The following is a 53451-nucleotide window of genomic DNA, read 5'->3' on the forward strand; positions in this document are numbered from 1 at the left end:
ACCGCAGGGCTTGCGGGGATAGTCTGTGGAGCGGACGTAAGACCATAAAACTCCTTGTGGGTGGAGGCAGTTGCTATGAAGCAGAAACCTGAATCGTGAGGTTTGGGAATCGCCGCCCGTTCACGGCGGTGAGGATGTCAACTGGCAGTTATAGATCCGGGGGTGGGAAGCAAAAGACGCGGGGTAGGGATTCGTTTTGCCGGTGGTTATTTAGTCGGGCCAGATAATGGTTTATTTAGTGGTATTTTAAGCCAATCTCCCGCTATATCTGCCGTTAATCTCAATAATTCTTCCTATTGGCGCACCCCTAACCCTAGCACTACTTTTCACGGTCGTGATATTTTTGCTGCTGTGGCCGCTTATTTGGCCCGGGAGTACCCCTAGAAATGTTAGGTGAGATGATTGATCCCGATAGCTTGCAACAATTAGCGATCGCTGTTCCGCCAATCGAGGAAGATAAAATCAGGGGTCAAATCCAATATATCGACATTTTTGGCAATTTAATCAGCAATATTCCCGATTATCTCCTAGAAGGAAAAAATTGGTCAGTGCAGTTAGGACAAAAAATTATCCCCGCAAAAAACACCTACAGTGATGTTCCTTCCGGGGAAATAGTCGCTTTTATCGGTAGTCACGGGGGGTTAGAAATTGCCGTCAATAGTGGGAGCGCCCAAAAGCAATTACACCTAAATATTGGCGATGCGATCGAGGTTAGAATAGATAGGAGTCAGGAGACAGGAGATAGGAGTCGGGTGATAGGGTGATAGGGATTTAGGGGTTTAGGGGGTTGAGGTGTTAGGGTTTTAGGGTTTTAGGGTTTTACTTGAAATTCCCCCACTACCCCACTACCCCACTACCCCACTACCTACTGATAACTGATAACTGATAACTGATAACTGATATGGCCTTTTAATCAATTCTCATACTGATATCTAACCAAGTAGAACGGGTAATTGGGGCGCTAGTAGAAATATAATCTACTCCTGTTTCGGCCACGTTGCGAATGCGATCAAGGGTAATATTTCCCGATGCTTCTATTTTGGTTTTACTATTAAAATTGCGGATCATCTCCACAGCAGTTTGCATCATCTCTAAATCCATATTATCTAACATAATGATCTCTACCTGCTGCTGCAGAGCTTGATTCACCTCTTCTAATTGACTGGTTTCCACCTCAATTGTGAGAGGATAGGGCATATTTTGCCGTACACGACGCACTGCTTCCTCAATGCTGCCCGCTGCTTGAATATGATTATCTTTAATCATAATTGCATCATCTAACCCCAAACGATGGTTAATAGCGCCACCGATACCGGAGGCATATTTTTCTAAAATTCGCAATCCGGGGGTAGTTTTGCGAGTATCCACCAATCTTGTCGATAAATCGGCAATTTTCTCCACATACTGACGAGTGGCACTAGCGATTCCACTCAAGCGCATGGCAAGATTTAAAGCGACTCTTTCCCCGATTAACAACGCATCGAAGGAACCTTCTATCTCGGCAATAACTTTAGACTTGGGGCAGAATTCCCCCTCGGCAACGGTGGGGGTAAAGTGAATAGTGGGGTTAAGCAGTTGAAAAACTCGTTCAGCTACGGGTAAACCAGCAATAACTCCCGCTTCCTTGGCAATCCAACTAGCTTGACCAATTTTAGCATGACCGAAGAAAATTGCTTGGGTGGTGCGATCGCCTCTACCGAGATCTTCTCGTAACCAGTTTTCTAACAAGGGATCAAGGACTAATAGGGGCGGTAACATAGAATTTATCGAAACAATCGGGACGTATTTATTTTAAGTCTAGGAATGTTTGACATTTTTGTAAACTTTCTTTAATCGAAACTTATCCCCTCATAGATTAACTCGATCGCACAGTGAAAATCGAGACTAGATAGAATAATTTCTTCCCCTTGACTATAAGCGCAGTAAAACCAAATTTTATCTTCACCGCGACGATAAACCTCAACACTGATCGATTCAGGATCGACTAAAACGTATTCTTGTAAACTAGGAATCTGACGATAATATTGTAACTTTTTAGTGCGATCATAGTTTCCTGTGCTAGGGGAAAGCACTTCAATAATCACTTGTGGATGTTGAATAAAATTACGAGATTGTCTATCCCTAAAATCGCAACTAATCACCAAATCGGGATAAAAATAACGACTATTACTAGCTTGGACTTTCGCATCAGATACATTGACTCGACAGCCTCGCGGACGGAGATGAAGTCTTAAAGCGGTGTAAAAATTTAAGGTAATATCATTATGGGGCAGACTACCCCCAGTCATGGCGATAATTTCCCCATCAATGTATTCATGGCGCAATTCCTGTGTAGCTTCCCATTCTAGATACTCTTCCGGGGTCATTCTTTCTGGGTATTGAGGTTGAGCGATCATTTTTCTTTTTCCTTGTCAACTAACTAAATTAATATCCCATTTCCTTTTTATGTTATACCATTTTCTCAGCCGAAGATTGAAGAATAGTCATAAAACCTCTTGCATAATTAATTCTTGAGGGTTCAAAAACCTCAAAAATAAGGATTAAATCGCATAAAATCTATAAATAGACCATTTAATTGATTATTATTCATTCTTAATTCTCCTGACTACTGACTACTGACTCCTAACCCTAACAACAATTTTTGATTTTTACAAGAGGTCTATAATTAAGCGGCGACTGATTACCCTAATGATAAGATGAAGAGACAAAGCATTATTATCGCAGGTCGCTAAGATGACGAAAACAGTTGCCGATATCATGACTCCCAATCCCATCACCGTCACCGCTAACACTTCTCTGTCTGAAGCAGTGAAGATTTTGGCCGAAAAGCGGTTTAGTGGTTTACCCGTGGTGGATGACAATATACGACTGATTGGGGTTATCTCCGAAACTGACCTTATGTGGCAGGAAACGGGAGTAGAAGCTCCTCCTTACATTATGCTGCTCGATAGCGTCATCTATCTACAAAATCCTAGCCGTCACGAGAAATTACTCCATAAAGCTCTCGGTCAAACCGTGGGGGAAGTAATGACCGATAAACCTATTAGTATCACAGCTGATCGCCCTTTGAAAGAAGCGGCCTCGTTAATGTATGATCGTCATGTGCGTCGTTTGCCGGTGATTGAGGAAGAAACCCACAAAGTAATCGGTATTATCACCCGCGGCGATATCATTCGCGATATGGCAAAATCGGAAGCATAATGGCTTTTCTAGGGCAACAATTAACTAAAAGGTCTTGAACAAATGAATCAATCTCAGGAAACGGTTACTTATTCCCTAGAAACTATCTTGACGCGGATTGAGGGAAAAATCGATTCGTTACAAAAAGATGTGACGGATTTAAAGTTAGGACAAGCGGTGTTAACGGGAAAAGTTGAGGGAATAGAAAATCGACTAAACTCATTAGAAGGAAACCAAAAATATCAGGTTTGGGCATTAATTGTCCTCTTAGCTGGGGCAATTGTGAAAACTTTTTTTTCCCTCGATCCCCCCTTAATCCCCCCTTAATAAGGGGGGCATCTGATAATTTTTAACGCCTACCTACTTAAATTCTTATTTCCCTGGCAATTTCTCTAAAAACTATCAGGATGAAGCGCCGTCAATTTCTCACTACTACTGCCCTAACTGCTGTTAGTTTTTCCCTAATTCCCAGAAAAGTTGTTAGCAATAATTTTCCTCTAATTAAACCGCCACATCTACAACCGGGGGACGGAGTGGGGATTATTAGTCCGGCGGGGGCAACTTTTAAAGAAGATGATTTAAATATAGTTATTGAAGCAGTTAAAGCTTTAAAATTAGTCCCAAAAGTTGGTGAATACGCTTTAGATCGTTATGGTTATCTAGCCGGTAAAGATAGGGAGCGAGCCTCGGATATAAATCGATTTTTTGCTGATGATAATATTGCCTTAATTTTACCAATTCGCGGCGGTTGGGGAAGCGCTCGTTTATTACCTTATCTCGACTACGATTTAATTCGTCGTCATCCGAAAATTATCTGTGGTTTTAGTGATATAACCTCTTTATTGTTGGCTATTTATGCCAAAACTGGTTTAGTTACTTTTCATGCTCCCAATGGCTTTTCTAGTTGGCGCACTGCTCAAACTGAAAGCTTTCGACAGGTTTTATTTTCTGGGGAAAAGTTAACTTTTAGAAATCTTCCCGATCCCGATGATGCTAATCGTTTAATGCAGGTAAAAAATCGCATTCAAACTATTACTAAAGGTCAAGCAAAAGGTAAATTAATCGGTGGTAATTTAACCACTTTAGTCTCAATAGTTGGTTCTCCTTATCTACCAGATTTTACTGGTGGCATCCTATTTTTGGAAGATATTGGTGAAGATGTTTATGAAATTGACCGCCTGTTAAATCAATTAAAGTTAGCGGGAATTTTCGATAATTTAGCTGGGTTTATCTTCGGTCAATGTAGCAACTGTAGCGCCGATAGTGACTATGGTTCCCTGACTTTAGAAGAACTGATCCGAGAATATATTCAACCCTTAAAAATTCCCGCTTGTTTAGGTTTAATGATCGGACATTTGGAGATTATTGAAACTATTCCCATCGGTATTGAGGTAGAATTTGATGCTAATCGGGGAACAATTACTATGTTAGAATCGGCGGTTAGTAACTAGGGTTGGCTGAATAAATCTAAAAACCTTTTTGGATAAGGCTTTTAGACTTTTTCCCCCTCAAAAAGTGCTGACCATTGGAGTGATCGGGGGTAAAATTCCTGGACTTTTTCCCTGAAAATTAGATAACTGACTATCTCAAAATCGGTAAAACCCCACACCCCACACCCCACACCCCACACCCTGCCTCCACCAACAAACTTTTTCAGCAGCTCCTATATTAATTTTTGGGGTACTGATAAGTAGTTGGAAAAAAGTAAAGTTAACTGTGGGGTAAGGAGTCAGTCCCGATGAAAAAATTTTCACCCCCACAGATGAAAGAGGTTTCTTTCCCCACACCCTCTTTCAAGTCAGAGGAATGTAGCGAAATATACGGAGCGATCGAACCAATTTGTAATATATGTGGCCTATAAAATAGGATGATGCGAGCGTTGTCCACACTTGCATCGGGAGGGAACCGTGACGACTTTTCTGGCTTCGCTCAATTTACTGCCTTCTAGTTCTGCCGCTGCCAATTTTCGGCCTGGAGAATGGACTTTTCCCACACTCTACTCCACTCTGGCTCCTGCTGCTCTAGCAGATTTAGTTTTTTCTCGTTACGAGATTGATGTACCGAAAAATTGTCAATTTTGGCATCGGGGTTTAAGTGATGTGTATCTCCTCGAAACCATGACAACTGCTTACATTTTGCGAGTGTCTCACTGCCATTGGCGCAGCAAAATGGAAATCGACTTCGAGTTAGAATTATTAGATTATCTCGATCGCTCTCAGGTTCCCGTCGCCGCACCAATTCGCAGCAAAAACGGTGATTTATCCCTAGAAATTAATGCTCCGGAAGGGAAACGTTACGCCGTCCTTTTTCCCTATGCTCCGGGGGGAATTGCCATTGGAGATATAGATATAGAACAAGCCTATCATTTAGGGGCGATCGTGGCTAATTTACATCGGGTGACGGCAGATTTTCAACCCCTAGCCTATCGTCATCCCCTCAACCTCAAATATCTTCTCGAGGATTCCCTGCAAATTATCGCACCTTTTCTGCACCAACGACCGAGCGACCTAGACTGTGTTTTAGAAACCATTGGGGAAATAGAGGAAGAAACCGCTAAATTACCGACAGAATCTCCCTATTGGAGCATTTGTTGGGGCGATCCTCATAGTGGTAATGTGCATATCACCCCTGATAATCAGATGACCCTATTTGATTTCGATCAGTGCGGTTATGGTTGGCGAGTTTTTGATATCGCTAAATTTCTGCAAGTTTCCCTACAATCCGGTTTAAATCGCCAGGTTCGCCATGGTTTTATCCAAGGTTACGATCAAACAGTGCCTTTAACTGATGGTGAATTATCTTGTCTTCAGTATCTCACCCAAGCGGCCTATATTTGGTCTTGGTCAATTAGCTTAAATAACCTGCGTTTAACCGATTATAGTCGTCTCTGTGCTAATTATTTTAGTAGCCGTTTGGCCATTCTCAAACGCTTAAGAACCCAAGAATGGGAATTATTCTAAGCAGCTTCGATGCTGCTGGTGATCAAATATAGTTGCCAATTTCCCAATCACCAAGGCGGACTGAAAAATATAACTAACCAAGATCAACTTTCTTGCCGGTCAATGGCCAAACGAGGTATCGATCCCTGTATGCTGGTAAGTATAGATAATCACTAGGTAAAGACTTTCTTCTCCATCTGCCAAAAGTGAAGCAAGCTTTACCGCTCTTGAATAGTCTCTCACAGCCTTACAGACAGATGGTATTATGTCCAGAAGAAAGAAGAAGTTTCCCTGTGGTCACAAGGGTTATGGCCAAGTCTGCCATCATTGCGCTCAACTAGATGCCGCTTGGGAAGAAAGAAAACGTCAAAAAAATGCCTGGGAAGCCACTTTTTCCCAAGATCCGATCGATCTGCGGGAATTACCGAAAAATGTGGTACTTAAAGCTAGGGAAATCCTGCAAGGATTACAAAATCACCGCAATTATCGAGATTTCCACGGTAAACGATTGCGACACGATCGCTTTATTATCAGTATCCCCGTTACCCGCAATTATCGCCTCATCTGTCGCGACCACGGCAATCTCCTCGTCCCAGAAGCGGTTATCTCTCACGAAGATTATAATGTTTGTAAACCGGGTAGGTGAAGCTAATCTTTAGTTCGCTTGGGAAGATTTATCCCTGTTTATAGCTTCCCAATCCGGCAGCCAATTTTGATCGAGAATCTCCTCTAGACTAGCTAACAATTCCACGGGGAAAATACTGGGGTCTAATCTGGTTTCGTCAATCATCAGATTGCGAGCATCGAGATAACATTTTGCTAAAATTTCCCTTAAATAGGACTTTAAGCTGGGACTATCTTCTAAAAGATCAGCAATTTGTAGGCGAAAATTCCTGATTTCTTTTTTCCATCCCGCTTGGTTGTAATCTCGTTGGGATTGCCAGTAGGTTAACTTCAGTAAATGTTCTAAAAGTCGAGTTAAGAGACTCTTAAGCGCTCGTCGATTATTTTTCCCCAAATCTGCCAACTCCTCTAATAAATTCTGCCAATCTACCGCTTGAAAATCCCCCCGACGCAATTGGTTGATAGTGTTTTCTAACCAAAGTTGATAATCGCTATCGTAGAGATTTGAAATGGTAATATTCATGATTTTTTACTCCTTAATTTCACTGTTCAGAATCCTTGCTGATAGCTTCCCAATCCGGCAGCCAATTTTGATCGAGAATCTCCTCGATATTAGCTAACACTTCCACAGGGAAAATACTGGCATCTAATTGGGTTATATCAATAATTATCTCCCGAGCATCGCTGTAACATTCCTCAAGTATCTCGGATAAATAGGGTTTGAGACTGGGACTATCTCTCAGTAATTTCTTGATTTGTTTCCGAAAGGTTCTAATTTCCCCTTTCCATGCTGCTTGATTATAATCTCGTTGGGATTGCCAGTAGGTTAACTTCAGTAAATGTTCTAGGAGTCGAGTTAATAAACTTTCTAATGCTCGTCGTTCACTTTTTCCCAAATCTGCCAACTCCTCTAATAAATTCTGCCAATCTACCGATTGAAAATCCCCCCGACGCAATTGGTTGATAGTGTTTTCTAACCAAAGTTGATAATCGCTATCGTAGAGATTTGGCCTGGTAATATTCATCATTTTTTACTCCTTAATTGCACTGTTCAGAATCCTTGCTGATAGCTTCCCAATCCGGCAGCCAATTTTGATCGAGAATCTCCTCGAGATTAGCTAACACTTCCAGAGGGAAAATACTGGCATCTAATTCGGTTTCGTCAATAAGCAGATTGCGAGCATCGAGATAACATTCCTGCAAAATTTCCCTTAAATAGGACTTTAAACTGGGACTATCTTTGAGAATTTTTTTGATCTGAATCCGAAAATTGCGAATTTCTTTTTTCCATCCAGCTTGATTATAATCCCGTTGGGATTGCCAGTAAGTTAACTTCAGTAAATGTTCTAGGAGTCGAGTTAATAAACTTTCTAATGCTCGTCGTTCACTTTTTCCCAAATCTGCTAACTCCTCTAATAAATTCTGCCAATCTACCGCTTGAAAATCCCCTCGACGCAATTGGTTGATAGTGTTTTCTAACCAAAGTTGATAATCGCTATCGTAGAGATTTAAAATGGTAATATTCATCATTTTAAAAATGGGGAAAAATCAGGAGTTAAGCTGCTGGTGTCCAAAGTATAGAAGAAATTTGGCTCTTCTAGGTTCTGTGTGATAAGTTTAACTTACATTATGATCGCTCTTTGTGTCCTTTGTGTCTTTGTGGTTCGTTCCACTCCCTCGCTAGGAGGAATGTATCTTAGAATACATTTTACCCACCAAATCCAAGAGAGCCAAAAAACCGCCAAAAAGAGTGATAATAAACCTAGCTATTCCCAGAGTAACAAGGAAAGCCCGATGGTGAAAACAGTCATAGGTGTCGATTTAGGTGGAACCGCCATTAAAATTGGTAAATTTGACCAGGAGGGCAATTGTCTCGAATCTCTCACCTTACCCACTCCCCAACCTGCTACACCCAAAGAAGTCGCCCATACCATACATCAAGGCATTTGTCAAGTAAATTTAGATAAAAGTTGTCAAGCCATCGGTGTGGGAACGCCTGGGCCGGCGGATGCTCAGGGAAGAATTGCCAAAATAGCGATTAATTTGGCAGGATGGCGGGATATTCCCCTCGCCAATTGGTTAGAAGAAAGTACGGGAATGCCGACAATTTTAGCCAATGATGCCAATTGTGCCGGTTTGGGGGAAGCTTGGTTAGGAGCGGGCAAACGGTTTCAAAACTTGATCCTGTTGACCTTGGGGACGGGAGTAGGAGGGGCAATTATCCTCGATGGTAACTTATTTGTCGGCAGCAAGGGAACGGCCGCCGAATTAGGCTTAATAACCCTCAATTTTGACGGTCCCTTGTGCAATAGCGGTAATCAGGGTTCCTTAGAACAATACGCCTCCCTGCAAGCTATTCGCCGGATGACCGGCAAAGAACCGAAGCAATTGGCGGAATTGGCCGAAAAAGGCGATCGAGAGGCTTTAGAATTCTGGCAGGGTTACGGTTGTTTACTGGGGGCTGGTATCGCCAGTTTACTCTATGTTCTCACCCCAGAGGCGGTAATTATCGGCGGCGGCATTAGTGCCAGTGCTAAGTTTTTCTTTCCCTCTCTCCTCACAGAAATCGAAAGACGGGTTTTACCTAGTTCCAGAGAAGGATTAGAGGTATTAACGGCCGAGTTAGGTAATGGCGCCGGCATGGTGGGGGCTGCTAAATTAGCTTGGCAATTAGTGGACTTGCGCAGGGATTCTATTATGGCAGGATCTGACTAAAATTGTCTGACTTGAAAGAGGGTGTGGGGTGTAGGGTGTGGGGTGTAGGGAAAGAAACCTCTTTCATCTGTGGGGGTGAAAATTTTTTCAACAGGACTGAGTTAATCGTGAATGATTAAGTGGCGATCGCTATCGCTGCTCACCGCTCCCTGACGCTGAAATTCGCCTAATAAACGCGTCACCGTTACCCTTGTAGTACCGATAGCATTGGCGAGATTTTGATGGGTTAAACGGATCTTTAAACGACTGCCTTGGGTGCTTGGTTCTCCCATTTCCCGCTTTAATAGCTGTAGTAACTGCTGGAGGCGTTCCTCGACTCGTTTGATTCCTGCGATCGCCAGTAGGGATTCCGTTTGTTGTTGACGACGGATCATTTGATTTAACATCATCCTGGTTAATTCCGCCGAATTTTCCACTTCGGCGATCGTGTACCACTTTAGGTACAGTTCCGACAAGGCTCTGGCGTGATAGGATTCCAGATGGGTCAAATTTAAGCCAAAAAAGTGGGATGAATGAACCCAGCCTAGTAAAATTTCCTCCCCACTCTCAGATACTTGACTTAGTTGCGCCATACCCCGATAAACTTGCCAGACTCCATCAACCACCAGAGGAATATTTTCCCCGCGATCATAAAAATGGAGCCGACGACTCTCGCTATAGTCTTCTCGGAAGGGTGAGGAGTTGGGATTATAGGTCAGCAACATGATCAAAGTTCTCCTAGGTGAGGCGCTAACAATTTTAACCCCACTCTACTGTATCAAGGTAAACATTAGGTAATCCCCAGGTTAACAGTTATCAGTGGGTCAGTTATCAGTTATCAGTGGGTCAGTCATCAGTTCACTGATTACTGTTCACTGTTCACTGAAATAATACTAAATCCGTTGAGTAACGCACAGAAAACGGGTTTCTCGGAGAAACCCGTTTTCTGCTCATGTCCCCCATTTCCCTCTCCCGCAGCTGAAAAACCTACAGATTATTAATTTAAAGCATCTTTAAGAGCCGTGCGAGCGGCCAGATGATTGCGGGTTGAGGTGAGAATTTCCGATTCTCGTTGGAGACGACTGACTGTATCGAGCATTTCTAATAAAGCTTGTTGTTCCCCGGCCACACCGTAGAGATTACCCGCCACCCAGTAGGATAATTCCAGGGGAAGACTAGGCAAATCGTCGGGGAGTTCAATTTTTTGAGCGGTTAATTTGGCTGATAGATGGACCACATCCCGCAGCAGTCGATCCACTTCTTTGGCCAGAGGTCGCAGATCTTGGATGGTGGGGACATCTTCAATCCACTCCACCAAACCGACACGATAGGGTTTTTCCCGGACGTATTCTAGGACACGGAAACGCTGTTGACCGATGGTGAGAATTTTTAAGCGATCATCCGGGAGACGTTGACAACGGACAACTTCCGCACAACTGCCGACTTTAGCGATTTCTCCCGTGGCTGGATCTACCATTAAGACCCCAAAACGGCGATCTTCTTCCAATATCGTATTCATCATAATCCGATAGCGAAACTCGAAGATGTGCAGGGGCAGAGGACGACCCGGGAATAAAACAACTTCGGGTAGGGGAAAGAGAGGTAATTCTCTAACGGCAATGGAAGAAGTGGCCATAGGTTTAGTAAAAAAAAACCGATCTTCTCTTATCTTTACACAATACCCCCTGAACCGCTAGGTAAGGGCAAGAGACTCCGAGACTCCGAGGCGGTCGGCAGGAGAGTATTTTATTTATTCTCCCCACCTCCCCTGCCCCCCCGATGTCGGGGGGGTTGGGGGGGTCACACCCCACACCCCACACCCCCCCTCAATGCACTTACTGCATGATATAAATCCTTAAACACGATGGTTAACGGATTTCTGTTACAAACAATACAAAATTATCCAAGTTAAAAAGAATTAAATAACAAATAGAGACTAGGTAAATTACTAAATTTTTGCTAATGACGACGGTATTTTAAAGAATACTTATTGTTAAATCCCGATTTCTTCATTTCTAACCCGCACCAACTAGAACAATTACACCCACAAACCAGAAGGAGATAGATTCGTGGTACAAGCACCTGAAAAAGATGGAACAACTCTCAATAAATTTGAGAAATTTAAAGCCGAAAAAGACGGATTAGCCATTAAAGATGAACTGGATCATTTTGCCAAAATCGGTTGGGAAGCGATGGATAAAACCGATTTAGAACATCGCTTAAAATGGGTGGGGGTTTTTTATCGTCCCGTCACCCCGGGTAAATTTATGATGCGTTTGCGGGTTCCTAACGGCATTATTAGCGGTGAGCAAATGCGCGTTTTAGGGGAAATTGTGCAGCGTTACGGTGATGATGGTAATGCCGATATTACTACTCGTCAAAACCTACAATTACGCGGTATTCGCATCGAAGATATTCCTGATATTTTCCAACGACTAAAATCCGTGAGTATGACTTCGGTACAATCGGGCATGGATAATGTCAGAAATATTACCGGTTCACCCATGGCAGGACTAGACGCAGATGAATTAATTGACACCAGGGAATTAGTCCAAAAAGTCCAAGATATGATTACCAACTGCGGTCAAGGTAATTATCAATTTAGCAATCTGCCCCGCAAATTTAATATTGCCATCGAGGGGGGACGGGATAACTCGGTTCATGCGGAAATTAACGATATTGCCTTTGTTCCTGGCTATAAAGAGGGAGAATTAGGCTTTAATGTCGTGGTGGGTGGCTTTTTCTCGGCTAAACGCTGTGAAGCGGCAATTCCTATGAATGTTTGGGTGAGACCGAATCAGGAAGTGGTGGATTTATGCCGAGGAATTTTGGAAGTTTACCGCGACAATGGATTGCGCGCCAATCGTCAAAAATCCCGTTTAATGTGGTTAATTGATGAGTGGGGAATCGAGGAATTCCGCACGCGGGTGGCTAATCACTTAGGTTATGCCTTGGCAACGGCTGCCGAAAAAGACGCAATCGACTGGGAAAAACGGGATCATTTAGGAGTTTTTCCCCAAAAACAGGAGGGATTAAGCTATATCGGTCTTTGTGTTCCCGTTGGTCGTCTATTTGCCGATGATATGTTCGATTTGGCCCGGATTGCCGAAGTGTATGGTAGCGGAGAATTGCGTTTAACCGTGGAACAAAACGTGATTATTCCCAATATAGCGGCTGAAAATATGGCGACTCTTTTAACCGAGCCTTTACTGGCTAAGTTTACCCCCAATCCTACTCCTTTACAACGAGCGCTCGTTTCCTGCACGGGGGCGCAATTCTGCAATTTTGCCCTGATTGAAACCAAAAATAAGGCTGTGGACTTGATTAGTCAGTTAGATGCCCAATTAAATATCCCCCGGGGTGTGCGTATGCACTGGACTGGTTGCCCTAACTCCTGCGGACAACCTCAAGTGGCCGATATCGGTTTGATGGGGACAAAAGCGCGCAAAGACGGCAAAACCGTGGAAGGAGTTGACCTCTACATGGGAGGTAAAGTGGGTAAAGATGCTCACCTAGGCAGCTGTGTACAAAAAGGGATTCCCTGTGAAGACTTAAAATCGGTGTTAACTTCTATCCTCATCGAGCAATTTGGGGCGACACCGAAGGGTTAATTAACAAGTTTCTCGATGTAGGGTTGATTCATGAATCAACCCTACCCAAACCCCCCGTTGGGGGCGTGGCGCCGCCCCCAAACCCCGGAGCGCATTAGTTTTTCGGTGGGATGCTTACACGCAGCCGCTGACGCATCTGTAATAATTTAAGAGTCACTCCCCTTGCAGGAGTGCCTGTCCTGATATGTAGCCTATAGTCAACGGATTTAGTATCAGAGGGGAATCGTTACTTCGCTTCAAATTGAGCTTGTTTACGAAGTAATTCCCCGATGGTTAAATTGGGTTGAGGTCGGCCATCAAAAACCGTTCCTACCTCAAATTTTTGCAACTGTACCCTTGCCAAATGATAGGCCTCATCCGGTAGGGGAATATAACCAATAATATCTAATAAATTGGGAACTCGATCGAGATAATGTTCGACAAATTTCTCTAAAGCGGGATTCTCTTGGGCTTTTTGGGCATTAACATAAATAAACAAAGGACGAGATAAAGGCTGATATTTACTATCCTCGACATTGCTGCGAGTTGGTTCAATACCGTTAACTTTCAAAGCTTTTAATTTATCCCGATTTTGTTCATAGTAAGCATGGCCAAAATAGCCTAATGCGTTGGGATCTTGACTGACGGCATTAACTAAAGCTTGGTCATCTTCACTAAAGTTAAAATCCCCACGACTGGCATCTTTGCCGTTAATTACCTCACTAAAAAAATCGTAGGTTCCGGAGTCTTTACCCGGTCCGTGAAGGGTAATCGGTTGGTCGGGCCAAGCGGGATTAATTTGATTCCAACGTTTGATTTTATTCTCGGCCGCTGGTTCCCAAATAGTTCTTAATTCTGTGGTGGAAATATCATCAACCCAGTTATTTTGGGGATTGACTACCACGGTTAAAGCATCAAAAGCGATCGGTAGTTCGATAAATCTTACCTTATTAGCATCACATTCTTTTAATTCTTCCACAGAAATTGGCCGAGAAGCATTATTAATATCCGTTTCTCCCGCACAAAATTTTCTAAAACCACCGCCGGTTCCTGAAATATTAGCGTCAACTTTAACATCAGCCAAAGCTTTGTGGGGAGGATTGGCTTTAAAATCTTCGATAACTTTGTCGGTAATTGGTGCTACGGTACTCGAACCATCGATTTTAATTGGTTTGAGGTCTTGAGGATTAATATTGGCACAAGCGGGTAAAAGTAGAGCAGTTCCTAGTATGGTTGCGACTACTTTGGTCGGACGAGATAGCTGAGTAAAGATTTCTAGCATAGGTGTCAAAAGGAGAAAGTAAAAACGGGTATTGGGGAGACTTTTCAGTTATCAGTGGGGAAGTGGGAAGTTTTTTCAGTTATCAGTGAACAGTAAACAGTAAACAGAACGTAGGTTGGGTTGAAGCATGAAACCCAACGCCCGATTATGTTACGCTACCGCTAACCCATCCTACAAATAATTGTGCCTCCCTACTTATCAGTGTGCAGTAATCAGTTATCAGTGAGGGATTGGGGAGTTTTTTGCTGTGAACAGTGAGCAGTAATCGGTAATCGGTGAACTGAAAACTCACATCTGATAACTGATAACTGATAACTGATAACTGATAACTGATAACTGATTCAAGGCTGAGGGATGATGGATAAAAACCTTAATCTTTTCTTTGTTGTTTTTACGTCACTATAATGGTAGGGAAAGAGAAAACCCCTATCTAGACAGGAAAATTTAGCGGCTTGACCCGCAACTTAAAACTAATGTTTAGTCAAAATAAATAGTAAAAGAAGAACGTAGGTTGGGTTGAAGCATGAAACCCAACGCCCGCATGGGTTACGCTACCGCTAACCCATCCTACAAATAATTGTGCCTCCCTACTTAAAACTAATGTTTAGTCAAAATAAATGGTAAAAGAAGTTGAGATTTTTGTCTAGTTACCGAGAAAACTTTTCTTGACAATACATTACGTTCTTTTATTCACTTCTTAACCTATTCTTTACCAAGCCGTGGTAAATTTTAGCGTAAGATTTAAGGCAGTTTACGGATCAAAATTAATCCTATGCTCAACAAAAACAGAACCCATTTACTAACAGCCTTATCCATAGCCACTTTAACAGCGACTTTAACCGCTTGTGGGGGCGGCGATACGGCGGGAACTAGCACAGAAGGGGACAATAGAATCGCCCAAGTTCCCCTAAAGGGAGAGGTCGCCCTCAATGGTGCGGGTGCTTCTTTTCCCGCACCCCTATATCAAAACTGGTTTGTCACCATCAATCAACTATTTTCTAAACTGCTAATTAACTATCAATCTACCGGTAGCGGGGCGGGAGTCGAACAATTTATTCAAGGTACGATCGATTTTGGCGCTTCCGATGTGGCCATGAGTGACGAGGATATGGCCAGGGTTAGCCGCGGGGTTTTACTGCTACCGATGACGGCGGGAAGCATCGTTATGGCTTATAATTTGCCCGGAGTAGAAGGGCTGAAACTAAGTAGGGAAGCCTATGTAGGCATCTTTTTAGGCACGATTACCCGTTGGAACGATGCCAAAATCGCCGCCGATAACCCCGATTTAAAACTACCCGATGAAGAAATTACCGTAGTTCACCGGGCAGACGGTAGCGGGACGACGGGAGTTTTTACTAAGTTTTTAAGCGCCGTTAGTCCCGAATGGAAAAAAAGCATCGGTGAAGGAAAAGCCGTACAATGGCCGACCAAAAAAGGTAAATTTCTCGGTGGTAGGGGCAATGAGGGAGTAACTGCCCTAATTCAACAAAATCCAGGCTCGATCGGTTATATTGAGTACGGTTTCGCTAAAAATAATAACCTGCCCATGGCCACCCTGCAAAATCAGGCGGGTAAATTTGTCGCCCCCGATGAAACCAACGCCGCCGCTACCCTCGCTAACGTCGAACTGCCTGAAAATTTACGCGCTTTTATTGTCGATCCGCCGGGGGAAAATTCCTATCCCATTGTCACCTATACCTGGATGTTGGTTTACAAAAAATACGACGATCCCCAAAAAGCTTTAGCAATGGAGGCGATGATCGAATTTGGACTTAACCAAGGACAAGAACAAGCAGCTCCCCTTGGTTATATTCCCCTACCGAAAAACGTCCGGGAACGAGTAGCCGCCGCTGCCGATGTCATCTATCCTGATTACACGATCAAGGTGGATTAGTCGCCGAAAAAATGTATTCAAAGTTACAATAGTGTAGAAAGGCCAATTTCGACCTTAGCTACCGCAAACTAGCTGGATTTTAACCCTAATCATGAGTGCGCCCACAGTTTCGCCCGACTCAACTTTCAAAGAACGTCCAGAATCGGAAAAAATCCTCGATAAAAGCTTTGTCGGATTAACCACTGCCTTTGCCATCGCTATTGGGGTAATTTTGCTCCTAATTGCCCTAGTTATTTTTATTCGGGCCCTACCAGCGATTCAAACCTTTGGTCTGGGATTTTTGACCAGTAGCGCTTGGAATCCCGTGCGCGGTCGGGAAGAATTCGGAGTTCTGCCGGTTATCTACGGAACTCTCGTTAGTTCTCTGATTGCCCTCCTGATTGCTGTTCCCCTCGGTATCGGTTCAGCCATTTTTTTAAGCGAAGATTTTATTCCCTTAAATGCGCGGACAATTTTGGTTTTTCTCGTACAACTTTTGGCCGCTATTCCCAGTGTTGTTTACGGATTATGGGGTATCTTTGTATTGATTCCTATCCTCAGACCCCTTGGTAACTGGTTAAATGCTAATTTTAGTTGGATTCCTCTGTTTAGTACTCCTTTAGGGGGTCCTGGAATGTTACCGGCGGGGGTTATTTTAGCAATTATGATCCTGCCGATTATTATCGCTATCTCTCGTGACTCTTTGGCCGCTTTACCGCCGGATTTGCGGCAAGCTTCCCTAGGTTTGGGGGCCACCCGTTGGGAAACAATTTTTCGAGTCTTAATTCCTGCCGCTTTTTCCGGGATTGTCGGGGGGATTATGTTAGCTTTAGGGCGCGCTTTAGGGGAAACCATGGCAGTAACGATGATTATCGGCAATTCTAACCGCATTAGTGCCTCTATTCTCGCCCCTGCTAACACGATCGCTTCCTTATTGGCTAACCAATTCGCCGAAGCATCGGGAATGCAAGTATCGGCACTCATGTATGCGGGTTTTGTTCTCTTGGTTTTGACCCTAGTAGTCAATATCTTCGCAGAATTAATCGTTAATCGCGTTAAAGCTAAGTATTAAGCCGTCGGTCGTCAGTTATCAGTTATCAGTTTTGAGTTTTAAGTTTTGAGTATTAAGTGAGCAGTTTGTATTAAGTGTTCATCATCAAATGGCAGTTTACTGCTGTCTTTTCACTTTTCACTGTTTACTAATCACTGACAACTTTTAACACCTACCTACTTACTCTTCACTGTTCACTGATAACTGATAACTGATAACTGATATGGATAGTGCGAATTTAGGCAATAATCTCAAAAAGAAACCGAGTAGTCCTCGATCGCTATTGGGGACAATTATGACCGTTCTCTCGGCTTTATGTTTAGCTGTTACTGTGATTCCCCTCTTTGCCGTCCTAGGCTTTGTTTTTGTGCAAGGGGTGGGTCGTTTAAACGCCAATCTCTTTACTAAATTACCGCCACCGCCTGGTTTAGGAGGAGGAGGCATCGCTAACGCCATTTTAGGCACAATTATTGTCGTTGCCCTGTCCACAGCGATCGCAGTTCCCATCGGCGTTTTAGCGGCGGTTTATCTCTCGGAATTTAGCGGTGATAACAAACTTGCCCAGGGTGTGCGCTTTGCTACCAACGTTTTAGCGGGTGTCCCTTCGATTATTGTCGGGGTTTTCGCCTACGGTTTGCTAGTTGCCCCCTTATTTGGCGAAGGAACAGCCCTTTTAGGCTTTTCTGCCCTGGCCGGTTCGATCGGTTTAGCGGTGTTAATGTTACCGACTATTATTAGAACCACCGATGAGGCTTTAAAAATCGTTCCCCAAGACATCCGCTGGGCAGCCATGGGTTTAGGGGCCTATAACTACCAAACCGTCCTAAAAATCGTCCTTCCTGCCGCAGTTCCCGCTATTTTGACCGGTGTAACCTTAGCAATTGCTAGGGCTGCAGGAGAAACCGCCTCCTTAATTTTTACGGCATTATTTTCTAACTTTTGGCCTCGGGGTGTCTTTGAACCGATTGCCACCCTTTCGGTCTTAGTTTTCAACTTTGCTACTGCCCCTTTTGCCCCTCAACAGCAATTAGCTTGGGCAGGTGCTTTAATTCTGGTGCTTTTGGTGTTGTTAACTAACATTTTATCCCGTTTAGCCACGCGCCAGAAAACCTATTAAGTCAAGGAAAAAGAACGTAGGTTGGGTTGAAGCATGAAACCCAACGCCCGCATAGTTTACGCTACCTCTAACCCATCCTACAAATAATTGTGCCTCCCTACTTAAGTCAGGGAAAAAGTGAAAAGCCAAAAGGGATATTTAAGTAAAAATCTACCTATCTTTCCAATTCATCAATTAGTCAAATTCAAGGGAAATAATTTATGCTAACTAACTCTAACCCCCATTCTACAGGAACCGTTTTAAAGGTGGATAAGGCTGATATCTACTATGGTAATTATCGGGCAGTACGAGACGTTTCCATCGATATTCCCAAAAATAAAGTCACCGCTTTTATCGGACCGTCTGGCTGTGGAAAAAGTACCATTCTCAGGTGTTTTAATCGTCTCAATGATTTAATTCACGGTTTTCGTATTGACGGCAAAGTTTTTTACCATAACCAGGATATTTACTCTCAAGAGGTGGATCCTGTCGAAGTCAGAAAATGTATCGGTATGGTGTTCCAGCGCCCTAATCCTTTTCCCAAATCCATTTATGATAATGTGGTTTACGGAGCGCGATTAAATGGTTATAAAGGCGATTTAGATGAATTAGTAGAAACTTCCTTGCGTCGGGCAGCTCTCTGGGAAGAAGTAAAAGATAAACTGAAAGAAAGCGGTTTTTCCCTATCGGGGGGACAACAACAAAGATTATGTATTGCTCGCACTATTGCCGCTCAACCAGAAGTATTATTAATGGATGAACCCTGTTCGGCACTCGATCCAATTTCAACTTTAAAAGTTGAGGAATTAATGCACGAATTAAAAGAACGTTATACAATTATTATTGTTACTCACAATATGCAACAAGCTACTAGAGTAGCAGATTTAACGGCTTTTTATAACGCTGAACCCACCGATAAAGGTGGCAAAATTGGTTATTTAGTCGAGTTTGATCATACGAACAAAATCTTCGGTGATCCTCAAGAACAAGCAACTAAAGATTATGTTAGTGGACGTTTTGGCTAAATTCAGTTGTTTAGGGGATAGGGAGATAGGGAGATAGGGAGATAGGGAAATTTCAGCTAAATTCCCCACTACCCCACTACCCCACTACCCCACTACCCCACTACCCCACTACCCCACTACCCCAACACCCAACACCTATTCCCCAACACCTATTCCTTTAAAGATTATGTATAGTACCGATGTTGTTACCGATGCGGTTTTGAGAACCAAAAACTTAAACGTTTACTATGGTTCTAATCTCGCTGTTCGTGATGTTAACCTTGATATTCCTGAGAAAAAAGCGATCGCTTTTATCGGTCCCTCTGGCTGCGGAAAAAGTACGGTTTTGCGCTGTTTTAATCGCATGAATGATCTAGTTAAAAGTGCCAAAATCGAGGGGAAAGTTACCTTTCGCGGCCAAGATATTTATGGTAATTCCGTTAATCCTGTGGGGTTACGCAGTCGCATCGGTATGGTTTTTCAGAAACCGAATCCTTTCCCTAAATCTATCTATGAAAATATCGCTTTTGGGGCGCGTTTAAATGGTTACACTGGTGATATGGATCAATTAGTAGAGGAATCTTTAAAAAAGGCCGTTCTCTGGGATGATGTTAAAGATAAACTCAAAGAAAGTGGTTTAGCTTTATCGGGGGGACAACAACAAAGGTTATGTATTGCTCGCGCTATTGCGGTTAAACCAGAAGTTATTTTAATGGATGAACCCTGTGCGGCACTCGATCCAATTTCTACCCTAAAAATTGAGGAATTAATTCACGAATTGAAAACCCAATATACTATAGTTATTGTCACCCACAATATGCAACAAGCGTCGCGGGTTTCTGATTTAACGGCTTTTTATAATGCTGAACCGACCCCAAAAGGTGGTAAAGTGGGTTATTTAGTGGAATATGATCGCACCGAGGCTATCTTTCAAAATCCTGCTCAAGAGTCCACTAAAGATTATGTTAGCGGTCGTTTTGGTTAGAGTATTAATAATTAATCGTTATTCATGACTCCGGGATAGATTAATTTTTTCCATCTGGAATGATTGAAAAACGATTAACTTAACTGATTGCGAAAACGTTTGGCACTAATAGTTAAAAGTATCACAGCGAAACCAATCAGAGCCAATACATGAACCCATAAAGCTTCTAAACCGACACCTTTTAAAAGAATACCGCGGATAATAGCTATGTAGTGACGGAGAGGATTAAAAAGAGAGAGATATTGAAAAAATGGCGGCATCGTTTCAATAGGTGCGATCGCTCCTGATAATTGTACCATGGGTAAATTGATAAAAAAGGTGGTTAAAACTACCTGCTGTTGGGATTGACAGAGTGTCGCTAACATAATACCGACACCAATACTAACAAAAATATAGAGACTAGCTAAAGCTATAAATAGGAAAAAGTTGCCCCGAAATGGCACATTAAAAATCACTTTACCGATGGTTAATGCTAACAAAACATCACCCAAAAGGAGGATGAATAAAGGCACAACTTTAGCTAACAAAATCTCCCAAGCAGCGGCAGGAGTCATCAGTAATTGTTCGAGAGTTCCCGTATCTTTTTCTTTAACAACGGTGATGGAAGAAACGATCGAACCGATTAAAGTTAATACTAATCCCATGACTCCGGGGACAAAAAACCAACTGCTAGAAAGTCCGGGATTATAAAAGAAAATTACTTGTGTTGAGATGGGAAGTGGCCGATTTTGATTAACTTTTCCCGTGCCGAATTCTTGGACAATTTGATTGATATAACCCTTAGCAATTCCTGCGGTATTGGCATCCACTCCATCGATAAAAACTTGAATAGATGCGGTTTTTTCTTGGGTGAGATTGCGACTAAATTCGGGAGGAATTATTAAACCGGCGGTTAATTTTCCTGTTTCCACCTGTTGGGTTAATGTCTTCTCATCAAAAGTGATCATTTCGGCATCAAAAATCTGATTTTCGGTAAAAGCAGCGATGAGAGAGCGACTTTCAGCAGTAGCGGCATAATCGACTATTCCTAATTTGATATGATGAACATCGGGATTAAGAGCAAATCCATAAATTAATAGTTGAAGAGTTGGGGGGAAAATCAAGAGAATAATTAACTGTTTGTTGCGTAATATCTGGCGAATTTCTTTAATAACTAAAGATAAAAAACGACCTGTAAATAATTGCTTAAACATCTTATTATTCTCCTAACTGCATTCTTGATAGAGCTTTTATTGCCAATAAAAATAAGACCATTCCCAAGAGGAAAATGATAACTAAATTATTGCCAATACCCGCCCAACCCACACCCCTGACAAAAGCATCTCTAGTAATTTCGATATAATAACGAGCGGGAACTATATTTGAAACTAAAGAGAGGGGAAAGGGAATATTACTTAACGGATAAATAAAACCACTGAGTAATAAAGCAGTGAGAAAACCCACTAAAGAAACACCTTGCACCGCAGAATTTTGATTACTGGTACGCGCACCTAACATTAATCCAAACATCACACTTGCCCATAAATAGAGGATAGTTCCTAATAGTAATGGCATTGGATCACCGGCAAAATTTAATTGAAAAATCAGACTTCCTAAACCCATAACTCCGATAGCGATTCCGATTCCTACTATTAGATAAGCGAGGGATTTACCTAGTATTAATTCTTCGGCAGTGAGAGCGGAGGCATAAACTTGTAAAATTGTGCCTTTTTCCTTTTCTCGTACCATAGCGATCGCTGATAAAAGTGAGGGAAAAATCCATAAAACCACAGCATAAACCCCCGGCACAATATAGAGGGATTCTTGTCGTCCCGGATTAAACCAAAGTCGGGTGGCAGTTTCGATGGGAATAGTAGCAGAAATTAAGTTTTCTGCTTGTAAAAAAGAGCGGGTAGTCGCTTTAATCCCATTGCGAATAATTCGGGCATTATTAGCATCTGTACCATCAACAATTGCTTGAATTTCGGCAGTTTTATTGGCTTGTAAATTACGACTAAAATCGGGAGGAATCACAACAATTGCCCTAGCAATACCTCGATCTAAAGCGGTTTCAGGGTTGCCTTCCCAAACCACGGGAATAAATAAATTAGTGGCGAACAAGCGATCGCTATAATTTTGACTAAAAACTGTTCGATCTTGATCTTGCACTAAAACTGGTATATCTTTCGCCTCTAAACGAATAGCAAAACCAAAGATAAAAAGAGTCATCACGGGCAAAATGAAAGCGAGGGCGAGGGTAAGTCGATCACGACTAAACTGCACTAATTCCTTACGACATTGGGAGAGAATTCGTTTCATGAAATTGCCCGATTACGGATAAATTTTTACGGCATTTTTAGGGAACTTATCGCATCCTTTTGATGTCTAATTGGGGTTTGCGTCCAAAAGTTTCTCGTGGTGGCAGGGTGTGGGGTTTTATCGATTTTCAGGTGGTCAACTACCTAATTTTCAGGGAAAAAGTCCCCGAATTTTCCGCCCGATCACTCCCATCCCCGGTACTTTTTGATTTCAAAAAAGCCCAAAGACATTATCCAACAAGGTTTTTAGATTTATTCAGCAAACCCTATATAATTCTCAGTAGATGAACGTAGGTTGGGTTGAAGCATGAAACCCAACGCCCGATTATGTTACGCTACCGCTAACCCATCCTACAAATAATTGTGCCTCCCTACTTAAAAAGCTCTAAAGGGATTGTAACCGATGACGGATGAAAGATTAGAACGGATCGAGAGCATACTACAGGCTACCGTTGTCCTCACGCAACAGAATCGAGAAGATATAGCACAGCTAACCCGTGAGGTTAGGACAATAGCAGCGAGTCTGGAACGAACCAACGAGCGCTTAAATCAATTTATCACTCAAGCTGAGAGCGATCGGCAGTTTTTCCGCAACGAAGTCACTGGTATCCGTACAGAAGTTAAGCGAATCGTAGAGCATCTTTTCGGACAATCCCCAGATCAAGAGTAAAGATTAGCCAACAGGTATATAGCGTTTCTCACACCTGTGTGGCACAGTTAAACCTTTGCTGATTAAGCTTTTCACCATCGACAATGTACCTCTTGCGAACAGGAAACGCTATATATGGAACCTGCGTAGGAATAACATCCCAGGGAGACAATGGCTCTGTAGAAGGAGTGGACTAACCCTAAATGGGACAATATAGAAGTTACGCATTGACAGAAAGCCTCAAATAGGCATAGCAAGTTTATGCGAACATAGTCTCCGTAATATTCTCCATAATAAATTGGCGAATAACAGGGATAAATAGCTTTCGGGCAAATTCATAGCAGTTGTTAATCAGTTGATTAAGGCAGGCAGTCTGAAGATGACAGAAAGCACGGAAAGCGCAAAAGAAATGATTACGAATTGCCCACTCATCACTACTACCGAATCACCACCAAGCGCGTGAGAACCGATTTATCGAGAGACGCGACACCTGTCTACGACACGCTGTCTGTTGACTTCCAGAAAAATCTTTCTTACGATAGGTAGAACAAAATCTCTGACAAAATATATGTTTATTTTGACTAATAAGGCTTTAAATGCCTTTTTCGTCTCGATTTCCGCAGTCTTTCTTAGTTCGACCGCGAGCCTCGCCCAATCCCATAGTAGTCATCATCATATTATGGTCGGGATAGACGGACTCCCGACTCTAGCCAGCGGGACTTATAAAGCTCTGGCCAATCCGAACTATGGGAGACTATCGCTTCTGTTCCCGCATCAACATGAACCCGTCAATATCAGTCATTTCCACGCCATCGGTATTTATAGTTACACGGGGGAGGCAACGAACGCGACAGTGGTAGAGACCAGTACCAATAACCGATTGCCCGAAACACGGTTCAACCTATCCCCGATCCCCCTGTTTCCGGGTAGCGGCGTTTTTGCGGGAAAGAATATTAGCCAGAAAACGGACGATCATATGTATTCGGATTTGAAAATACGTCCGGTCGCCCATTTAACCGACGATCTCGCCGATCCTTACGTGAACGCAATTTATAATACGGGAAACGGTCGCTGGAAGGACTTGTTGGGAGACGAGGCGACGATCGCCCTACAATTAATCGATATCACGCCCGGTTTGACGGTAACGGACGCTTCGGGAATAAATTTGTTTAACGCGGTCAACGATACTTATGTTATCGGGCAAGGAGATTGGTTCGCTTTCACTCCCGTGTTTTCAACAGATGGGAACGCGCCGTTAGGAACCTATTCCGCTACCTTTCGCTTCGTGGATACGAATACCGCAAACGGTCGTACCCCGCTATTACCATCGGGAACCTTTAGCCTCGATTTCCAACCGGTTCCCGAATCCTCTACCTTGCCCGGAATCGTTCTCTTGGGTTCGCTCGGTCTTCTCGGCGGAGTAAAAAGGCAAAAAAAGAACAATAGCCGATAATCCGTCCAAAATGTTAGGACTTTTCTAATCTAACGACCTACCATTGTAGGGAACCTGCGTAGGAATAACATCCCACGGAGACAATAGACCTATTGCATAAATCCGAAAACAAACGATAGAAACAATAATGGGAGGGACTTTCAGTTAATTATTTATTAGTAGTTGATAATCTTCAAAAATGTTGCTGTACAAGGATCGACTTAAGACTTTTGCAAGAGGTCTAATGGCTCTGTAGAAGGAGCGGACTAACCCTAAATGGTACAATATTAAAGAGCAGGTCTCTATTATCCAAGTTATCGGCAAAAAGCTTGATCAATCCTCATTAATTCTCTGCACAACGCTGATAAATGCGTCTTCTAAAGAAAAGGGAAGCAAACGCAAGGATTGTACCTGTATTCCCGCGGTGCTGACAATCTTTTTTATCTCTGGAATTTCCCTGTCGGGATGATCGAGAGTCAGGTGCAAGCAATCGCCAAAAATCGAGACGCGCCAAGCTTGTAAACGGGTTTTTAAAATTTCTGCCGCTTGTTGCACTCGATCGAGACGTAATTCGATTAATTGCCCCGGTTGTGCTGCTTTAATTTGACTGGGGGAACCTTGCATCACCACTTCTCCAGCTACCATAAAACCCAGACGATTGCATTGTTCCGCTTCTTCGAGATAATGGGTTGTCACTAATACCGCAGTTCCCTGACGAGCCAAATCGTTAATTAAGCGCCAGAATTGTCGTCGCGCTAGGGGATCAACTCCAGAAGTGGGTTCATCGAGAAATAGTATCTCCGGTTCGTGCATGACGGAAGCGCCAAAAGCGACGCGTTGTTTCCATCCTCCCGGCAGTCTTCCGGTTAACATTGTTTCCCGTCCGATTAATCCCACCGTTTCCAAAACCCAAGCGATTTTTTGCTGACGGTAGCGCGGGGGAACCCCATAAACCCCGCAGTAAAATTCCAGATTTTCGATCACGGTGAGATCATCATAAAGGGTGAATTTTTGGCTCATATAACCAATTTTTTGCCGTAAGCTGGGATTACGCAGGTCTTGACTGCGCCCAGCTAAGGAAATCTCGCCATCAGAGGCGGAAAGTAGCCCACACAGCATTTTAATCGTGGTGGTTTTTCCCGCACCATTCGCCCCCAATAAGCCGTATATTTCTCCGTAGTCAATGGTTAAAGTAACACCTTTGACGGCGCAAAAATTAGCGAAGGTTTTCCGCAAATCCCTAGCATCGATCGCTATTCCCGTGGTGATGGTCTCGGATTTAAACTTTGGTAAGGGGATAAAAGGGGGATCGGAACCCTGTTGTCGCAAACGGGTGACAAAGACGTTTTCTAGGGTTGCCTCGCTAGGGTGGATAGCGCTGAGATGATCGATCGCATTCTGAATAATTCTGGTTGCTTGCTGGGGATTGCCAGTTAACACATCTAGACGATCACCAAATAACTGCACGTCATTAATATTTTGTCCATCCACCAAAAGAAGTATTTTTTCGGCGGTAGCGGCGATATCGGGCGATCGAATTTCCAAGCGTTGTAAACCGAGACGTTGGCGCAATTGGCTGAGGGTTCCGATCTCGTGAATTTCTCCCTCGTACATCAAAGCGATGCGGTGACAACGTTCCGCTTCATCGAGGTAGGGAGTAGCCACCACAATTGTTATACCTTCGCGGGCTAAAGTGGCTAAAATATCCCAAAATTCTCGCCGAGAGACGGGATCAACTCCGGTGGTGGGTTCATCGAGAAGTAGGATTTGGGGACGGGAAATCAGGGCGCAACAGAGGGCGAGTTTTTGTTTCATGCCCCCGGAAAGTTGACCGGCTAGGCGATCGCCGATGCCCTTCAGGTTCATTAAAGTTAAATATTTATGCCGACGCGCTTGCAAATCCCTCTCGGTTACTCGGCGCAAATTGGCCGCATAACGCAGGTTTTCATCAATGCTGAGGTCAAGATAGAGGGAAAATTGTTGGGTTAAATAGCCGATAGTTTGACGGACGTGACGGGGCTTTTTTCCCTCTAGATCCACATAACCACCCGATGGGTTCATCACCCCGCCCAGAATGTGAAAGGTGGTGGTTTTTCCCGCTCCATCTGGACCAATTAAGCCAAAAATTTCCCCCGGATAGACTTGGAAATTTATCCCTCTAACGGCGGCAAAATTGCCGTAGTTTTTCTGGAGGTTAACGACATGAACTACTCCCATCCGCTACGCCCTCGATTCGAGTTTCTGAAGTTTCTTCGTCCCTAGATGCCTCATACTTCCGCACAAGGTAGCACTAGACGACTCTGCATCTAAAGAGGCTCGTTCCAAGCCCCTAGCTTGACATCCTCGCCGCCGTAAAACGGACGGCGATTCCCAAACCTCACGATTAGGGATGTAATCTGACTGTTACTGTGTTTGGTTCACAGCTTTCTGGGATTTGTCGCGACCAGCGAATCGCTAAGGGTTCTGTGAATTTAGCTAAATAGATTTGTTTGTCTTTGAACTTAAAAGCAGATTTGGTAAATTCGGCACTTCCTCCTTGATGTTTTTTCTTAAAGTTAGGATACTTAGTACGACCAGCAAAGAAATTAGTGAAAGCTGTTTGTAAATGTCTTAACCCTTGTGGTAAAGGTACACAGCTAACTTCGTTTAAAAACTCTAATTCTTCTTGCTTTTTCCAATCGGTTAGCATTGAAGAAGTTTGGGCGTAGCCTACTCTTTCTTGCTTTTCGTACCAAGCTTGTGTTCGTTCGTGGAGAGCTTTGTTGTAAACTAATCTTACACAGCCCAATGTGCGCCGCAATAGCGACTCTTGTTCGGGTGTGGGGTAAAATCGAAACGAATAGGCTTTTTCCATGCCTCACATTTTAGCATATATCGTGTAAATGCGCTAATATTTAACAGTAAAGCCAACCTAGAACGACGGGGTTTCAGACCCAAATTTTCGATGATAGTAGGAACAGCGCTCGCGACCGCCACTTCTACCTCTGCGATCATTGTTACTAAAGAAAAAAAGAAAATCAAGACTCTGATTGAAGGAAGTCTGACTAACTCCCAAACTATGATTAAGGGGATCGAAAAAGAGGTTAAAGCTGTCACACACACAACAGAAAAAGTGGCTAGAGAAGTCAGGATACTGAAAACCAGTAGCCGTTTACTGGTAGGCGCAACCCAAAAAGTTCAACATCAACAAAAGCTAACGACTGCAACTCTAAATCAGCAACAACAACAGTTAAATCAACTTACTCCCCAAGAGAAGCCAACCCCAGAGATAGAAACTGAGAAGCGAGTCATTCCCCTACCCCAAAAAAGACAGACGGTGACTCACATCTACATCGATGGTAACAATTTCAGCAAAACGACCGAAACACTAGGGTTAGAAATTGACTGGAAAGCCTTAAAAATTGCTCTGGTGGAACCAGCAAAACAGACAGATACTTTTACTTTAAAGTATTATACTGGACTCCATGAGCATCTTTCTCCGAATCAAAAACAATGGCTTCATCACTTAAAACAACTTAACTACGAGGTAATCACCTTCCCTTTATCACAACGGGAAAACGGATGGAAAACTCTTGGCGATGATTTAGCGATGGGGTTGGATTTAATAGAAGCGGTTAAACCAGGCGACCGCGTTATCTTAGTCACTGGTGATGGAGATTTCATTCCCTTGATTGAGAGACTACAAGCACGCAACGTTGATGTCAATGTAGTTGGGGCTTCTGTAAACACTAATTCTCGCTTACAAGCATTACTAAAACAGGACTTTATCCCCCTAGAATCTATCAGTGACCAGATTGTTAAACTTAAGAGACTAACCGCTTAAAAGTCACATCTTCCACCGTTTCTGAAGCTGGTCTTGAAATTAATCTTGTCCACGCCTTTGCGGGGATTCAAGGGTTAAATCAATTGTTGACAAATTTCATCTCGTAATTCGCTATAGAGATAATAGGGAGTGTTTTTATCCCAACCGACATAAGGAGATGATTTTTGTCCAAGTAACTGATAAGTATGGACAGCAATATTGAGAACTTCCCCTAAAATATTGTTAGGATGACAAGCTTTATGGGGATTAGCTTTATATTTATCTTTGTCGTCAGTCCAATTTCGTTTGTCTTCTTGCAATTGATCAATCATAGTTTGTACTGATACTCCTCTGCCACTATGAATGAGCGCATTTCGATTATCAAACCAATAATCTAATTTTACCAAAGAGGCTAGAATCTGTTGCCATAATTCAAGGCGATCTCGCGTAGCGAGCGCTTTGCGTTCAGGATGATCAATTTCTATTAAGGTTTGAACAAAATTTCTCTTACTATAACGATTTCCTAATTTGTAGAAATCCCTCCTTTCAAAATCCTGTTCTAATTCCTGAAACTTATTATAAAATTCTTGAGATGCTTTGTTTCTGACAAATACCCAATCTTGATTTTGATTATTATTTCTCAAGTATTTTTGTCCGCGTAAGCCCATAATTAATTCATTTAAAGTGACTTCATAAAAAGAACTTAATCGGATTAGAAAGTTAGCGATTTCATCTAGTTCCCAATAAATCCGACATTGAGTATAAAGATTTAACCAAAAGTTATGCTCCATTTTATCATTATCTCTCACGGCATTTTTATCAAGGTTAAAACAGCTAACGGCAAAATCAAGGCTTGTGAGAATTTCTGTTAACTTTTCTTGCTCTTTTTGGGTGTCACTGGCTATTGCAGAAACTTGTTTTGCTAAATAAATCAAAGTTTCTTGCCAATCTTTAACAATCACTCTTGCTCCGTCAAAATCCCATCTTTTTTGTAACAGTAACTTAACGGTTTGATATTTTTGATTCCGTTGATAAAGCCAATAAGAAGTTAGTTGACATTCAGAGTTTTTGCCCTCTAAAAGTTGATTAAGGTCTAAAATGGGGTCAATGAACAGAATATTTTTAAAATCACTGGCAATTGCTTGAATTTTGAGTGCAGTTTTTTGGTGCAATGTTCCCCCTTTAACATTGACTAAAATAGTTGATTCTTGGGATAAATTTTCTTCTAAATAAATCTCATTCAACTGATTATAGTAGTATTCAAGAACTAAATCTTCAAGGTTAGGATTTTGCGGATCTAAATTAAGTTGTAGCTCTTTTTGAATTAATTCAAAATCAGGATATTCCTGTTGTACCCACTGTTGAATAATCTGGAACAAATAAATGGTATCTTGAGGGTGTGAAGTCGGTTGATTGGTGACGAAAATATAGGCTTTAGATGCTCCCATTGCTACTGCTTTTTGGATTACACTTCCAATTCGAGTTGGTCGAATAAGAGAATGCCATTTAGGGGACTCTTTTTGATAGCTTGATTGTAGAGCTTTGGTTAATTCACGAACTGGTTGTTTTTGGTTAGGCAATCCTAAATCTTGGTAAACTTGACTATTAGGAACATAGTTAAAACCTTGATACATATTGTCCCAAATAGTTCGACGCTCATTATCTAAATCTTTGAGTTTTTTATTTAGATTAGGTTCATTCGAGAGAAAATCAATAGGAAAATAATAATTTTGGCTATCTACTGTTACTTTAATAGATAAGTCAGAAGTCCCAAGGTTCGCAAGAAGAATAGTCATATTTGTTAACTGTAAATTAATGGCTATTGACGACGTTACCCTAAATTAAAGCTTATGAGAGTATATTTGGTGCGAACACCGATATCTTCTCTGGGTTGAGTTAAGAAACTCCATATTAAAAAATTTCACCAAGGAGTGGGAGTTCGCATGAAATGGTCATTATTTCTCGTTAGCGATTATTAAGCTTAATTCAGGACATTAGCTCACCGTCTATTATATCAGGGCAAGCGCATCTTAACAATCCTTGACAAAAGGGACTTTGTGGGGGTTGCTTACCCACGATTCAGGCATATTTGAGGAGAATTTGCCATCTCAATTGTTAAGCAAAAATCGACCCATTTGGTCAATTTGGTAACTATTCTGATTGGCTGGTATCGGCTAAAATGCCCATGCGGATCACAAAATTGGCCAATTGTCAATAGCTTTTGAGATGCTCTCACCCTGTACATAAGACAATTCCAGACATCTTAAACATTATTCTCAATCATCCTTTATTGCAATTGAGGAGAGACTATAAAGAACAGTTTATTAACACCGATCAATACTATATCTATTCTGCGGTTAAAACACAGGTGATCGCTATTTTACTGAGCGATCTTAAATGGCTAGAAAATGTACGGCGATAGAACGTACTTATATGATAGAATTGACTCGGATAGATATACTTTAATTCTTTATTCTTCTGCTGTGGAGGTTTAGATGAGTCCAGAACGAGTCACAGATTCAACCAGAATATGGGAGCATCTCATTTATGCAAGTAAGTAATTATACTTGTCCCTAAAACTTGCTTCTGGTAAGGCTTTCAAAATAGCTTGACATAAAGCTTAATTTAGGAGTTACAGATGCTCCTTAGAATATCAACTTCCTAAATCAGAAAAGGGAGCGATTAGACAAACTAAACTTACCTATAGTAACGAATCAATCAATTCTTTGACTCAAATTGAACAATTATACCGTTATTTTACGGCCTTTCAAACTATGATAAAAAAGCTTGTAATTTGTCACTTTTTGATTGGACTTCCTGCAAGCGGTAAATCAACGTTTGCTCAAGTTTTGGCAGAAGAAATTAATGCTGTCGTAGTTTCAACCGATGAAATTCGGGCGCAACTTTATGGAGATGCTGCAAATCAAGGAATTTGGGCGGATATTGAGGTAGAAGTCTTAGATCAAATTAAAACCGCCGTTGAAAAAGATCAACCCGTCATTTATGATGCCACTAATGCTATGCGCCCGTGGCGACTTGATTTTCTTTATAAAACGGTTAATTCATTTAACATTAAATGGATAGGATGGCATTTACAGACTTCTGTGGAGAAATGTAAACAAAGAAATCAACAACGTGATCGCCAAGTTCCTGACGAAGTGATTGATAAAATGAATGCTAATTTACAAGAAAATCCCCCAGAGTCTAACGAAGGACTGTTAAAAATTTATCCTGTTCCTGTTAAAGACAATAACTTTGATCTTAACGAAATTTGTACAATTCTCACAGGATTCAAGCGTCTTTTAGCTAACATAGCTAACTTGAATAAGAATAAAGTTTTTCACCCATATTCTCGTTTATTAGACTTTGAACGATTAATGCACTTAATGTCCGTCATTATTAACTATCCAGGGATTGGGAATTTAGCCGAAACTGAACCAGAAAACCTGAAAGAAATTTTAGAAGTCGAAGAATTACCTCAGTTTAGCACTTCAATTGAGGAAATTTGTGCAGTAATTACTAAAAAGTATCATGCTATTTATGCCCATCCTAAAGCAATAGAAAAAGACTTATATTGGTTAGAAAAAAATGGGATTTTAGCCAGAGGAGATATAGCGGCTAATTTAATTGAGATAGAGTCGATTGATTATCCTTATTTAATTAGTCATCGTTACAATGATTTAGAAAAATTTCAACGGTTAATAAAAACGATTCGTTTTATTGTTCATCATCCTTTTTTATGCGAAGAAAATAGCAAACCTTCGGTGACAACAGAAACAGGTTTTAGGCAAACTAGCATTGTTAAAGCGATGTATAACTATGGCTTATTTTCTGGCAAGATTGATATTGAGAATGAATATCAAAGAAGTCCTCTAGAAAATAACTTTCGAGAAGATATTTGTCATTGTATTAAACCTTATCAACTTTTACCTAATTTTGCTATGAAGAAAGGCTACTTTGCAGGAACAGGTATTTTATCTCAATATGAGTTAAATAAGCTCTATCAATCTCTCCGATCCCATTCAGTAGAGAAATATTTTAAAGATCCTCTTGCTGCCGAAATTTATGATATATTTAAACAACGATTAGAGAATTCCAAACTTTTAGAAGGAGAAGCCCCTTATTCTACTCGCTTAATTGGCACAAAATCTATTGTTGATGTGGAGAAATATCAACAACAATTTGAACAGTTAGAAGAAGCGATAAAAAAAGGAGAGCTTTTGAAATTTAGTCATATTCAAGGAAGTGCTAAATGGCCAAAAGATCAACCACACTTTACCGCTTATCCTTTACAAATTGTTTTTCATAATATTGCATGGTATTTAGGGTATGAAATAGGTGAAGGAGACAAAAAAGGTTTATTTGCTTTCGCAAGAATTGATAGAATCCGATTTCAACAAGTAAATACTCAGAGAGATATAAATGAGCAAAAGAAAGCGTTAGATAAGCTCCATAAACTTTATGATGCAAGTGCAGGAATTTATTTAGGCGATGATGTGGCAAAACAGCGTCAGTATTTAGATTCCCAACAAGGAAAGAAATTAAATGTTACTGTCATTCTCTACGCCACAGAACTTGCGTTTAAATTTATTTGTGAAGGAAATCAAAGATTTCAGAAAATAGAAATGTCTTTACCTGATTGGTTAAAAGGAACGAGTTATGAACGCAAAGCGCTCGCTACGCGAGATCGTGGAATTTTTAAGTTAGACCAAAATATTCCTCCCTATCAATATACTATTAAAGTTACTGTACCCGAATGGTCTTTAATGGACATTGATCTCATTCGTTGGATTTCGGGTTGGGGAAAAGAAGTTAAGGTGATTGAACCTCAATCATTAGTTGACAGAATTTATAGTATTGGAGAGGGAATTACTAATATTTATCAAGATATTGAACTGATTTGTTGTGACTTAGAAAAAGTCAATGACTTAGTTAAAAATAAGGAGGGAAGCGACTATCGATTTATTTCAATTAAAACCCCTAATGGCAATGCTGAACCTCAATCTGTTCAATCTGAACTTAACATGAATCCTGGGCATATTCACCCCCTTATAATAAATGATATAACTCAATTTAATGAGGAAGATATTAAAAAAACAGTGGCTTTCATCAAAAAAAAGAAAAAAGCTTCAAAAATAGTGGATGGTTTGCGGTTTTTGATCTACTCCCATTCAGGAATTAACCTTGCTAGTGAAGTGGCGATCGCTATCTATAGAGAGTTAAAGCAAGATACTGAATTAACTAACTTAAGAATATCATTAAATTATCTTTAGATCACCGTCAATAGATAAAGATTTAACAGTGTTAAATCCCTACAAAGGTTAATAAATTCCTAATTGTAGGGACATAATATCATTATGTTTTAATATTACTGTGCTGAAACGATAAAAAAATTGATGGTGGGCAATCATTTAGGCTATACCATGCAGAATTAATAGAAAAAAGGGATTGCCAATCAAGAAAACTTTGCAATCCCTTAATTGATTTTAAAGCCAAAATTAGACTTTATTTTTTGCAACTGTTTTAGTTCAGCTATTGACCAAATTATTTATTGTTGTAGTAGCATTATTTTGCTGAAGAATGACTGGTTTTGGCTGTTTATTAACCATTTGTTGTTGGCGAAGTTTTTTAGTTTTTGTGACTTTTTGGCGCGGGTTAGAATAGAGGGGATAAAAACGCTTGACAGATAAGCTTTGAGGACGTTCAAGAGCTTTTGACTTTGACTTCATTCAAAGGCATCATCAACATAATCTTCAACAGAGTCATAGACATCAGAAACATAATCTTCAACAGAGTCATAGTAGGATTCCACAGAGGTAGCAAAGGCTTCTCCACCGTTTTGCCAGATTCCCCCACTATCGTTATAGAAATGGTTCCATAGTTCTGAACTATCGCCCTTATGTCCATCGTATTCATTGGCGGTTCCTCTCATTCCTGCGTATTGATGGTTTTCGTCGATTAGATTACCTGAATCATCGTAGAAACACTCTTGTTGTGGACTTTCAGGCGAAGGGTCTTTATTTTCTAAGTATCCCTCCATTCCCCCGTGAAATGCGTATTTGCCAAAGGGATTGTCATAAGAACTCCATATATCTTTATCTTGTAGTTCTGGACTATCTATTGTGCTGGGACAAGAAGTATTAGTCTCACCGTTAGTAGATGTGTTTTGGTCAGCCATATTACTATTTCCTTTTTTTGAGATGATTGATTACTGCCAAGAGCCTGGAATATCAGGTCGATTTCTATGTCGCTCAATGTTGACTTGCTGTTGAAGAATTTCATGCAGCTTCAAGGCATCTGTAAGCGAAATTGCCTGAATAACCACGAGTTTGTTATTTCTATCTGTAGAGTAAATGTAAAGATTTGCTATTCCAAATAAACGATAAAGAAATGGCTTTAAAATGCGTAAATCTGTCACACGAAATAGCCAAACTTCGTCAATTTCTTGGTTAAAAAGTCCCGTAATAGTCCTAAACCGTTGAGTTGTGAACATATATTCGGTTCGTTGTAGAGTTAGGTACTGCCAGGCTATAGAAAAAAGAGGAATTATGAAAATTATTCCACGGAGGTTTTTCCAACTTAAAAATACTGACCAAGCTTTAGGTTTCAAGGCTACGATTGGTTTTTCCGGACGAGGGGCGTAGCCTGCGGCAAAAGGCGATTCATTCAATGTCATGGTGAGCAGCTCCATTTTGATATTGAAAATCTTCTACTCTTGATTCGCCGTACACAGTAACGATGGAGAACTTGGTTAATTCAAGGCTAAATTTTTTAACCTGTTCCTGCAATTCTCTCAGTCTTTTTTCTAAATCTTGCATTAGCTCTTTTATTCCCATTTCATTCAGTATTTCTTGCATCATATTGCTATCAGCTAATGAACCTGACCAATATGATGATTTTTTTAGTACTGACTTGAATTCCCATTCTAAGTCATTTAATCTGCTGATGGATTTTTCATGATTTCTGACTTGAGATTCAGCAAATTTTAAGTCTTCTTTAACTGTATTTATTGCCAAGAAATAGGAGGGATCGGGAGCGCTAATAGCCCGCGGATAAGCGTGTAAAGATTCTGCTTGTTTCCGAATTTCTTCAAGCTTTTTATCTCTCTCTGATAAACAGTTTTCAAAAGACCGTCGGTGGTCTTGCTGAATTAATTTTATGGATTTATGGAGAGAGCGGCAAGCGACTCTTTGTTGAAGGATTTCAACCATTTTAGATGGTGACAGACTTGCATCTGAGACATAAATACTGGTCAGTTCGTTTAAATCCTGAGAACTCATCTCGTTAATATTTATCAATCTAATATTCATTTTAGACCTCCTCATAATACTGCTGATATTTTTTTCTAAGTTGTGTAAGAGCTTTTGGGTAAACTATAAGATGTCCTTTGAGGATTCCCGTTGCTAAGTTCAATAATCCTGCTAGAATAGGAGCAATAGACATGAACCAGGGCAAATCCTCTCGCTCTAGTAATAAATAAGCACTCACAATAAACTCGGTGATTAGGTAAATGGTACAGCCAAGACGATTAATAATTGAGATTATTGATGTTTCTAAGAAAGGTGCTTCAAAAAGTTGAAACAGATAGATGTATGTTTCCAGTCTCATCGTCCCAAATCGAGTTTGACTCAGTCTTTCTCTCTGAATATTAATCCAATTTAAGGTAGATCTCGCAAATCCTTTGAGGCGTTCACGCATATACTCCTCGCTAACTTTGTTGTCGAAAAGAATACAGGCTATCAAAGAAACTGGAACGGCAAATAATATCTTTATATCGTCCCAATCCCCCGGCACTAAAACCATAGCCGTGTTAAAATTTAAGAATGCGATGATGCTCGTGGCAAACCAAGAAAAGAAATTATCTTTCAAAGAAGAGAAAGTACCTCTATTCATAATACTCCTTTAGTACAATTCATCAATTTTAATAAGTTGAGAGCGACAAAACTCCGCAGCAGCAACTCTCCTCTGTGCGATTGCATAGCAAGGAAAGCGTTGTAAGAGGTCTTCCTGGTCCTGGGGATGAAGGTCTTCGGCGATGAGTCGATTGAATTCGTTTGATTGAGCGCCATTGACTGTTGCTTCCGACTCTGGCCACGGGTTAGATTCTGATTCTCGTTCGGTGTGGCCACTGGCATTAGATACATGGGAACTATTCCAACCGGTGCCCTCAAAGTGAGGGAAACTATCTGATTTGTTCATGGTTTTGCCTCAGCTTTTCTTCTAGTTTCTTGGATAGCATTCTTAATAGCAAATTCCACGTCAGTATGAGCATATGTAACTGGGAGACCCTCCAAAGCAGTTTCGATCTCTAAGCGAAAGGATTCGCCGCCGTTGTTTGTAGCATTCAAAATGAGTACAGATCCCCCTTTTTCAATGACATTTTTAACGGTAGTTCTCCAATCTTGAGGGCAAGGTGATTCCCGCTCGTTTGTCTCTATAAGGACTAACAATACACCAGGTTTTTTTGATGACTGAAAAATTTTATGGGCTGTGCGAACAGCTGGACAGGTCAAAGTTCCCTGTTTTTGGGTGGTGCTTACGGCTCCACACTTCTTTTTCGCATCAGTTGGATTGGTGGGGGTAAGATGTTCAAAGAAGTCCGGTTCGCCATTGACTTGAATAACTTTCAATTCATCACCACGCGAAATGGATTCTGTTATACCCTTACAGGCTTTCTTGGTTGTCGTCTTAAACTCTTCGTTATTTTGTGCGCTTTCAGAGGTGTCTTTTAAGAGAACAAGAGCGATCGGATTCTTTTGTGAACAAGATGGCAAAACGATAAGTATGGAGACAGTCATAAATCGAAGGAACAATCGTTTCAGACTATTTTTCATAACATTACACGGTAGTACACTTTTCAGACTCAGGGAACTCTATCTTCCCCTGCGTCTTGATTTCGATTCTAGAACCTATCTGAAGAAAAATCGGAGTGCTGATGCGAACACCGAAAGGATGATGAGAGATCAACCCTGAGCAACAAATACAGAGCTACCAGAGTCTGCTGCTATTAAGGTAAAGCAACTAAAATATCGGGAGCATCTCATTTATGCAAGTGAGTAATTATACTTGTCCTAACACTGGTTTCTAGCAAGGCTTTCAAAATAGCTTGACGTAAAGATTTAGGGGTTATAAAGATGAGATGCTCCCGATCGCATAGGCATTAGCGTGGAACAAATTCTATTGTTTTATGCCGATGGAATGGGGGGTTTCTCAACATTTTTCGTGGGTTAGACACAATGGCTAAAAATCTAGAGTTTTCGTTGAGGTGCGTCGATGCCTTGCCCACCAAGGCTTTGAGCCTTATGACTGAGGTAACTATTGCGAATTATTATTAATAATGTCTATGCTTTTCAATATCCCACGAAAAATTGCTGTACAATCCTTATACAGCCTAGTTTTGCCAAGCTAGTCTTTTAACTTCTTAGCAAGTTTAATTAATGGAAACACGAATCCTCCGATGAAGATTACGGCTGCTAATACAACTTTTAACTTCTTAGCAAGTTTAATTAATGGAAACATAAGGGTCAATAAGGTATGGTGGACTATCAAAAAAATCCTTTTAACTTCTTAGCAAGTTTAATTAATGGAAACTCGGTGAGTGGGGCCTGTCTGATGGGCGAAACTCTTTTAACTTCTTAGCAAGTTTAATTAATGGAAACTTTTTGAAAGGCTACTTATGAAATGAAAGGCTATTCACACTCCTTTTAACTTCTTAGCAAGTTTAATTAATGGAAACCGCAGCAGCTACACCAAGATTGCCAGCTTCCCCTCTTTTAACTTCTTAGCAAGTTTAATTAATGGAAACTGATAAATTACTTCACTTAACATCTTTATAATCCATACTTTTAACTTCTTAGCAAGTTTAATTAATGGAAACGCAAACAGCCCCATCATTTTTGTTATCAGAATCATGAATATCCTTTTAACTTCTTAGCAAGTTTAATTAATGGAAACGCCAAGCAGCTAAAGCTTCACCAAACACCCATGTGTTCTTTTAACTTCTTAGCAAGTTTAATTAATGGAAACGCATCTTTTTCTCTTCCTTCACATGAATCTTTCGATTTTACTTCTTTTAACTTCTTAGCAAGTTTAATTAATGGAAACGTCTAGCCCTTCCCGGGCAACCGCCTTTTCAAATTGAATCTTTTAACTTCTTAGCAAGTTTAATTAATGGAAACCAGAGTCTCCCGAAACCTTCACGGACTTGCCATTGCCTTTTAACTTCTTAGCAAGTTTAATTAATGGAAACACAAAAAGACCAAGCAATTTCAGAACCATTTTTGATGATTCTTTTAACTTCTTAGCAAGTTTAATTAATGGAAACTTCTGGCGAACGATCTTCTCTTGATTTTGCAGCAGTCTGCAAAACTTTTAACTTCTTAGCAAGTTTAATTAATGGAAACTTTATTATTTTACCATTTTGCAACATGGAATTGGCCTTTTAACTTCTTAGCAAGTTTAATTAATGGAAACCTTTTCTTCAAGTAATATTTGAAGTGTCTGTTCTATTTCTACTTTTAACTTCTTAGCAAGTTTAATTAATGGAAACCCTTTCGGGGTTAGCTTGTAACGGATACTTTCGTCGAAATCGTCTTTTAACTTCTTAGCAAGTTTAATTAATGGAAACCTGATAGATTGTTCCCGATGCCAGTATTTTATCGGCTAGTCTTTTAACTTCTTAGCAAGTTTAATTAATGGAAACGATAAAGCGCGGTTCGCCGCTTCAAAGTTTTTATAGGCAACTTTTAACTTCTTAGCAAGTTTAATTAATGGAAACGATAACGATGGATCGACACCGGATAAGATGGGGTTTTGTCTTTTAACTTCTTAGCAAGTTTAATTAATGGAAACTTAAAAAAACTATTCCACAGGATCACACTCCGCCTCTTTTAACTTCTTAGCAAGTTTAATTAATGGAAACAGCTGGAGGATTGTTCGGTGCTCTCTTTCCAACTCTTTTAACTTCTTAGCAAGTTTAATTAATGGAAACCTGTAAAACCCTGAACGGACGGCGGCGCTAAATATGATCCTTTTAACTTCTTAGCAAGTTTAATTAATGGAAACATTGAACCCATGCCCGAAACGGAAGCACGATAATCTCCACTTTTAACTTCTTAGCAAGTTTAATTAATGGAAACGGTAAAAGAGTAGGATCTATCATTATTGCCGAAAACCTTTTAACTTCTTAGCAAGTTTAATTAATGGAAACTGAAGAGTCGGCACTATTGGCCTGTTCTAGCCAATCTTTTAACTTCTTAGCAAGTTTAATTAATGGAAACCCAATCTCCCGAGCAAGGAGAGGGGGAAGGAGACTTTTAACTTCTTAGCAAGTTTAATTAATGGAAACAACAAGGCACGAATTATTTTCACTTGAAAACCAATATCTTTTAACTTCTTAGCAAGTTTAATTAATGGAAACGTTTACAATCCCCTGTTGCATCATATAGTGACGCAACTTTTAACTTCTTAGCAAGTTTAATTAATGGAAACCTTTTACCTTCTCTCGAAGGGAGGTGCATTTATCGAACTTTTAACTTCTTAGCAAGTTTAATTAATGGAAACCTCAGAAATACACTGCCTTTCGGCAGCCTCTCTCAGGCTTTTAACTTCTTAGCAAGTTTAATTAATGGAAACGGTGTAGGGGCGATCCTTTCCCCAATCACTACCAGCAGACTTTTAACTTCTTAGCAAGTTTAATTAATGGAAACCATCCAACGGAGTAGGGGCAATTCATGAATTGCCCCTACTGCTTTTAACTTCTTAGCAAGTTTAATTAATGGAAACAAAAGGCCACCCCACCAAAATTCAGGGATTCCATCGACTTTTAACTTCTTAGCAAGTTTAATTTTTAAAAAATCTCTGAGTTGGTTGGCATCGGGCCAATTTACTGAATTTGCATAGGGTTTAATGAGTTTAATTGTTGAATAAATGTAGCGCGATCACGCTGGTTAACTCCAAAAATTGTTACTGTTTGATAAGGTTCCTGTTGTGGGGGAAAATTAGATTTAATTAACACATAAGAAGGTGTAGAAGCAGTTTCTCCTCGTTGGCTGATTCGTCCGCCAACATTAGCATTTCCATTTCCTTTTTGATTGACACCTTTAAAGCCACTACTATAAAGGAAATCCAACCCTTTTCCCCGTACTTCTGACCTTAATCCTTCGTTTTGCCAATTATTGACAGTTCTAGGATATTTTAAACTAGGACAAGAAATTAAATAAATTTGAGTCTGACTATTCAAAACGTCTTGAGAGCGATTGCCAGGATTTCCGGGAGGACAATTAGCAGGATTTCCTATGGCAGACTGTAGGGCAAGCAAAGAATCTCTTACCTCTCTAAGAAACTGCTGCCATAGTTTTTTATCACGAGGTAGTTTTTTAGTGTCAACTTCCCAATGGCATCCCCTTAATCCTATTGGATTATTCCAATGCAATGATCGTCTCGATCCTCTCCCAATTCCTGCTAAATGAGAAGATAATTGCAATAACTTTTCTGCTAAGTTGAGAGCATCCTGATTTTTAGCTTCTAGTAGAATATTACCTTCACAAAAATAAGGACGATTGCGATCACCTTCTTCCTCTTCCCAATCTACAGAAATACGAATTAGTCCTTCTTGAGCTTTCGGTTCAATAGTACCAAATAACCTACCTTCTAAATCTTTACATTGCTGCGGTGAATAAATACTTAATCCTACTGCACGAAACCAATAACGCAGGGTCCCTCGCACTGCTACGGGACGAAATTCATTATTTCCCTGATATTGATTATCTTTAGTGGGAGGATTTGCGCCATATATCCCTTGCGTCCATAATTTAAAAGCATGGGAAGAGTGATGAGACAAACTAGAAGCAACAGATGTTCTACCATACCCCGCACTAACCCGCGAACCAATTCCTGCTGATAAAGCTATTTGTAACCAATCTTTGACTGTGCTGACATCTTCTAATTTACCTCTGCTAGTACGAGTCAACCCAATTAAAATCTCAGGTTCTTCCATTGACAACAGATAATGGGGGACAGGTTGATAGCATACTCGGTTATTTTCCCAACTCCATTGAGGATTAGCGATATCTACAGTCAAACAAGGTGCAGTGGGAAAAGCATCAAGAAATTGAACGCAACCGATACCATCTTCTAGTTTCCCCAGAAGTCGATTTACCTCAGCTTCTGGTCGATGTTGTCTTGCCCAAGCTCTTACTACACCTTTTAAACTACTAGAAGGGATATAAGGTACACCATAGACTGGATGAAATACAGGAAGAAGTAACTCCTGAAAACCGCGCATTCCCCCTACACGCAGCCTCCAGATGAATTCAACAGTCAGAGTTTCATCAGCTAATCGTTTAGTTTTCTCAGTTAATTGTTGGTATAAAGACTGACAAGTTTTATCCGCCGCCGCCGCTTCTATTAGAACTGGTTTAGCTGTGTCATTATTATTAAATAATCGATGATTCAGTGCTTGTAGAGGACTGGTTAATTTCCGACTGGTTGGATTATTTGTTCTTGCTGTCGATCTTGTCATTGCAGTAATGGAGGAAGGGGCTAACTGTCCAACTTTGAAATTAATCTTTTGATTTTTCCAGTGTGGCGGAAACTTGGCTTGTAATTTCTGCCATTTAGCACTTGCTTTTTTTTTCGCTTCTTCATCAGAAAAATAAATAGTTATTTCTGTACCTATTTCTAACTGACTATCTTTATACAAGTCATAAAGAGGATTTTTATCTTTTTGGAGTTTTTCCAAAAATTTCTGCCATTCTTGTTGTGCTGTCATGATTGTTCTGCCTCTCCTAAGACTGCTGGCGACCAAAAAGACCACTCTTTTGCTAATTTAATTGCCAAGTGATTGAGGGCGGTATATTTTCTTAAAGGCATATGAATTAATGTGCCTTGATCATTAACATCAAAATCTGCCTCGCTAAACTCTTTGAGCTTAGTAAGAAATTTTTGATAAACTTTCCCTTTATAGCGTGTATCTTCGGCAGTTCCACCGAGAAATTTTTGCATATCTCCACTAAGTCGATGCAGTCCCCAAGTAGATATATAAGTGCTTAATCCTTGAACTAATCCACTAGCTTTTTTGTGGTAAGTTACTGCTAACTCACTTTTTATTTCAACTAAAGCGTTATGTGCTTGTTTGCTAAATTGACGCGAATCTAATTTCATTTTTGACTTCCTGTAATAGTTTCAGTAGTTTCAATTGTTTTTAGATCGCACCAACCGCGACCTAATCCTTCTAGACCTCCAAATTGTAGTTTATTTTTAAGTAATTCGCTAGTTTTTCCTCGAATATTCTGAGTATTTTCGGTTTGTTTGACAGGTTTCATTCCCCAAGGAAAGAAAAGTACAGTTTCAGGGGGAATGGCTTCTTCCGAGCGAAAAGAACCACCTTTAACAGTTTTTTCGCCTTCATTAAGAGCAACGCGCACTTCTCGCTGCAATCCCGTTTCTACCAAAGCAATACAGTCTTCATCATCCACAATGACTAGCTTTTTCAGAAGCTGATTAATCATCCCATTAGCATTAGTAAGATTTTGAAGAGATTGTGAGAGGCTATTAGAATCATTAGTATTTAGTTGCCCTAGGGCATTTTGTTGCAGAATTGCAGTTTGCAAGTAAAGGGGTTCGGGTGTAAAGCTAACTAAAGCTGGTATTGCTTCTGTAATTTGCTCTCGACAGTTTTGAATTAATTGAGTTAAAGGGGAATTTTTCAACCAACGATTCCAACGTTCTAGCCAGAGAGGACAGGTAATCCAGACTAAGTGATGACTTAAGGATGCGATCGGAAAAAACAGGAGAGTTGCCTCAGCAAACCAAACTTCTCCTTCTGTGGGTTGTTGTCCATCTTTGATTTTTTGACCGAAAAACTGAGAGACTTCTTTTGCTAATGCTTTTTCTTCTTCACTTTGAGGATTGCTCGGTTCTAAGGCAGAGCGAATTTTACCTCTCAAGGAGGAAGCAGGAAGATAGGGAAACTCGGTATGGACTTCGCGGGCGATTCCCATTAAATTGCCCTCATCAGCACTTCCGCCCGTGTGTAAAGGGGTCAGCAGATATAGATATGTTAAATAAGTATTCATAATGGTGTATTACCCCATAATAATTTACCATAGTTGAGTTTTTGAAAACTGGTTAACCAATTCCCCGTCGATTCAGGTTTAGGTAAGAGTGCCTCAGTTTCAGATGGAATCTGGTTAAAGATATAGACAGTTCCAGGTGGAACAAAGGCTCGTTGTGGCAATAAAGCAAATTCCTCATCTCCTTTTGCTTCTGAGTTAGGGGATGATGATCCCGAAGAAATCTGCGAAGTGGTGCGCTCCTGATTCTCTTTCCCACAGGAAATAACTAACTTGCGCCTAATTTGAGAAACACCACCCCACAATAAAGGACGATCGCTGACACATCCTGCTAAGATGGATTGCCAATCACAGGGATAAACGCCATAAACGGCTTCCTCCTTAACCGCTAGTCCGGGGGTGAGTAAATAAGCAAAATCACCTGTTGTATTGGTCTTAGGATTAAGCAGTGTTTGATCAGCATCGGACAAAGTAAATGGGATGACAATCGCCCGATGTCCTTCTCCTCCCAACCGTACTACTGTTTTCGCTAACTTTATACTAATTCCCGCTACTAATCGCCAACCTGGTTTAAGACGAATCGCTACTTCAGTAAAATAGCCATCTTCATCTTTTACTTGTCGCTTATCCGCTTGCATTTGAATATGAGGCATGATCTGCACATTCCAAGGATCATCCTGAAATTGTGTAGGATCTTTAAGTTCTTTTCCTTGTAGATATTCGCTTAAAGCTTCTGCTGTAATCCAAGGATAGGGACGACAGAAAAATTCTCTTCTGTTCTCTTCTTCAACTAGCTCTCTAAAAGGAGCTACCATTGGAGCTAATCCCGCCTCGTCGAACAACAAATGTTCCCAAGCTTCATCTGTTCGATCAACAGGTTGAAGACGTAAAGTTCGATGCCAATCCGAAGCTGTATCGTCTAAATTATCTTCTCTTTCCTCTTCTTTTGTTTCCTCATCTTTTGGCTGACTCTTTTTGCTCCAACTCACTGCAACTAAATCCTTAGGAGTGGGGAAACATAATCTATCTTGGGGACTTAAGAGAAATGGCCCCATAAAATCTAAATCTTTGACATCTTTGGATAAAGTCGAGCGCAATGCTTGAAAAACTGTACTGGGAAACGGGGGAAATAGTCCTTTTGCCCAAGCACTCTCCCCTGGACTAAAAGGTTTAGCTTCCCGAAATAACAATACATCTAAAGGAGTGATCGCATACCAATACATTTGCTGTTCATCCATAGTTTATTACTCCGTTTCTCCCCATTTCATTTGTTGCATCCTTTTGTCATTCCAGAAAGCACTAAACCGCAAAAGATTAGCTAAATCCTTTTCTGTCGTGCCTAAAGGTACTTTTTTTTCAGTTTTATTTTTATTTACTTGATTATAGGTTCTATAAGCCCAGTTTTCCCACTGATCCAACCAATCGAGCAAGTTTTCTTGAATATGAGACTCTAGTGTTTGATCTCGACGGTTGATGATCACTTGTGCAGCTTTTCTCAATAGGCGATCGCTTTCAGTAACACAAGCATGAAGTGGTAATTCTTCGGCTAATCGATAGAACAACGCACTTAAATCTTGCTGATCATACTGCATAAAATTCCACCATAAGTCTAATAACTCCCCTTTCATCAAGGCTTCTAAAGTATTACCCGAACCATAAATCACCCGAAAACAGAGTCCATCTTTTCCATATAACTTTTTAGCACGGTCTTTTTCAGCCGTCCACAGGCTTTCTAATACGGTAGGAAGAGGTACACTTTTATGAGCGATAACAATGCCTAGACTCATGGTTGCCCCATCTCCCATCGTAAAATAGGGACGTTGTTGTAATCCTTGCAGAGATTGTTTAGGAGTCCAGTAACCCCCCTCTGTGCTGAATTCTCTTTCTGGATCTGGGTCAGCACACCAAGCAGCACGAAGTGATCGCAAATATCCCGGTAAATCTGCTAGAGGTAACACTGCCATCACATCATCACCGCCACTATAGACGACTTTACCACAATAACGTTCTTCCGTAAGGTAGGGTACTAAGCGATTAGAAAAGTCTAATAAGGCGCGATTTAACCCGACATGGGTTGCTGGCCCCATGCGTTTTTGCGTTGCTAGTAAATCTGGGTAATCTTGATGATTTTTGACATTTTCTGCGATCGCATCTGTGATTAAATACTCTTTGTATTTCTTTAATTTTGATCCAGAGACATATTTCCCCATCCCATCCCCATCACCGAGGACAATTACCCACCAATCGGCTGGACTTCCTTCGCCAAATTTTGCTTTTTTATGCGCTTCTTCAACTAAACTTCTTAATGTTGCTGTTTCTTGAGCGTTACAATTCATGTCATCAGCTAACCATTTACTGGAAAACATGACTCCATTAAAATTCTGTCCATTCCTATTTTCTGGATTAATTTGCCGATCAACTTTTGATATCTGATAAGGACGACCACGAGTACGGGAGGCAAAAGTGTCTGCTTTGTTAGGCAATTGTTGGTTAATAAGCGTGTTAAGACAATTCCAATAGTTGCGTGTTTTTTGTCCTCCTTTTTTAAAATCTTCGCAAGTAAATCTTGCAGCAGCAATAGAACTTAAATTAGGAAAACGAATTAAATTATCATAGTTAATATCATCTTCTTGCCCTAGATTAATTCCCAAAGATTCAGCAACTCCCCCATATCGCCAAGCCATGCGTTTTGTTAATTCGATCGCATTCAATTTTTCTGAGCCATTAAATAACCCTGGATAAACTTCAGCCATTAATCGCCAAAATAGACGCATTGATCGAGCCGAAAGTCCACCTCCATTTTTAAACTGCCCGTGATAATGTAATTGGGGATGGACTGCGCTAAACTGACCCGATAAAGTGGAACGTTCCCCAGGTGCTGTAGGAATTGCCCAAGTGCGAGTATTTTTTACGGCTTGAATAGACTGTCCCAAACGAGCTTGTAATGCCCCCCACCAAGTACCAGTATTTATCTGTTCGTAAAGGTTTTCTTCGGCTGTTGTAGGTAAAGATTCAGCTAAATGGGGAGGGGAGATCGCATTTTGAGCTTGTTTCCATTGCTGATAATTTTCCTCTGTAGGATTAATAGTTAAGGGCTGGTCTGGATTGCCTAGAGGCATTGCAGTCCAGTAAGTTTCCCAAGTTTTCTCTATTTGTGCTTCCCAGAGTTTATTCCACTCCCAACAACTACCATGATGTCCTATCTGCCATTTTTTTAAATCTCGTTTACATATTTCTTGTTCGCTTAAAAACTCTTTTAATAATATTTCATCTATTTTCTGCTGATTTTTAGTATCTTTAAGAAACTCTAGGGTTCGTTTTTTAATATCTTCCCTAACTTTTTTGGCAATCTCTGACCATTCTTCTATTAAACATTTTTTTAATTTCTCTCCCAATTCTCTAGCTGCTTCTTTACCAGGAACTAAAGCCGTAATCACATTAGGAAATCCAGCCGTACTTAAACTTGCAGAGATGCCATTATCAAATCTACCAACTGGAGATATTCCGTCTTGAAAAGAAGCAAAATTAGCCGCAAAATCTGGATATTTTTTAACAATTAAAGCATCGATAATTTCTTGACTCCAAAGAGAAGGAGTAATCACAGCATCAGACCCATAAGTTTCGGCAATATACCAACAGAGTTTAACACTGAGATAGTGCAGTAGATAGGAACCTGCCCAAAAATCGACAAATTTTCGGGATGCTTTGATAAATTCTTGTACTGGGGAGAAGGTAAAGAGAAAAAGATAGGGATGTTGGGATTTACCTCCTTCTTGCCAATGTTCGGGATACATCGCCCCAACTAGAGCGGAAACGGTACTTTTGTAGCTATGTAGGGGACAATCAGGAAGGATGCTGTGAGCAGGATAGAGGAAAAAATCATTCTGGTTTTGTCGGATGAGTTCGGGATAAAATCGCCAAAACCACCAAAATAGTTTTTCTATATCTGTTTCTGAGGTAATCTCTGCGGGAATTTCTGGTCGTGAGTCTTGTGAAGTAATATTTCGAGTTTGTCCACTGATGGGATGTTTCACGCTATTAATATTAGTGCCTTGAGCCTCTCCTAGATTAACGCGATCAGAGGAACTAGCTATTTGCTGGGGTAACTCTTCCTGTCCTTGTAACTCTTCTGGGTGAATAGACTGTAATTGCTGCAAAATGGAGTGGTCTTTTAGCAAGGCACAAAGTTTACGAGAATAGAAATTTGTTGAATTAATAGGGGACTCTGATTCTGGCATAATCATAAATTGCTAAGGCCTCTCTTTAAACTTTATCACGAAAACGAAAATAGTTAAGCAAAATAATTGATTAACTATCGCATCTGACAGGGGGACAAGCTAATAACCTAGAGAGCATCTCATTTATGCAAATGAGTAATTATACTTGTCCCTAAAACTGTTTTCTAGCAAGGTTTTCAATAGCTTGACATAAAAACCTGATTTAGGGGTTACAAAGGTGAGATGCTCCCGATCTCATAGGCATTAACGTGGAACAATTTCTATTGTTTTATGCCGATGGAATGGGGGGGTTCTCAACATTTTTCGCGGGTTAGACACAATGGCTGAAAATCTATATTTTTCGTTGAGGTGCGTCGATGCTTTGCCCAGTAAAGCTTTGAGCCTCATGACCGAGGTAGTTATTGAGAAATATTATTAATAATCTCTATGCTTTTCAATATCCCACGAAAAATCGTTGTACAATCCTTATACAGCCTAGTTTTGGCAAGCTAGTCTTTTAACTTCTTAGCAAGTTTAATTAATGGAAACAAACGCATTTTGCTCAGACATGTTGGCCTCTTTTTTTGTTTTCTTTTAACTTCTTAGCAAGTTTAATTAATGGAAACGCAGGGTTAACTGTGTTTGCTGCGCTTCATCTTGAAGCTTTTAACTTCTTAGCAAGTTTAATTAATGGAAACAAGTGGGCTGCCGTGATTAGTTGGTTGGCATTTTCAGGCGCCTTTTAACTTCTTAGCAAGTTTAATTAATGGAAACCATCCAAGTAGGGGCAATTCATGAATTGCCCCTACTGCTTTTAACTTCTTAGCAAGTTTAATTAATGGAAACGATAGCTTGCTCCTTAAGCTCCTCGTCATCCCAATCTTTTAACTTCTTAGCAAGTTTAATTAATGGAAACCATAAACACGATCTCCTTTGGTGTGTTAGATTTATCTTTTAACTTCTTAGCAAGTTTAATTAATGGAAACATGAATTTTCCTGCTTTGGTTACGATGAAACTTTTTTCCTTTTAACTTCTTAGCAAGTTTAATTAATGGAAACGCTTTTGGCCCTAGAGTCTGCACAGTCCGTGCCGCAGCCTCTTGCGGCACGGACTCTTTTAACTTCTTAGCAAGTTTAATTAATGGAAACCCAAAAAAGTCACCTTACAACAGGTAACTATGATTCTTTTAACTTCTTAGCAAGTTTAATTAATGGAAACCCTTGTTGTTGCAAAGCAAGATACTCGACTCTTCTAGGTTCTGTGTGAGCATGGTATAATGGCAATACAGAACAGGAGGTGGGTTATGTGGATAAATTTTAATCAACTCCTCGATTTACCAAATGTAACAGGTTCTTCAGTTTGTATTATGTAATGGAGGGGAGTTATAAAAGATGGAACCCTTATAGAGAAAGACGTTTGGCGATTTTTGTCAAGTGTTTTTTATCTAGAGCGAACTAATCAATTAAATTTCTTGCCAGATAAGGGTTTAGTCAATTTATGCCCTCTGATCGAACCATAACAAGTAACGAAGAACCATATTTCTGAAACAGTTGAGGTTATTAGTAAAGGCAGACCCGTTTACATCAACGAGGCATAACATCGTTGAGAGAGAGTTGAAGATCGGGAAAAATAGGAGAGGAAATCAGTTCTCCCAAACGGTATTGCTGTTGCCGATAAACTTCATCAAGTAGTTGGCAGACGGTAAAAGTGGGTTGTTTGGGTTTGCCGATAAAGGCAATTCCTCCTAATCCGCGATAATCGACGATCCAATATTCAGGAATTCCCAAAAGCGCGTATTCTTCCACCTTACGAGCGTAATCGGTCTCCCAATTGCTACTGACCACCTCGACAACTAATTGAATCGATCGGGATAGGGTAATTACAGGTTCTTTGTCCCAGATGGGTTCTAGGGGGAGAACGGTCTCATCGAGAACGACAACATCGGGACGACGAGCCGTGGCCGCGTCGGTAAAAGGGCGGATCAGACAGGTTCGGGGAATGAACCAAGGTTTTCGCGCTTTAATTAAAGCCATACCGATGTGGGTCGCTATTTTACCGCTAACCGTTTCATGCGGTCCAGTCGGTTCCATATCGATTAATTCTCCATCGGCTAATTCGTAGCGAAATTCATTGCCATATTTTTGTAAAAAATCCTCGAATACCAGAGGTTTTTGGGATAGGTAAGTCATCTGCACTCCCGATGGCAAAGCCCCTCAAGATAACGATTTGTAATTAGTTGAATTATATACCAATTTTCAAGTCAATTTTAGCATCGGCGGGCATCCCGGGTTTAGCGTAGGTTTCCGACTGATCGATCGCTAATCTGACACCAAACACTTGCCGGACGCGATCTTTTTGGAAGTAAATATTTTCGGGAGTAAAGGCAGCTTTTAGATCGATCGCACTAACTTTAGCAGCTAAGGGGCGATCGGGATCGGAGTCGAGAAATACCTGCGCTGGTTTGCCCACATAAATTTTGCCGATGTCCCCTTCTGGTATATAGGCGCGCAGATAGATCGATTGGGGATCGATGACGGTGAGCAGGGTTTTCCCACTGGTAACTACGGCCCCCGGTTGCAAGGGACGATCCTGAACGATGCCATTAATCGGGCTTTTTACCTGCATGGAGTCGAGACGTTTTTGTAATTGTTGTTGATTAGCGATCGCCGCTTGTAAATTTGCCCGGGCTATGGCTAATCGGGCCTTAGCTTGTTCTTTTTGTTGTTGGTAAGCGCTTAACTGATTACTGCGAATGACGGAATTAAGGGCTGTGGAACGGGTTTGGGCTAAATTTCCCTGGGCTGCTCGCAGTTGCTGCCTGGCAGTGTTAACGGCGGCTTGTCGTGCCACGAGAGTCGCTTTAGCGGTGTCTAAGTCTGCTTTGGCCGCGTCGGCATCGGTACGGGTGCGATCGAATTGTTGCTGGCTAACTACTCCTTGCTTAAATAGTTGATCGTAACGTTCTCGATCGGCTAAAGCCAGTTTTAATTGGGCTTCTGCCCTGATTATTGCCGCTTCTGCCTGTTTTACCTCCGCTTTGGCCTGTTCTACTGCCGCTTGACTGGCAGCAACGTTGGCGCTCGCTTGGCTAACTCGTCCGGAGGAGTCTTCTTTTGCTTGCACTAAGTTCGCTGCCGCTTCTTGAATGCGACTTTCGGCCACGCTAATATCTAACAATGCTTGTGCTTCCTCTTGTCGGGCGGCGTTAACGGACGCGATCGCTGCTTGCAGTTGTTGATTAACTTCCTCATCGACGATTACTGCGATCACTTGTCCTGCTTTGACTCGATCGCCCTCCCGGACTAAAATTTGATCTACTCGTCCGCCAGTTTTTGCCCCGATATCAGTTTCGTCTGCTTCAATCCTGCCACTGACATTGAGTACCGTAGCTGGGGGGACCGGGGCAAAATGTCGCCAACCGAGATAACCGGCGGCAATCACAACAGCTAGGGGCAACAGCAACCGCGGGTTGAATTGCCGTTTTTCCGGGGCTACCGGCAAGTTAGGAACGGGGTGCGATCGAGCCATTACCTTTATCTCTCAAATTTGGCCAAGGTTGATACTTCGATTTTAAACGATAACTAGGGGCGCAATTTTTGAGAACTTATAAGTAGTCGTGGACAATTAATTTCCTAGTTGAGACAGGAGACCTTTCAGTTATCAGTAAACAGTGATCAGTGAATTGAAAACTCACATCTGATAACTGGTAACTGATCAATGAAACTGATTCAAGGCTTACGGCTAACAGCTTAGAACTGTAATCAATTTTGCTTAGGTAGTAAAATTAACTAGCAAAATACCAATTTTTCATAGTATTTGAGATGCGCTTATCCCGTTCTAATCTGTAATGATGGGATCAATTAGTTTTTCTTGGCATCGGCTTAAACCTCGTCTATTTTCCCTAGAAAATCTTGCCGATAAAATTACTAACTAACTACTTTTCTAATCAAGGTTTAAGGTTAAGGGTGATTAAAGTAAGCTTAACTAAATCTTAACCAAAAAAAACTAAAATATTTCTAGATTTAAAAGTAATATTTGTGCCTTAAACTATATTTTGAAGAAAGTTCAACTTTCTTCAATTGTGCAGAATTCTTCAACCAGAAAACTTATGATATTCTCAACTGCTACCCTAACTCGTGTGTGTGCTGTCTCCTTCGCCACGGCAGCGGCCCTAGCAGGGACGATGGGAGAAGCTTTCGCCCAAACCCTGAACGGTGCAGGAGCCTCCTTTCCCGCGCCCCTATACCAGCGTTATTTTGCCGACTATAAAAACGCCACTGGTGTCACCGTTAACTATAATTCCGTCGGTAGCGGTGCTGGTATTCGGCAATTTATCGCCGGAACCGTCGATTTTGGGGCTTCCGATGCCGCGCCTTCTTCCTCGGAAAAAAGCCAGATGAAAAACGGTTTATTGCTGGTTCCCACCGCCGGAGGAGCCGTCGCCGTGGTTTATAATCTGCCGGGGGTAAATAACCTGCAAATTTCTCGGGCTAACCTGGGTAAAATCTTCAGTGGTGAGATCACCAACTGGAAACAAGTAGATCCGAAACTGCCCGACCGACCGATTAAAGTAGTGGTTAGGGCTGATGGTAGCGGTACTACCGAGATTTTTACTTCCCACCTGAGCGCTATTAGTCCTTCTTTCAAAAGTAAAGTGGGAACCAGCAAAGAACCTAACTGGGGTTTTACGGTTCTCAAGGGACCGAAAAATGATGGTGTGGCGGCCCTGGTTAAACAAACAGAAGGTTCGATCGGTTACGTTCAAGATACCTTTGCCCGCAAAAATGAAGGGGCAACCATGAGAACCGCTAAAGTTCAAAATAAAGCCGGTCAATTTGTCGAACCGAGTCTCGCTCAAGCTAACAAAGCTATGGAAGGGATCAAGTTTAACGCCGATTTTACCGCCAATATGGACGATCCGAGCAATGGCTATCCGATCGTCGGGATTACTTGGTTATTAGTACCGAAAGACTACGCTGATAACAAAAAAGCGGCAGAAATTAAAAGACTGTTGACTTGGATTCTCACCACCGGTCAAGGTATTAACAATCAATTGGAATTTACCCGGATTCCTCAATCGGTGACTGAAAAAGTTTTAGCCGAAGTTAACAAAATTAAATAAATACTTTTGTATTAGTTTAAGCTTGATTGTCACCGCTTTCCAGTAAGATGGAAAAAAGTTACTGGTTAAGTCCATAACTAATAACTGCAAGTATTTCTTTTCTCTGGGCTGAACAATGTTCAGCCCCTACAGTTGTATTTTAAACAACTGATAAGTAGTCAGTAGTTGTTAAAAATTGTCAGATTGCCCCCTTATCAAGGGGGCAGGGGTGATTAAGGGGGGACTAAGGGGGGTGCCGATCCCCCCTTAATAAGCTATCCATTAGTCACATCTTTCTTAACATAAAATTTGACAAAAAGAGAAAAGTGTGCAATATGGCTCAAGGGGGTTCTGTGGGGTGACTAAGCTAAAACGCACTTAAACCACCTAAAATAGAAATAGTAACTTGAGAAAAATTCGGCTCTTCGTTACTCTTTATGCTAAATCAACAGACAAGATGCCAAGATAACATACTTCTAACCCAAAAATTCCGAAAGTTTCTCAAGCCATAGCCTCTCCGTTTTATTAGTTTAAGTTTATTGTTGATTCCCTCGACCACC

45 protein-coding genes, 3 pseudogenes and 2 CRISPR repeat arrays are annotated in these 53451 nt (G+C 41.0%); of the genes and pseudogenes, 19 read left to right on the forward strand and 29 right to left on the reverse strand.

Features of this window, described 5'->3' with window-relative positions:
* Positions 1 to 141: 141 nt before the first annotated feature.
* Positions 142 to 764 (forward strand): annotated as a pseudogene (locus tag IM515_RS08735) (SAM hydrolase/SAM-dependent halogenase family protein); the annotation flags it as partial.
* A 145-nt stretch (positions 765 to 909) separates the two neighbouring features.
* On the opposite strand, the gene nadC reads toward IM515_RS08735, so the two are convergent.
* Positions 910 to 1758, reverse strand: a complete 849-nt coding sequence (gene nadC, locus IM515_RS08740) for a carboxylating nicotinate-nucleotide diphosphorylase (protein WP_002760033.1) — start codon at positions 1756 to 1758, stop codon at positions 910 to 912.
* A 71-nt stretch (positions 1759 to 1829) separates the two neighbouring features.
* On the reverse strand, positions 1830 to 2396 hold the full coding sequence (locus IM515_RS08745) for a Uma2 family endonuclease (protein ID WP_002786458.1): 567 nt from the start codon (positions 2394 to 2396) through the stop codon (positions 1830 to 1832).
* 337 nt (positions 2397 to 2733) lie between these two features.
* Here IM515_RS08745 and IM515_RS08750 point away from each other — a divergent pair, with 337 nt between their 5' ends.
* From IM515_RS08750 to IM515_RS08770, 5 genes are all read left to right on the forward strand, one after another.
* A complete protein-coding gene (locus IM515_RS08750; RefSeq protein WP_002765452.1) occupies positions 2734 to 3201 on the forward strand; it encodes a CBS domain-containing protein in 468 nt (155 codons plus the stop codon).
* 42 nt (positions 3202 to 3243) lie between these two features.
* Entirely contained in the window at positions 3244 to 3507 is a 264-nt protein-coding gene (locus IM515_RS08755; protein WP_287626990.1) for a hemolysin XhlA family protein, read from the forward strand.
* 80 nt (positions 3508 to 3587) lie between these two features.
* Positions 3588 to 4631 (forward strand): S66 peptidase family protein, encoded by a 1044-nt coding sequence (locus tag IM515_RS08760; RefSeq protein ID WP_002765447.1) that lies wholly within the window; start codon positions 3588 to 3590, stop codon positions 4629 to 4631.
* A gap of 456 nt (positions 4632 to 5087) precedes the next feature.
* A complete protein-coding gene (locus IM515_RS08765) occupies positions 5088 to 6140 on the forward strand; it encodes a phosphotransferase enzyme family protein (protein WP_287626991.1) in 1053 nt (350 codons plus the stop codon).
* Between the two features lie 244 nt (positions 6141 to 6384).
* A complete protein-coding gene (locus IM515_RS08770; RefSeq protein WP_002747647.1) occupies positions 6385 to 6765 on the forward strand; it encodes a DUF7682 family zinc-binding protein in 381 nt (126 codons plus the stop codon).
* Positions 6766 to 6774: 9 nt separating this feature from the next.
* Here the strand turns inward: IM515_RS08770 and IM515_RS08775 are convergent, their stop codons facing one another.
* From IM515_RS08775 to IM515_RS08785, 3 genes are read right to left on the reverse strand one after another with little or no spacing between them, the layout of a single operon-like run.
* A complete protein-coding gene (locus IM515_RS08775) occupies positions 6775 to 7266 on the reverse strand; it encodes a DUF29 domain-containing protein (RefSeq protein WP_287626992.1) in 492 nt (163 codons plus the stop codon).
* Positions 7267 to 7285: 19 nt separating this feature from the next.
* Positions 7286 to 7771 (reverse strand): DUF29 domain-containing protein, encoded by a 486-nt coding sequence (locus tag IM515_RS08780; RefSeq protein ID WP_287626993.1) that lies wholly within the window; start codon positions 7769 to 7771, stop codon positions 7286 to 7288.
* 10 nt (positions 7772 to 7781) lie between these two features.
* Positions 7782 to 8273: a DUF29 domain-containing protein gene (locus tag IM515_RS08785; RefSeq protein ID WP_052277503.1), complete on the reverse strand. Its 492-nt coding sequence runs from the start codon at positions 8271 to 8273 to the stop codon at positions 7782 to 7784.
* Positions 8274 to 8537: 264 nt separating this feature from the next.
* Here IM515_RS08785 and IM515_RS08790 point away from each other — a divergent pair, with 264 nt between their 5' ends.
* Positions 8538 to 9458 (forward strand): ROK family protein, encoded by a 921-nt coding sequence (locus IM515_RS08790; RefSeq protein WP_287627000.1) that lies wholly within the window; start codon positions 8538 to 8540, stop codon positions 9456 to 9458.
* A gap of 101 nt (positions 9459 to 9559) precedes the next feature.
* Here IM515_RS08790 and IM515_RS08795 read toward each other — a convergent pair whose 3' ends face one another.
* Together IM515_RS08795 and IM515_RS08800 are read right to left on the reverse strand one after the other, a co-directional pair.
* A complete protein-coding gene (locus tag IM515_RS08795; RefSeq protein ID WP_002789469.1) occupies positions 9560 to 10162 on the reverse strand; it encodes a Crp/Fnr family transcriptional regulator in 603 nt (200 codons plus the stop codon).
* A gap of 272 nt (positions 10163 to 10434) precedes the next feature.
* Positions 10435 to 11073, reverse strand: coding sequence for an LON peptidase substrate-binding domain-containing protein (locus tag IM515_RS08800; RefSeq protein WP_002765437.1), 639 nt, complete (start codon positions 11071 to 11073; stop codon positions 10435 to 10437).
* Positions 11074 to 11506: 433 nt separating this feature from the next.
* Here IM515_RS08800 and IM515_RS08805 point away from each other — a divergent pair, with 433 nt between their 5' ends.
* Positions 11507 to 13048, forward strand: coding sequence for a ferredoxin--nitrite reductase (locus IM515_RS08805; protein ID WP_287626994.1), 1542 nt, complete (start codon positions 11507 to 11509; stop codon positions 13046 to 13048).
* Positions 13049 to 13274: 226 nt separating this feature from the next.
* On the opposite strand, the gene IM515_RS08810 is transcribed toward IM515_RS08805, so the two are convergent.
* Positions 13275 to 14309, reverse strand: coding sequence for a PstS family phosphate ABC transporter substrate-binding protein (locus IM515_RS08810; RefSeq protein ID WP_287626995.1), 1035 nt, complete (start codon positions 14307 to 14309; stop codon positions 13275 to 13277).
* Between the two features lie 772 nt (positions 14310 to 15081).
* Here IM515_RS08810 and pstS (IM515_RS08815) point away from each other — a divergent pair.
* The 5 genes from pstS (IM515_RS08815) to pstB (IM515_RS08835) all read left to right on the forward strand — a co-directional run bounded on the left by pstS (IM515_RS08815) (position 15082) and on the right by pstB (IM515_RS08835) (position 20318).
* Complete coding sequence (gene pstS / locus IM515_RS08815; RefSeq protein ID WP_287626996.1) at positions 15082 to 16203, forward strand: phosphate ABC transporter substrate-binding protein PstS; 1122 nt, start codon at positions 15082 to 15084, stop codon at positions 16201 to 16203.
* Between the two features lie 91 nt (positions 16204 to 16294).
* Complete coding sequence (gene pstC, locus IM515_RS08820) at positions 16295 to 17254, forward strand: phosphate ABC transporter permease subunit PstC (protein ID WP_002765431.1); 960 nt, start codon at positions 16295 to 16297, stop codon at positions 17252 to 17254.
* A gap of 202 nt (positions 17255 to 17456) precedes the next feature.
* Complete coding sequence (pstA, locus tag IM515_RS08825; protein WP_002765430.1) at positions 17457 to 18350, forward strand: phosphate ABC transporter permease PstA; 894 nt, start codon at positions 17457 to 17459, stop codon at positions 18348 to 18350.
* A gap of 200 nt (positions 18351 to 18550) precedes the next feature.
* Positions 18551 to 19354 carry a phosphate ABC transporter ATP-binding protein PstB gene (pstB, locus tag IM515_RS08830; protein ID WP_002765428.1) on the forward strand — a complete coding sequence of 268 codons (804 nt, stop codon included), beginning with the start codon at positions 18551 to 18553 and terminating at the stop codon, positions 19352 to 19354.
* A 166-nt stretch (positions 19355 to 19520) separates the two neighbouring features.
* Positions 19521 to 20318, forward strand: a complete 798-nt coding sequence (pstB, locus tag IM515_RS08835; protein WP_002765426.1) for a phosphate ABC transporter ATP-binding protein PstB — start codon at positions 19521 to 19523, stop codon at positions 20316 to 20318.
* A gap of 74 nt (positions 20319 to 20392) precedes the next feature.
* Here pstB (IM515_RS08835) and IM515_RS08840 read toward each other — a convergent pair whose 3' ends face one another.
* Entirely contained in the window at positions 20393 to 21511 is a 1119-nt protein-coding gene (locus tag IM515_RS08840; protein ID WP_287626997.1) for an ABC transporter permease, read from the reverse strand.
* A gap of 4 nt (positions 21512 to 21515) precedes the next feature.
* The gene (locus IM515_RS08845; protein WP_287626998.1) at positions 21516 to 22616 is read right to left on the reverse strand and encodes an ABC transporter permease; all 1101 of its coding nucleotides are present in this window, start codon (positions 22614 to 22616) and stop codon (positions 21516 to 21518) included.
* A gap of 62 nt (positions 22617 to 22678) precedes the next feature.
* Between IM515_RS08845 and IM515_RS08850 the strand changes: the two genes are divergently transcribed.
* On the forward strand, positions 22679 to 22903 hold the full coding sequence (locus tag IM515_RS08850; RefSeq protein WP_287626999.1) for a hypothetical protein: 225 nt from the start codon (positions 22679 to 22681) through the stop codon (positions 22901 to 22903).
* 115 nt (positions 22904 to 23018) lie between these two features.
* Entirely contained in the window at positions 23019 to 23285 is a 267-nt protein-coding gene (locus IM515_RS08855; protein ID WP_002789481.1) for a hypothetical protein, read from the forward strand.
* 238 nt (positions 23286 to 23523) lie between these two features.
* On the opposite strand, the pseudogene IM515_RS08860 reads toward IM515_RS08855, so the two are convergent.
* Positions 23524 to 23697 (reverse strand): annotated as a pseudogene (locus IM515_RS08860) (IS701 family transposase); the annotation flags it as partial.
* A gap of 246 nt (positions 23698 to 23943) precedes the next feature.
* On the opposite strand from IM515_RS08860, the gene IM515_RS08865 reads away from it, so the two are divergent.
* Entirely contained in the window at positions 23944 to 24717 is a 774-nt protein-coding gene (locus IM515_RS08865) for an all3515 family Zur-repressed PEP-CTERM protein (protein WP_287627001.1), read from the forward strand.
* Between the two features lie 312 nt (positions 24718 to 25029).
* Here the strand turns inward: IM515_RS08865 and IM515_RS08870 are convergent, their stop codons facing one another.
* Positions 25030 to 26913 carry an ATP-binding cassette domain-containing protein gene (locus IM515_RS08870; RefSeq protein WP_002765419.1) on the reverse strand — a complete coding sequence of 628 codons (1884 nt, stop codon included), beginning with the start codon at positions 26911 to 26913 and terminating at the stop codon, positions 25030 to 25032.
* Positions 26914 to 27082: 169 nt separating this feature from the next.
* Positions 27083 to 27550, reverse strand: a pseudogene (locus IM515_RS08875) (RNA-guided endonuclease InsQ/TnpB family protein); the annotation flags it as partial.
* Between the two features lie 90 nt (positions 27551 to 27640).
* Between IM515_RS08875 and IM515_RS08880 the strand changes: the two are divergent.
* Positions 27641 to 28519 carry an NYN domain-containing protein gene (locus tag IM515_RS08880; RefSeq protein WP_287627017.1) on the forward strand — a complete coding sequence of 293 codons (879 nt, stop codon included), beginning with the start codon at positions 27641 to 27643 and terminating at the stop codon, positions 28517 to 28519.
* Positions 28520 to 28593: 74 nt separating this feature from the next.
* On the opposite strand, the gene IM515_RS08885 is transcribed toward IM515_RS08880, so the two are convergent.
* Positions 28594 to 30294 carry a hypothetical protein gene (locus tag IM515_RS08885; protein ID WP_287627016.1) on the reverse strand — a complete coding sequence of 567 codons (1701 nt, stop codon included), beginning with the start codon at positions 30292 to 30294 and terminating at the stop codon, positions 28594 to 28596.
* A gap of 930 nt (positions 30295 to 31224) precedes the next feature.
* Between IM515_RS08885 and IM515_RS08890 the strand changes: the two genes are divergently transcribed.
* Complete coding sequence (locus IM515_RS08890; protein ID WP_287627015.1) at positions 31225 to 33771, forward strand: WYL domain-containing protein; 2547 nt, start codon at positions 31225 to 31227, stop codon at positions 33769 to 33771.
* 255 nt (positions 33772 to 34026) lie between these two features.
* Here IM515_RS08890 and IM515_RS08895 read toward each other — a convergent pair whose 3' ends face one another.
* The 14 genes from IM515_RS08895 to IM515_RS08960 form a co-directional block, all read right to left on the reverse strand.
* Positions 34027 to 34227 carry a hypothetical protein gene (locus tag IM515_RS08895; protein WP_287627014.1) on the reverse strand — a complete coding sequence of 67 codons (201 nt, stop codon included), beginning with the start codon at positions 34225 to 34227 and terminating at the stop codon, positions 34027 to 34029.
* Complete coding sequence (locus IM515_RS08900; protein WP_106908583.1) at positions 34224 to 34676, reverse strand: hypothetical protein; 453 nt, start codon at positions 34674 to 34676, stop codon at positions 34224 to 34226. The genes IM515_RS08895 and IM515_RS08900 overlap by 4 nt, the downstream gene beginning before the upstream one ends.
* Positions 34677 to 34706: 30 nt before the next feature.
* On the reverse strand, positions 34707 to 35189 hold the full coding sequence (locus tag IM515_RS08905; protein WP_287633593.1) for a PH domain-containing protein: 483 nt from the start codon (positions 35187 to 35189) through the stop codon (positions 34707 to 34709).
* Entirely contained in the window at positions 35161 to 35808 is a 648-nt protein-coding gene (locus tag IM515_RS08910; RefSeq protein WP_287627012.1) for a hypothetical protein, read from the reverse strand. The genes IM515_RS08905 and IM515_RS08910 overlap by 29 nt, the downstream gene beginning before the upstream one ends.
* 1 nt (position 35809) lies before the next feature.
* Positions 35810 to 36391 (reverse strand): hypothetical protein, encoded by a 582-nt coding sequence (locus tag IM515_RS08915; protein ID WP_287627011.1) that lies wholly within the window; start codon positions 36389 to 36391, stop codon positions 35810 to 35812.
* A gap of 9 nt (positions 36392 to 36400) precedes the next feature.
* Positions 36401 to 36697, reverse strand: a complete 297-nt coding sequence (locus IM515_RS08920; RefSeq protein WP_287627010.1) for a hypothetical protein — start codon at positions 36695 to 36697, stop codon at positions 36401 to 36403.
* Complete coding sequence (locus IM515_RS08925; RefSeq protein ID WP_287627009.1) at positions 36694 to 37332, reverse strand: vWA domain-containing protein; 639 nt, start codon at positions 37330 to 37332, stop codon at positions 36694 to 36696. The genes IM515_RS08920 and IM515_RS08925 overlap by 4 nt, the downstream gene beginning before the upstream one ends.
* A 576-nt stretch (positions 37333 to 37908) precedes the next feature.
* A CRISPR array of direct repeats spans positions 37909 to 40354; the repeat unit is 35 nt; unit sequence CTTTTAACTTCTTAGCAAGTTTAATTAATGGAAAC.
* 28 nt (positions 40355 to 40382) lie between these two features.
* Entirely contained in the window at positions 40383 to 42269 is a 1887-nt protein-coding gene (locus IM515_RS08930; protein ID WP_287627008.1) for an RAMP superfamily CRISPR-associated protein, read from the reverse strand.
* The gene (locus tag IM515_RS08935) at positions 42266 to 42661 is read right to left on the reverse strand and encodes a hypothetical protein (RefSeq protein ID WP_287627007.1); all 396 of its coding nucleotides are present in this window, start codon (positions 42659 to 42661) and stop codon (positions 42266 to 42268) included. The genes IM515_RS08930 and IM515_RS08935 overlap by 4 nt, the downstream gene beginning before the upstream one ends.
* Entirely contained in the window at positions 42658 to 43575 is a 918-nt protein-coding gene (gene cmr4, locus IM515_RS08940; protein ID WP_287627006.1) for a type III-B CRISPR module RAMP protein Cmr4, read from the reverse strand. The genes IM515_RS08935 and cmr4 overlap by 4 nt, the downstream gene beginning before the upstream one ends.
* Positions 43572 to 44810, reverse strand: coding sequence for a type III-B CRISPR module-associated Cmr3 family protein (locus tag IM515_RS08945; protein ID WP_287627005.1), 1239 nt, complete (start codon positions 44808 to 44810; stop codon positions 43572 to 43574). The genes cmr4 and IM515_RS08945 overlap by 4 nt, the downstream gene beginning before the upstream one ends.
* 6 nt (positions 44811 to 44816) lie before the next feature.
* A complete protein-coding gene (cas10, locus tag IM515_RS08950; RefSeq protein WP_287627004.1) occupies positions 44817 to 47810 on the reverse strand; it encodes a type III-B CRISPR-associated protein Cas10/Cmr2 in 2994 nt (997 codons plus the stop codon).
* 493 nt (positions 47811 to 48303) lie between these two features.
* Positions 48304 to 49008: direct repeats of the CRISPR family, unit length 35 nt; unit sequence CTTTTAACTTCTTAGCAAGTTTAATTAATGGAAAC.
* 365 nt (positions 49009 to 49373) lie between these two features.
* Positions 49374 to 49979, reverse strand: a complete 606-nt coding sequence (locus tag IM515_RS08955) for a Uma2 family endonuclease (RefSeq protein ID WP_287627003.1) — start codon at positions 49977 to 49979, stop codon at positions 49374 to 49376.
* Positions 49980 to 50031: 52 nt separating this feature from the next.
* Positions 50032 to 51318, reverse strand: coding sequence for an HlyD family secretion protein (locus IM515_RS08960; RefSeq protein WP_002765382.1), 1287 nt, complete (start codon positions 51316 to 51318; stop codon positions 50032 to 50034).
* Between the two features lie 580 nt (positions 51319 to 51898).
* Here IM515_RS08960 and pstS (IM515_RS08965) point away from each other — a divergent pair.
* Positions 51899 to 52912 carry a phosphate ABC transporter substrate-binding protein PstS gene (pstS, locus tag IM515_RS08965; RefSeq protein ID WP_287627002.1) on the forward strand — a complete coding sequence of 338 codons (1014 nt, stop codon included), beginning with the start codon at positions 51899 to 51901 and terminating at the stop codon, positions 52910 to 52912.
* 424 nt (positions 52913 to 53336) lie between these two features.
* Here the strand turns inward: pstS (IM515_RS08965) and IM515_RS08970 are convergent.
* Positions 53337 to 53451: transposase (locus IM515_RS08970; RefSeq protein ID WP_287627018.1), on the reverse strand; the 115-nt coding region annotated here is incomplete at its 5' end.

Source organism: Microcystis sp. M44BS1 (genome assembly GCF_020244875.1).
In the GTDB taxonomy this organism is placed as follows: domain Bacteria; phylum Cyanobacteriota; class Cyanobacteriia; order Cyanobacteriales; family Microcystaceae; genus Microcystis; species Microcystis panniformis.

Bases quoted from the DNA above. Each gene is read 5' to 3' on its own strand.
- nadC (WP_002760033.1), bottom strand. From the start codon at position 1,758: ATGTTACCGCCCCTATTAGTCCTTGATCCCTTGTTAGAAAACTGGTTA.
- IM515_RS08745 (WP_002786458.1), bottom strand. From the start codon at position 2,396: ATGATCGCTCAACCTCAATACCCAGAAAGAATGACCCCGGAAGAGTAT.
- IM515_RS08750 (WP_002765452.1), top strand. From the start codon at position 2,734: ATGACGAAAACAGTTGCCGATATCATGACTCCCAATCCCATCACCGTC.
- IM515_RS08755 (WP_287626990.1), top strand. From the start codon at position 3,244: ATGAATCAATCTCAGGAAACGGTTACTTATTCCCTAGAAACTATCTTG.
- IM515_RS08760 (WP_002765447.1), top strand. From the start codon at position 3,588: ATGAAGCGCCGTCAATTTCTCACTACTACTGCCCTAACTGCTGTTAGT.
- IM515_RS08770 (WP_002747647.1), top strand. From the start codon at position 6,385: ATGTCCAGAAGAAAGAAGAAGTTTCCCTGTGGTCACAAGGGTTATGGC.
- IM515_RS08775 (WP_287626992.1), bottom strand. From the start codon at position 7,266: ATGAATATTACCATTTCAAATCTCTACGATAGCGATTATCAACTTTGG.
- IM515_RS08780 (WP_287626993.1), bottom strand. From the start codon at position 7,771: ATGATGAATATTACCAGGCCAAATCTCTACGATAGCGATTATCAACTT.
- IM515_RS08785 (WP_052277503.1), bottom strand. From the start codon at position 8,273: ATGATGAATATTACCATTTTAAATCTCTACGATAGCGATTATCAACTT.
- IM515_RS08790 (WP_287627000.1), top strand. From the start codon at position 8,538: ATGGTGAAAACAGTCATAGGTGTCGATTTAGGTGGAACCGCCATTAAA.
- IM515_RS08795 (WP_002789469.1), bottom strand. From the start codon at position 10,162: ATGTTGCTGACCTATAATCCCAACTCCTCACCCTTCCGAGAAGACTAT.
- IM515_RS08800 (WP_002765437.1), bottom strand. From the start codon at position 11,073: ATGGCCACTTCTTCCATTGCCGTTAGAGAATTACCTCTCTTTCCCCTA.
- IM515_RS08810 (WP_287626995.1), bottom strand. From the start codon at position 14,309: ATGCTAGAAATCTTTACTCAGCTATCTCGTCCGACCAAAGTAGTCGCA.
- pstS (WP_287626996.1), top strand. From the start codon at position 15,082: ATGCTCAACAAAAACAGAACCCATTTACTAACAGCCTTATCCATAGCC.
- pstC (WP_002765431.1), top strand. From the start codon at position 16,295: ATGAGTGCGCCCACAGTTTCGCCCGACTCAACTTTCAAAGAACGTCCA.
- pstA (WP_002765430.1), top strand. From the start codon at position 17,457: ATGGATAGTGCGAATTTAGGCAATAATCTCAAAAAGAAACCGAGTAGT.
- pstB (WP_002765428.1), top strand. From the start codon at position 18,551: ATGCTAACTAACTCTAACCCCCATTCTACAGGAACCGTTTTAAAGGTG.
- pstB (WP_002765426.1), top strand. From the start codon at position 19,521: ATGTATAGTACCGATGTTGTTACCGATGCGGTTTTGAGAACCAAAAAC.
- IM515_RS08840 (WP_287626997.1), bottom strand. From the start codon at position 21,511: ATGTTTAAGCAATTATTTACAGGTCGTTTTTTATCTTTAGTTATTAAA.
- IM515_RS08845 (WP_287626998.1), bottom strand. From the start codon at position 22,616: ATGAAACGAATTCTCTCCCAATGTCGTAAGGAATTAGTGCAGTTTAGT.
- IM515_RS08850 (WP_287626999.1), top strand. From the start codon at position 22,679: ATGTCTAATTGGGGTTTGCGTCCAAAAGTTTCTCGTGGTGGCAGGGTG.
- IM515_RS08855 (WP_002789481.1), top strand. From the start codon at position 23,019: ATGACGGATGAAAGATTAGAACGGATCGAGAGCATACTACAGGCTACC.
- IM515_RS08865 (WP_287627001.1), top strand. From the start codon at position 23,944: ATGGTCGGGATAGACGGACTCCCGACTCTAGCCAGCGGGACTTATAAA.
- IM515_RS08870 (WP_002765419.1), bottom strand. From the start codon at position 26,913: ATGGGAGTAGTTCATGTCGTTAACCTCCAGAAAAACTACGGCAATTTT.
- IM515_RS08880 (WP_287627017.1), top strand. From the start codon at position 27,641: ATGATAGTAGGAACAGCGCTCGCGACCGCCACTTCTACCTCTGCGATC.
- IM515_RS08885 (WP_287627016.1), bottom strand. From the start codon at position 30,294: ATGACTATTCTTCTTGCGAACCTTGGGACTTCTGACTTATCTATTAAA.
- IM515_RS08895 (WP_287627014.1), bottom strand. From the start codon at position 34,227: ATGAAGTCAAAGTCAAAAGCTCTTGAACGTCCTCAAAGCTTATCTGTC.
- IM515_RS08900 (WP_106908583.1), bottom strand. From the start codon at position 34,676: ATGGCTGACCAAAACACATCTACTAACGGTGAGACTAATACTTCTTGT.
- IM515_RS08905 (WP_287633593.1), bottom strand. From the start codon at position 35,189: ATGGAGCTGCTCACCATGACATTGAATGAATCGCCTTTTGCCGCAGGC.
- IM515_RS08910 (WP_287627012.1), bottom strand. From the start codon at position 35,808: ATGAATATTAGATTGATAAATATTAACGAGATGAGTTCTCAGGATTTA.
- IM515_RS08915 (WP_287627011.1), bottom strand. From the start codon at position 36,391: ATGAATAGAGGTACTTTCTCTTCTTTGAAAGATAATTTCTTTTCTTGG.
- IM515_RS08920 (WP_287627010.1), bottom strand. From the start codon at position 36,697: ATGAACAAATCAGATAGTTTCCCTCACTTTGAGGGCACCGGTTGGAAT.
- IM515_RS08925 (WP_287627009.1), bottom strand. From the start codon at position 37,332: ATGAAAAATAGTCTGAAACGATTGTTCCTTCGATTTATGACTGTCTCC.
- IM515_RS08930 (WP_287627008.1), bottom strand. From the start codon at position 42,269: ATGACAGCACAACAAGAATGGCAGAAATTTTTGGAAAAACTCCAAAAA.
- IM515_RS08935 (WP_287627007.1), bottom strand. From the start codon at position 42,661: ATGAAATTAGATTCGCGTCAATTTAGCAAACAAGCACATAACGCTTTA.
- cmr4 (WP_287627006.1), bottom strand. From the start codon at position 43,575: ATGAATACTTATTTAACATATCTATATCTGCTGACCCCTTTACACACG.
- IM515_RS08945 (WP_287627005.1), bottom strand. From the start codon at position 44,810: ATGGATGAACAGCAAATGTATTGGTATGCGATCACTCCTTTAGATGTA.
- cas10 (WP_287627004.1), bottom strand. From the start codon at position 47,810: ATGCCAGAATCAGAGTCCCCTATTAATTCAACAAATTTCTATTCTCGT.
- IM515_RS08955 (WP_287627003.1), bottom strand. From the start codon at position 49,979: ATGACTTACCTATCCCAAAAACCTCTGGTATTCGAGGATTTTTTACAA.
- IM515_RS08960 (WP_002765382.1), bottom strand. From the start codon at position 51,318: ATGGCTCGATCGCACCCCGTTCCTAACTTGCCGGTAGCCCCGGAAAAA.
- pstS (WP_287627002.1), top strand. From the start codon at position 51,899: ATGATATTCTCAACTGCTACCCTAACTCGTGTGTGTGCTGTCTCCTTC.